Origin of the sequence: Kitasatospora albolonga (assembly GCF_039535905.1) — a bacterium.
GTDB classification, from domain to species: Bacteria; Actinomycetota; Actinomycetes; order Streptomycetales; family Streptomycetaceae; genus Kitasatospora; species Kitasatospora albolonga.
Genome location: NZ_BAAAYB010000138.1, coordinates 97,809 through 147,271, shown reverse-complemented (window position 1 = coordinate 147,271; position 49,463 = coordinate 97,809). Strand labels below are relative to the sequence as shown.

General features: G+C 74.2%; 47 protein-coding genes and 3 pseudogenes (1 of these 50 only partly in view). 27 read left to right on the top strand and 23 right to left on the bottom strand.

The features are described from left to right. A pseudogene (locus ABD946_RS34160) lies at positions 1–418 on the bottom strand (phosphatidylglycerol lysyltransferase domain-containing protein); the annotation flags it as partial. Positions 419–520: 102 nt separating this feature from the next. Continuing rightward, positions 521–1,268: pseudogene (locus ABD946_RS34155) on the bottom strand (glutamate racemase). A gap of 121 nt (positions 1,269–1,389) precedes the next feature. Between ABD946_RS34155 and ABD946_RS34150 the strand changes: the two are divergent. The 4 genes from ABD946_RS34150 (at position 1,390) to ABD946_RS34135 (ending at position 4,599) form a co-directional block, all read left to right on the top strand. Beyond that, the gene (locus tag ABD946_RS34150) at positions 1,390–2,277 is read left to right on the top strand and encodes an alpha/beta fold hydrolase (protein ID WP_345279379.1); all 888 of its coding nucleotides are present in this window, start codon (positions 1,390–1,392) and stop codon (positions 2,275–2,277) included. A gap of 76 nt (positions 2,278–2,353) precedes the next feature. Next, positions 2,354–2,650, top strand: a complete 297-nt coding sequence (locus tag ABD946_RS34145; RefSeq protein ID WP_345279377.1) for a hypothetical protein — start codon at positions 2,354–2,356, stop codon at positions 2,648–2,650. 37 nt (positions 2,651–2,687) lie between these two features. Continuing rightward, the gene (locus ABD946_RS34140; RefSeq protein WP_345289546.1) at positions 2,688–3,851 is read left to right on the top strand and encodes a glycosyltransferase; all 1,164 of its coding nucleotides are present in this window, start codon (positions 2,688–2,690) and stop codon (positions 3,849–3,851) included. Between the two features lie 4 nt (positions 3,852–3,855). Then, entirely contained in the window at positions 3,856–4,599 is a 744-nt protein-coding gene (locus ABD946_RS34135) for an SAM-dependent methyltransferase (RefSeq protein ID WP_345289545.1), read from the top strand. 198 nt (positions 4,600–4,797) lie between these two features. Here ABD946_RS34135 and ABD946_RS34130 read toward each other — a convergent pair whose 3' ends face one another. The 7 genes from ABD946_RS34130 to ABD946_RS34100 form a co-directional block, all read right to left on the bottom strand. After that, positions 4,798–5,676: an aminoglycoside phosphotransferase family protein gene (locus ABD946_RS34130; RefSeq protein WP_345289543.1), complete on the bottom strand. Its 879-nt coding sequence runs from the start codon at positions 5,674–5,676 to the stop codon at positions 4,798–4,800. 77 nt (positions 5,677–5,753) lie between these two features. Continuing rightward, on the bottom strand, positions 5,754–6,953 hold the full coding sequence (locus tag ABD946_RS34125) for a glycosyltransferase family 4 protein (RefSeq protein WP_345289542.1): 1,200 nt from the start codon (positions 6,951–6,953) through the stop codon (positions 5,754–5,756). A gap of 4 nt (positions 6,954–6,957) precedes the next feature. Beyond that, on the bottom strand, positions 6,958–8,166 hold the full coding sequence (locus tag ABD946_RS34120) for an ABC transporter ATP-binding protein (RefSeq protein WP_345289541.1): 1,209 nt from the start codon (positions 8,164–8,166) through the stop codon (positions 6,958–6,960). Further along, positions 8,156–8,965, bottom strand: a complete 810-nt coding sequence (locus ABD946_RS34115; RefSeq protein ID WP_345289540.1) for an ABC transporter permease — start codon at positions 8,963–8,965, stop codon at positions 8,156–8,158. The genes ABD946_RS34120 and ABD946_RS34115 overlap by 11 nt, the downstream gene beginning before the upstream one ends. Before the next feature lie 256 nt (positions 8,966–9,221). Continuing rightward, positions 9,222–9,869: a thiol:disulfide interchange protein DsbA/DsbL gene (locus ABD946_RS34110; RefSeq protein ID WP_345289539.1), complete on the bottom strand. Its 648-nt coding sequence runs from the start codon at positions 9,867–9,869 to the stop codon at positions 9,222–9,224. Between the two features lie 97 nt (positions 9,870–9,966). Then, positions 9,967–10,731 (bottom strand): slipin family protein, encoded by a 765-nt coding sequence (locus ABD946_RS34105; protein ID WP_345289538.1) that lies wholly within the window; start codon positions 10,729–10,731, stop codon positions 9,967–9,969. A 104-nt stretch (positions 10,732–10,835) separates the two neighbouring features. Further along, entirely contained in the window at positions 10,836–11,900 is a 1,065-nt protein-coding gene (locus ABD946_RS34100; RefSeq protein ID WP_345289537.1) for a glycosyltransferase family 4 protein, read from the bottom strand. A gap of 332 nt (positions 11,901–12,232) precedes the next feature. Here ABD946_RS34100 and ABD946_RS34095 point away from each other — a divergent pair, with 332 nt between their 5' ends. The 13 genes and pseudogenes from ABD946_RS34095 to ABD946_RS34035 all read left to right on the top strand — a co-directional run bounded on the left by ABD946_RS34095 (position 12,233) and on the right by ABD946_RS34035 (position 26,288). Next, positions 12,233–13,357 (top strand): glycosyltransferase family 4 protein, encoded by a 1,125-nt coding sequence (locus tag ABD946_RS34095; protein WP_345289535.1) that lies wholly within the window; start codon positions 12,233–12,235, stop codon positions 13,355–13,357. 239 nt (positions 13,358–13,596) lie between these two features. Beyond that, on the top strand, positions 13,597–15,042 hold the full coding sequence (locus ABD946_RS34090) for a tyrosine-protein kinase family protein (protein ID WP_345289534.1): 1,446 nt from the start codon (positions 13,597–13,599) through the stop codon (positions 15,040–15,042). After that, a complete protein-coding gene (locus tag ABD946_RS34085) occupies positions 15,039–15,326 on the top strand; it encodes a hypothetical protein (protein ID WP_345289533.1) in 288 nt (95 codons plus the stop codon). Before ABD946_RS34090 ends, ABD946_RS34085 begins: the two co-directional genes overlap by 4 nt. Positions 15,327–15,350: 24 nt before the next feature. Then, positions 15,351–15,776, top strand: a pseudogene (locus ABD946_RS34080) (glycosyltransferase); the annotation flags it as partial. Between the two features lie 154 nt (positions 15,777–15,930). Further along, a complete protein-coding gene (locus tag ABD946_RS34075; RefSeq protein ID WP_345289532.1) occupies positions 15,931–16,425 on the top strand; it encodes a glycosyltransferase in 495 nt (164 codons plus the stop codon). A 128-nt stretch (positions 16,426–16,553) separates the two neighbouring features. Continuing rightward, positions 16,554–17,531, top strand: coding sequence for a GNAT family N-acetyltransferase (locus tag ABD946_RS34070; RefSeq protein WP_345289531.1), 978 nt, complete (start codon positions 16,554–16,556; stop codon positions 17,529–17,531). Beyond that, positions 17,531–19,030 (top strand): hypothetical protein, encoded by a 1,500-nt coding sequence (locus tag ABD946_RS34065; RefSeq protein ID WP_345289530.1) that lies wholly within the window; start codon positions 17,531–17,533, stop codon positions 19,028–19,030. Before ABD946_RS34070 ends, ABD946_RS34065 begins: the two co-directional genes overlap by 1 nt. Then, positions 19,017–20,216 (top strand): DegT/DnrJ/EryC1/StrS family aminotransferase, encoded by a 1,200-nt coding sequence (locus ABD946_RS34060; RefSeq protein ID WP_345289528.1) that lies wholly within the window; start codon positions 19,017–19,019, stop codon positions 20,214–20,216. Before ABD946_RS34065 ends, ABD946_RS34060 begins: the two co-directional genes overlap by 14 nt. 208 nt (positions 20,217–20,424) lie before the next feature. Further along, positions 20,425–20,868, top strand: a complete 444-nt coding sequence (mscL, locus tag ABD946_RS34055; RefSeq protein ID WP_345289527.1) for a large conductance mechanosensitive channel protein MscL — start codon at positions 20,425–20,427, stop codon at positions 20,866–20,868. 246 nt (positions 20,869–21,114) lie between these two features. Then, positions 21,115–21,741 (top strand): DUF6643 family protein, encoded by a 627-nt coding sequence (locus ABD946_RS34050; RefSeq protein WP_345289526.1) that lies wholly within the window; start codon positions 21,115–21,117, stop codon positions 21,739–21,741. 311 nt (positions 21,742–22,052) lie between these two features. Then, positions 22,053–22,904, top strand: coding sequence for an MOSC domain-containing protein (locus ABD946_RS34045; RefSeq protein ID WP_345289524.1), 852 nt, complete (start codon positions 22,053–22,055; stop codon positions 22,902–22,904). 140 nt (positions 22,905–23,044) lie between these two features. Then, positions 23,045–25,453, top strand: a complete 2,409-nt coding sequence (locus ABD946_RS34040; RefSeq protein ID WP_345289523.1) for a right-handed parallel beta-helix repeat-containing protein — start codon at positions 23,045–23,047, stop codon at positions 25,451–25,453. Between the two features lie 37 nt (positions 25,454–25,490). Then, positions 25,491–26,288 carry a DeoR/GlpR family DNA-binding transcription regulator gene (locus tag ABD946_RS34035; protein ID WP_345289522.1) on the top strand — a complete coding sequence of 266 codons (798 nt, stop codon included), beginning with the start codon at positions 25,491–25,493 and terminating at the stop codon, positions 26,286–26,288. A gap of 67 nt (positions 26,289–26,355) precedes the next feature. Here the strand turns inward: ABD946_RS34035 and ABD946_RS34030 are convergent, their stop codons facing one another. The 3 genes from ABD946_RS34030 to ABD946_RS34020 form a co-directional block, all read right to left on the bottom strand. Then, entirely contained in the window at positions 26,356–27,354 is a 999-nt protein-coding gene (locus tag ABD946_RS34030) for a GNAT family N-acetyltransferase (protein WP_345289521.1), read from the bottom strand. Between the two features lie 47 nt (positions 27,355–27,401). After that, on the bottom strand, positions 27,402–28,505 hold the full coding sequence (locus tag ABD946_RS34025) for a PLP-dependent cysteine synthase family protein (RefSeq protein ID WP_345289520.1): 1,104 nt from the start codon (positions 28,503–28,505) through the stop codon (positions 27,402–27,404). A gap of 176 nt (positions 28,506–28,681) precedes the next feature. Next, the gene (locus tag ABD946_RS34020; protein ID WP_345289519.1) at positions 28,682–31,876 is read right to left on the bottom strand and encodes a M28 family peptidase; all 3,195 of its coding nucleotides are present in this window, start codon (positions 31,874–31,876) and stop codon (positions 28,682–28,684) included. A 331-nt stretch (positions 31,877–32,207) separates the two neighbouring features. Here ABD946_RS34020 and ABD946_RS34015 point away from each other — a divergent pair, with 331 nt between their 5' ends. Continuing rightward, on the top strand, positions 32,208–33,794 hold the full coding sequence (locus ABD946_RS34015; RefSeq protein ID WP_345289517.1) for a helix-turn-helix domain-containing protein: 1,587 nt from the start codon (positions 32,208–32,210) through the stop codon (positions 33,792–33,794). Between the two features lie 3 nt (positions 33,795–33,797). Here the strand turns inward: ABD946_RS34015 and ABD946_RS34010 are convergent, their stop codons facing one another. Further along, positions 33,798–34,070, bottom strand: a complete 273-nt coding sequence (locus ABD946_RS34010; protein ID WP_345289516.1) for a helix-turn-helix domain-containing protein — start codon at positions 34,068–34,070, stop codon at positions 33,798–33,800. Positions 34,071–34,141: 71 nt separating this feature from the next. Between ABD946_RS34010 and map the strand changes: the two genes are divergently transcribed. Next, complete coding sequence (gene map / locus ABD946_RS34005; RefSeq protein ID WP_345289515.1) at positions 34,142–34,909, top strand: type I methionyl aminopeptidase; 768 nt, start codon at positions 34,142–34,144, stop codon at positions 34,907–34,909. Between the two features lie 29 nt (positions 34,910–34,938). Here map and ABD946_RS34000 read toward each other — a convergent pair whose 3' ends face one another. The 3 genes from ABD946_RS34000 to ABD946_RS33990 all read right to left on the bottom strand — a co-directional run bounded on the left by ABD946_RS34000 (position 34,939) and on the right by ABD946_RS33990 (position 37,539). Then, positions 34,939–35,634: a hypothetical protein gene (locus ABD946_RS34000; RefSeq protein WP_345289514.1), complete on the bottom strand. Its 696-nt coding sequence runs from the start codon at positions 35,632–35,634 to the stop codon at positions 34,939–34,941. A gap of 40 nt (positions 35,635–35,674) precedes the next feature. Continuing rightward, entirely contained in the window at positions 35,675–36,589 is a 915-nt protein-coding gene (locus tag ABD946_RS33995) for an AEC family transporter (protein WP_345289513.1), read from the bottom strand. A gap of 89 nt (positions 36,590–36,678) precedes the next feature. Next, a complete protein-coding gene (locus ABD946_RS33990) occupies positions 36,679–37,539 on the bottom strand; it encodes a PhzF family phenazine biosynthesis protein (protein ID WP_345289512.1) in 861 nt (286 codons plus the stop codon). 232 nt (positions 37,540–37,771) lie between these two features. Here ABD946_RS33990 and ABD946_RS33985 point away from each other — a divergent pair, with 232 nt between their 5' ends. Then, the gene (locus tag ABD946_RS33985) at positions 37,772–37,957 is read left to right on the top strand and encodes a hypothetical protein (RefSeq protein ID WP_345289510.1); all 186 of its coding nucleotides are present in this window, start codon (positions 37,772–37,774) and stop codon (positions 37,955–37,957) included. A gap of 106 nt (positions 37,958–38,063) precedes the next feature. Next, entirely contained in the window at positions 38,064–38,915 is an 852-nt protein-coding gene (locus tag ABD946_RS33980; protein WP_345289509.1) for a hypothetical protein, read from the top strand. Here ABD946_RS33980 and ABD946_RS33975 read toward each other — a convergent pair. After that, on the bottom strand, positions 38,882–39,097 hold the full coding sequence (locus ABD946_RS33975; RefSeq protein ID WP_345289508.1) for a hypothetical protein: 216 nt from the start codon (positions 39,095–39,097) through the stop codon (positions 38,882–38,884). The genes ABD946_RS33980 and ABD946_RS33975 overlap by 34 nt on opposite strands. Before the next feature lie 59 nt (positions 39,098–39,156). Between ABD946_RS33975 and ABD946_RS33970 the strand changes: the two genes are divergently transcribed. The 4 genes from ABD946_RS33970 (at position 39,157) to ABD946_RS33955 (ending at position 41,946) form a co-directional block, all read left to right on the top strand. Further along, positions 39,157–39,651 (top strand): tetratricopeptide repeat protein, encoded by a 495-nt coding sequence (locus ABD946_RS33970; protein WP_345289507.1) that lies wholly within the window; start codon positions 39,157–39,159, stop codon positions 39,649–39,651. Positions 39,652–39,702: 51 nt separating this feature from the next. Next, entirely contained in the window at positions 39,703–40,521 is an 819-nt protein-coding gene (locus ABD946_RS33965) for an NPP1 family protein (RefSeq protein WP_380148718.1), read from the top strand. Between the two features lie 72 nt (positions 40,522–40,593). Then, positions 40,594–40,980 carry a VOC family protein gene (locus ABD946_RS33960; protein WP_345289504.1) on the top strand — a complete coding sequence of 129 codons (387 nt, stop codon included), beginning with the start codon at positions 40,594–40,596 and terminating at the stop codon, positions 40,978–40,980. A 240-nt stretch (positions 40,981–41,220) separates the two neighbouring features. Continuing rightward, entirely contained in the window at positions 41,221–41,946 is a 726-nt protein-coding gene (locus ABD946_RS33955) for an SDR family oxidoreductase (protein WP_345289503.1), read from the top strand. Positions 41,947–41,952: 6 nt separating this feature from the next. Here ABD946_RS33955 and ABD946_RS33950 read toward each other — a convergent pair whose 3' ends face one another. From ABD946_RS33950 to ABD946_RS33940, 3 genes are all read right to left on the bottom strand, one after another. Then, positions 41,953–43,389, bottom strand: a complete 1,437-nt coding sequence (locus tag ABD946_RS33950) for an aminotransferase class V-fold PLP-dependent enzyme (RefSeq protein ID WP_345289502.1) — start codon at positions 43,387–43,389, stop codon at positions 41,953–41,955. Between the two features lie 289 nt (positions 43,390–43,678). Then, a complete protein-coding gene (locus ABD946_RS33945; protein WP_345289500.1) occupies positions 43,679–44,191 on the bottom strand; it encodes a DUF2199 domain-containing protein in 513 nt (170 codons plus the stop codon). A gap of 11 nt (positions 44,192–44,202) precedes the next feature. Next, a complete protein-coding gene (locus tag ABD946_RS33940) occupies positions 44,203–45,462 on the bottom strand; it encodes an ROK family protein (protein ID WP_380148775.1) in 1,260 nt (419 codons plus the stop codon). A gap of 167 nt (positions 45,463–45,629) precedes the next feature. Between ABD946_RS33940 and ABD946_RS33935 the strand changes: the two genes are divergently transcribed. Beyond that, on the top strand, positions 45,630–46,862 hold the full coding sequence (locus tag ABD946_RS33935; RefSeq protein WP_345289499.1) for an MFS transporter: 1,233 nt from the start codon (positions 45,630–45,632) through the stop codon (positions 46,860–46,862). A gap of 143 nt (positions 46,863–47,005) precedes the next feature. On the opposite strand, the gene ABD946_RS33930 is transcribed toward ABD946_RS33935, so the two are convergent. Both ABD946_RS33930 and ABD946_RS33925 read right to left on the bottom strand, forming a co-directional pair. After that, positions 47,006–47,524, bottom strand: a complete 519-nt coding sequence (locus ABD946_RS33930) for a GNAT family N-acetyltransferase (protein ID WP_345289498.1) — start codon at positions 47,522–47,524, stop codon at positions 47,006–47,008. Between the two features lie 36 nt (positions 47,525–47,560). Beyond that, a complete protein-coding gene (locus tag ABD946_RS33925; protein WP_345289497.1) occupies positions 47,561–48,409 on the bottom strand; it encodes an alpha/beta fold hydrolase in 849 nt (282 codons plus the stop codon). Positions 48,410–48,577: 168 nt separating this feature from the next. On the opposite strand from ABD946_RS33925, the gene ABD946_RS33920 reads away from it, so the two are divergent. Further along, positions 48,578–49,147 (top strand): HutD/Ves family protein, encoded by a 570-nt coding sequence (locus ABD946_RS33920; RefSeq protein WP_345289495.1) that lies wholly within the window; start codon positions 48,578–48,580, stop codon positions 49,145–49,147. Here ABD946_RS33920 and ABD946_RS33915 read toward each other — a convergent pair. Further along, positions 49,131–49,463, bottom strand: the end of a protein-coding gene (locus ABD946_RS33915) for an alpha/beta hydrolase family protein (protein ID WP_345289494.1). 894 nt of this gene lie beyond the right edge of the window; 333 of the gene's 1,227 nt are visible here — the last part of the coding sequence; its start codon lies off the right edge, out of view; the stop codon is at positions 49,131–49,133. The genes ABD946_RS33920 and ABD946_RS33915 overlap by 17 nt on opposite strands.

The following is a 49,463-nucleotide window of genomic DNA, read 5'->3' as shown; positions in this document are numbered from 1 at the left end:
ACGAAGCTCAGCAGCGCCTGCAGCTCGCCCTCGGCGTCGTGGCACTCCAGCATCACGCAGCGGCCGTCGCCCGGATCGCCCAGGCGGCCGAGCGCCATCGAGAAGCCGCGCTCGGTGGCGCCGTCCCGCCAGTGGTCCGCCTTCTCCACCAGCTCGGCCATCTCGGCCTCGGGGATCTCCTCGTGCCGGCGGATCCGGACGGTGTACCGGCCCGCTTGACCCGGTTGTACGCCTGCCGGACCACCCGCATCGCCCGGCCGTCCAGCGAGAACTCGTCCAGCTCGACGATCGCCTCGTCACCCAGCTCCAGCGCGTCCAGCCCGTGCCGGGCGTAGATCACCCCGGCCTCCTCGGAGGCGCCCATCACCGCGGGGGCCCAGGCGTGCTCGCGGGCCTCGGCCAGCCAGCACTCGATCGCCCTCCTTCGACGCGTTGCGACGAGAGTAGGCACCGCCCCGGCCCCCGGCAAGGGACTTTCCGGGGCGGCCGGCCCCGGGGTCAGCGGCCTGGGCGAGGGCCGTCAGCAGCCGGCCTCGGGGTAGGTCAGGGCGGCGGCGGGCAGCGCGGCGGTGCGGCCGGTGTGCAGCACCGTCAGGGTGCCGGAGCCCTCCGGGGTCCCGTCGGCGATCCGGCGCAGCGCCTGGGCGGCGACCGCGTCGGCCGAGCCGTGGAAGACCGGCCGGGAGCCCCGGGCGTCCACGGCGTCCCGGATCTGATCCACCACCAGCTCGTAGTGGGTGCAGCCGAGCACCAGCACGTCCGTCCCCGCCGGGGTGCGGGAGGCCGCGTCGGCCACGGCGGCGGCGATGTCCGCCGCGTCGGCCCGTTCGACCGCGTCGGCCAGGCCCGGGCAGGCCACCTCGGTGATCTCGGCCGAGCCGCCGAACTCCCGGATCAGGCCGCGCTGGTAGGGGCTTCCGGTGGTCGCGGGGGTGGCCCAGATCGCCACCCGGCCGCCCCGGGCGGCGGCCGGCTGATCGCCGGGACGGTGCCGATCACCGGCAGCCGCGGCTCCAGCTCGGCCCGGATCGCGTCCAGTGCGTGCACCGAGGCGGTGTTGCAGGCCACCACCAGGGCGTCCGGCTCCAGCTCGGCGGCGGCCCGCGCGCAGGCCAGCGCGTGCTCGCTGAGGTCCTCGGGCGTCCGGGGGCCCAGGGCATCCCGTCCGGGTCGGAGGAGAGCACCAGGTCGGCGTCGGGGCGCAGCCGCCGCAGGGCCGCGGCGGCGGCGAGCAGGCCGATTCCGGAGTCCATCAGTGCGATCTTCACAGCTCACGACTCTACTGGACCGGCCCCGCCGCCCGGCCGCCGGTGACTGCTCCGGGGCGGGCCTTCCAAGGACCGGACGGGCGTTGGCACGGGGTGGGCGCGCTGTGTGAGGGTGCCTGCCATGCCTACCTTCAGCTCCTACGACGGGACCGCGCTCCACTACGAACTCCTCGGCGAGGGGCCGCCCTTGCTGGTGCTCCCGGGCGGCCCCGGGATGGACCTGCGCTACCTGGGCGGGCTCGGCGGCCTGACGGACCGTCGGCGGCTGGTTCTGCTCGACCCCCGGGCCACCGGCCGTTCGGCGGTACCGGCCGACCGGGGCACGGTGGCCTTCACCGAGCAGGCCCGGGACGTCGAGGCGCTGCGCGCGCACCTCGGCCTGCCGGCGGTCGACCTGCTCGGGCACTCGGCCGGCTGCCTGATCGCCCAGGAGTACGCGGCCGCCCACCCCGGTCGGTTGCGGCGGCTGGTCCTGGTCACCCCGGTGGGGCGGGCCGCCCGGGAGCCGGACGAGGCGGAGCTCGCGGAGCTGCGGGCCGCCCGCTCCGGCGAGCCCTGGTACCCGGACGCCGCCGAGGCCCACCGGCTGCTCACCGGGGGCGGGCTCACCGGGGAGGCGGCGGCCGAGTCGGGGCGGCGGACGCACCCCTTCTCCTGGCACCACTGGGACGACGCCCGGCAGGCCGAGCACCGCCCCGAGCACGGCTCCCCGCACGCCTGGCTGCGCGCCGCCTACTACGCGGGCGCGGCCACCCCTGCCGACGAGGAGCGGCGGCTGGCACGGCTGGCGGCGGTACGGGCGCCGGTGCTGGTGCTGGCCGGGGCCTCCGACGGCCTGATCGGCACCGCCCCGGCCCGGGCGGCGGCCGCGCTCTACCCGCACGCCCGGCTGGAACTGATGGACCGTTCGGGCCACCGGCCCTGGGTGGAGGAGCCCGGCCGGTTCGTGGAGCTGGTCGCGGGCTTCCTCGACTTGCCCGATCCGGCAGACTTGAACACGTTCAATTAATCTGCCACGCTGGCGGACGACGACGGTGCCGACCGTCGCGGACCGGGGGGTGGGCACGGTGGGGCTGATCGCTGGCGTGATTCTGTTCGTGGTGATCCCGGGGGTGTACTTCCTGGCCCCCGCCTACATGGCGGGCCTGCTCGCGGTCGTGCTCACCCGTCGACTGCCCTGGTACCTGCGGGTCCTGGCGATGCTGGTGCTCCCCGCCCTGAGCGCGCTGCTGTGCCGGACCCTGGTCGAGGGCTTCGGAGTCGCCCGCACGATGACCGGCACCGTGATCGCCGGCCTGCTGGTCTCCCTGGCCGCCCTCCAGTGGGAGGACCGGCGAAGGGCACGGCACCCGGCAGCGGTCGCCCGTCCGGCGGTGCGGTGACGCTCGGCGGGCAGGGGCCGGTGGCAGACTGGCGAGGGTGACGGTGCTGCTGTGGGTCTCGGTGGTGTCCCTGGCCTCCTGGGTGTGGCTGACGGTGGGTCAGGGGTTCTTCTGGCGGACCGACCAGCGGCTGCCCCGGCGGGTGGAGCCGGAGCGGTGGCCCTCGGTGGTGGTGCTGGTGCCGGCCCGGGACGAGGCCGAGGTGCTCCCGGAGTCACTGCCGAGCGTGCTGGCGCAGCGGTACCCGGGGTCCGCCCGGGTGGTGCTGATCGACGATCACAGCACGGACGGCACGGGCGAGCTGGCGCACCGGCTGGGCGCGGCGGGCGGGCTGCCGCTGACCGTCACCACCCCTCCCCCGCTGCCGGCCGGCTGGACGGGCAAGCTCTGGGCCCTGCGGCACGGGGTCGAACTGGCCGACGGGGCCGATTACCTGCTGCTGACGGACGCGGACATCGCGCACGGCCCGGACTCGCTGGCCGCACTGGTCGCCGCCGCCGAGGGGCACGGGCTGGACCTGGTCTCGCAGATGGCCCGGCTGAGGGTGGTGACCGGCTGGGAGCGGCTGGTGGTGCCGGCCTTCGTGTACTTCTTCGCGCAGCTGTACCCCTTCCGGTGGAGCAACCGGCCCGGCTCCCGTACCGCGGCCGCGGCCGGGGGCTGTTCGCTGGTGCGGCGCGAGGCGCTGGAGCGGGCCGGCGGGATCGCGGCGATCCGGGGGGCGGTGATCGACGACGTCTCGCTGGCGCGGGCCGTGAAGCGCGGCGGCGGACGGACCTGGCTGGGGCTGGCCGAGCAGGTGGACAGCGTCCGGCCGTACCCGGAGCTGGGGCAGCTGTGGCGGATGGTGTCGCGCAGCGCGTACGCCCAACTGCGGCACTCGGTCTGGCTGTTGGCGGGGACGGTGGTGGGGCTGGCACTGGTGTACCTGGTGCCGCCGGTGGCCCTGCTGGCCGGCGGCGGGCTCACCGCGCTGTGCGGCGGCCTGGCCTGGGCCCTGATGACCGGGACCTACCTGCCGATGGTGCGGTACTACCGGCAGCCGGTGTGGGCGGCGCTGCTGCTGCCGTTCACCGCACTGCTCTACCTGCTGATGACGGTGGACTCGGCGGTGCAGCACTGGCGGGGGCGCGGCGCGGCGTGGAAGGGCCGCACCTACGGCAAACCCCTGGCGGCGGACGAGCAGGCACGGACAGACTGAGCCGATGGACCCTCGCATGCGCTTCCGGATCGCCCACTCCCACCACCCGATCGCCGCGCCGCTCTCCGACGAGTCGGTCGAGCGGCTCCTCGCCCGGGCGCTGCCGGCCCGGGACGGCCGGCTGCTGGACCTGGGCTGCGGCGAAGGGGCCTGGCTGCTGCGCGCCCTGACGGCCCGTCCGGGGCTGCGGGCGGTCGGGGTGGACCTGGACGACGCGGCGCTGGGGCGGGCGCGGGAGCGGGCGGAGGCGCTCGGGGTGGCCCGGCGGATCGGGCTGCACCACCGGGACGTGCGCAAGCAGGTGGCGGAGCAGCCGTTCGACGTGGTGCTGTGCGTCGGCACCGAGCACGCCTTCGGCGGGGTGGAGCCGACCCTGGAGGCCGTCGGGGAGCTGCTGCGGCCGGGCGGGGTCGCGCTGCTCGGCGTCTGTTTCTGGGAGCGGAAGCCCGAGGCCGCCGCACTGAAAGCGCTCGGCGTGCCCGCGAGGGAGTACACCGACCTGCCCGAGCTGGTCGCCCGGATCACGCGGGCGGGCTGGGCCCCGATCGACGCCCACGTCTCCTCGCAGGCCGAGTGGGACGCCTACGAGTGGTCCTGGACCGGCTCCCTGACGGAGTGGGCCCTCACCCACCCCGAGCACCCGGACGCCGCTGACGCCCTGGCGACCGCCACCGAGCACCGCGACGGCTGGTTGAACGGCTACCGCGGCACCCTGGGCTTCGCGACACTGCTCCTGCGCAGGGCGTGATCCCGGGGGCGCGGGGGAACCGCAGCACCCTCGGGCTGGCGAAGGTGGTCACCCCGGGGGCGCGAGGAACTGCGCGCGGGGGAACGGCAGCACCTGCAACTGGCTGACGGTGGATCAGTTGCCGATGAGCCGCCTTCCGACCCGCGCAGTTCCTCGCGCCCCCGGCAACACCACGTACCTTCCTCGCGCCCTCGCCGGTCACGCCAGCACTTCGGCCACTGTCCGGCGGGCGATGGTGGCCAGGGTGGGGTTGGTGGTGCGGTAGTGCGCCCAGGTGGGGAGGGCGAAGGCGAGGGCCCAGCCGCGGGCGCGGAGCCAGGTGGCGTCGTCGGGGGCCGCGGCGGCGCGGAAGGCCGGGCGGGTGCCGGCGTCGAGCAGGGCCCAGGCGGGAAGGAGGTCGCAGGCGGGGTCGCCGACTCCGCCGCAGCCGAAGTCGATGACGGCGGTGAGGCGGCCGTCGTGGGCGAGCAGGTTGCCGGGCAGCAGGTCGCCGTGGGTCCAGACCGGGGGGCCGTCCCAGGCGGGGGCGGCGAGGGCGTCCTCCCAGTCGGCGAGGACGGCGGCCGGGTCGACCAGGGCGCCGAGGGCACGGGCCGCGCCGCAGACCTCCTCGTCGCGGGCGGACAGCGGCCCGGCCCGGTAGCCGGCGGGGCCGCCTTCCGAGGGGACGTCGCGCAGGGCGGCGACGAAGGCGCCGAGGGAGCGGGCGACGGGGGCGAGGTCGGCGAGGGGGTGGTCGAAGAGGTTCGCCCCCGGGAGCCAGCGCTGGACGGACCAGGGGTGGGGGAAGTCCGGGACCGGCGCGCCCAGGGCGACCGGGGCCGGGACGGTGAGCGGGAGGTGCGGGGCGAGCCGGGGCAGCCAGTGCTGCTCCTTGGCGACGTCCGGGACCGCACCGGGGATGCGGGGCAGCCGGACCACCAGCTCCTCGCCGAGCCGGTACATCGCGTTGTCGGTGCCCGAGGAGCGGACGGGGGTGATCGCGAGCCCGGCCCAGTGCGGGAACTGACCGTCGATCAGTCTCCGCACCAGGCCGGGGTCGGTGTCGAACTCGTCAGGGTTCATGCGTGTGCCCATGGGCCCATCCCAGCCGCCGGGGCGGGCCCGCGTCCAACGGATTCCCGCCGCCGGCCGAAGCGTCGGCCGACGGGCCGTCAGCGGCCGAGCATCCGCAGGGCGGTGGGCTTGCTGTACTCGAACCTGGTCATCTGCTCCAGGTCGCGGAACCAGCTGGACGGCCCGGGCGGGGTGGCCAGGACCTCGCGGTAGAGCTCCTCGAAGGCGGTGGTGATGCTGTCGAGGGAGAACCGGCCGACCACCCAGTCGCGGCCCCAACTCCCGAGCGAGGCGCGGAGTGCGGGGTCGTCGAGCAGTGGCCGGAGCTGGGCGGCCAGCACCTCGGGGCGGCGGGTGCCGTCGCCGAAGCCGTACATGCAGCGGGAGGCGTGCGGCTCGACCAGCGGGCCGGGCTCGTGCAGGGCGGTGTAGCCGTCCGCGCCGTGCACCACCACGGGCTTGCCGAAGGCGAGGCCGCGCAGGGCGGAGCCGCCCATGCCGAGGACCACGTCGGCGGCCTGGTACGCCGGTCTGGGGTCGGCCAACTGCCCTGGGACGAGCACCGCCTGACGGCCCAGGTCGCCGTTGACCTCGTCGGCCACCGCGCGCATCCGGTCCAGGCTGGGGCCGGCGCCGACCACGACCAGCCGGACCCTCGGGTCGGCCAGCTCGCGGACGGCACGGGCGGTGAGCAGCGCGCCCTCGTCCTTCTCCAGGTCGGGCACCATCCGGGTGACGATGGAGAGCAGCAACTCGTCGTCGGAGATGCCGTGTTCCTTGCGGAACTCCTCGCCGTCCACCACCCCGGGGGCGTCGGTGAGGGTGTTGACGGGGGGTTCGATCAGCCGGACGTCCCGGTGGCCGAAGGCCCGCCCCTCCCCCATCATCGCGCCGAGGCCGAGCACCAGGGGCTGATGCCGGGGCAGGCCGCGCAGCATCCGGATGCCGTAGAAGGTGGTGACCACCGGGATCCGGCCGAGGCGGCCGGGCCCGAAGAAGGAGTTGCGGGCGGCCCGCACCTCCCAGGCGTGCACCAGCTGGCTGCCGTGCTCCTCGGCGACCCGGGTGAGCCGCTGCCGGACCACCCGGTTCGGGGTGTCCGGGCCGCCCTCGACGACCAGTTCGAGGTCGTGCGAGGCGGCCAGTTCGACGAGTGGTGCGGGGCCGTCGATGCCCTGGGCGAACAGCACCGGGTGGTGCCCGCGGTCGCGCATGGTGCGGGCGATGTCCACGGCGTTCAACTGGGCGCCACCCAGCGCCAGGTTGTTGAGGTGGACCAGGACCCGGAGACCGGTCACCGGCTCACTCCTCCCAACGGTGCGGGACGAAGACCGGCGCGGCCAGCACCACGGCGCGCGGCGGGGTGTCGAGCATCGGTCCGAAGACGTCGAACTGGCCCACGGAGTGCCAGCTCATGAGCGTTCCGCCGTCGGTCTTGCCGATGCTGTACACGCCCGCCCAGAGGGTGTAACGGCCGCGCGGGAGCGGCAGGTTGGGGATCACGCAGGCGACGTGGTGGTCCTCGCCGTTCAACCGGATCTCGTGGCTGATCTGGAAGATCGGGCTGGAGGTGCCCTCGCTGACGCCGAGGTGCAGGGTGGCGTCGCCGCGGTAGTCGCCGCCGAGGGTGAGCTCGACGGTCATCGGCTCGTCGGTGGTGAGGTTCTCCCGGCCCTCGCCGACCATCGCGTGCTTGAGCAGCTGGAGCGGCTCGCCGACCCGGGCGGTGGCCTCGGACTGGGCCTCGATCGAGTCCCGGTACCCGGCCAGCGCGTCCTTGATCCCGGCGTCTACCCGGACGGTGCCCTGCTCCAGCCAGATGCCCCGGCGGCAGATCGACTCCACCGCGGGGAGGTCGTGCGAGACGAAGACGATCGTGGTGCCCTGCTCGGCCACCTCGCGCATCCGGTCCAGGCAGCGCTGCTGGAAGACCGCGTCGCCGACCGCGAGCACCTCGTCCACCAGCAGCACGTGCGGCTCCAGGTACGCGGCGACCGCGAAGCCCAGGCGCATCTGCATGCCGGAGGAGTAGTACTTCACCTGACGGTCGATCGCCCCGCCGAGCCGGGCGAACTCCACGATGTCGTCGAACCGTCCGGCCACCTCGCGGCGCTTGAGGCCGAGCAGCGCGCCGAACAGGTAGATGTTCTCCCGGCCCGTCAGGTCCGGGTGGATGCCGGCCCGGATCTCGATCAGCGCGCCGATCCGGCCGCGCACGTCGATCACGCCGCCGTACGGGTACATGACCCGGGTGAGCATCTTCAGCAGGGTGGACTTGCCGGAGCCGTTGGAGCCGATCAGGCCGACCGCCTCGCCCGGCTCGATGTGCATGTTGATGTCACGCAGCGCCCAGCGCCAGTCCTCGCCCTTGCCGCCGCGCAGCTTCCGGGTGACCTGCTCGACCTTGTCGCGCAGCAGCATCCGCTGCTGGTCCGCCTTGAACCGCTTCCACACGTGCTCGGTGCGGACGGTGCCCAGGGGGAGGTTCTTGGTCATCAGCTCACGCGACATCGGCGATCCCCGTCTCCAGCTTCTTGAACACCAGGTAGCCGCCGCAGAGCACGACCACCGAGCTGACCGCGGCGATCCCGGTCAGGGTGAGGTCGGGTGCCTGGCCGTGCAGCAGCGCCCGCCGGTAGCCCTCGATCACCGCGCCCAGCGGGTTGAAAGCCACGTAGACCTCCTGGAGCTTCTGCGGGATCTGCGAGAGCGGGTACGCGACCGGGGTCGCGAACACGCCCATCTGCGTGATGATCGGCAGCAGGTGCCGGACGTCGCGCAGGTAGACCACGGCCACCGAGAGCACCAGCGCCACGCCGTAGGTGAACGCCAGCTGGATCAGCAGCAGCGGGAACACCCAGAAGAAGGTGGCGGCCGGCGCCGTCCAGAAGGCCAGGAAGAGCAGGCCCAGCACGCCGATGCCGATCAGCATGTCGACGCTGGCGACCAGCATGGTGGCCAGCGGGAAGACCTCGCGCGGGCAGTAGACCTTGTTGAGCAGGCTGAGGTTGTTGGCCAGGCTCAGCGCGCCCTGGTTCATGGTGTTGCTGAAGAACTGCCAGACGATCAGGCCGACGTAGGCGAACAGCGGGTAGGCCACCCCGCCGGTGTCGATCTTGACCGCCCGCTGGAAGACCAGCGTGAAGATGGCGCACAGCGCCAGCGGCGTGAGCACCGCCCAGGCGAAGCCGAGCACCGCCTGCTTGTACCGGGCGCGCAGGTCGCGCTCGGCCAGGGCGCGCACCAACTCGCGTGCCCCCAGCAGCTCCCGGGCCACCTGGGCCGGTCGGAGCCGCCGCTTGAAGACCAACTCGGGCGGGGGACCCTCGGCCCCCGGCCGCCGGGCCTCAGTCTGGTTTTCGCGCTGATCGAGGACCTGCGCGCGTTGTCCCCCCACGGAACCCCGCCTTCTCCGGTGCCGAGTGATACCGGCCGCCGCCAGGGGAGTTCCCCGGTCCGGTTCGGCCGCAGCGCACACTCTGGCACAGAGTGTGCGAGGCAGGGGGCGGATCCGTGAAGAAGAGCCGGGACGGTGACCGTCCCGGCTCTCGACGCACTGCTTCCGGTCAGTCGACCAGGGCGTCCAGGGCGGCGGGCATGCCCTCGACTCCGCCGTTCTTGCTGGGCTTGGCCCGGTCGCCGTTGACGAAGACGGTGGGGAGCTCGTCGACCTTGTACTTCGCCATCAGGCCGGAGGCGGCCTCGGTGAGGTCGCGCACCTCGGCCGAGCGGTAGGCGGCCCGGAACTTCTCGGCGTCCAGCCCGACCGTGCCGGCCCAGGCCGTGGCGGTGTCCTCGGTGATGACGTCCTGCTCGTCCACGTTCACCGCCTTGAAGGCGGCCACCTGGAACTCGTCGACCTTGCCGAGCTTCTCCAGGGTGTAGTACAGCCGGGCGTGGCCCTTCTGGACCCGCTCCTCCGGCGCTCCGGCCCAGACCGCCGGCACCCGGCGCAGCGTCACGTCCGAGGCGTGCTTGGCCGACCAGCGCTCCAGCGGGAGTTCGAGCTGCCGCGAGTGGTAGCAGTCGTACCAGAAGAACTCGACGGCCTCCTGCTTGACCGCCCGGATCGGGCCCGGGTTGTCGACCCGGCCGACGTACCCTCCCTCGTGCGGCACCTCGGGGGCTGCGGTGGCCTGACCGGCCGTGACGGGGGCGGCGAGCAGTCCGGCGGCGGCGGTGGCCAGGACGGCGGTGCGGATGAGCTGCTTCACGTGGGCCGATGCTTCCAGCCCGCGGGAGGAGCGGCGAGCCGACGGGCCGTCCGGGCGGATTCTTCGCCCGGACGGCCCAACCGCCGGTGACGGGCCGTCAGTCCCGCGGCTCCGGGCGGGCGGCGGCCTGCTCGAAGAAGCGCAGCAGCTCGACCGGGAAGGGCAGCACCAGGGTGGAGTTCTTCTCGGCCGCCACCTCGACCACGGTCTGGAGCAGGCGCAGCTGCATCGCGGACGGCGTCTCGTCCATCTGCCGGGCCGCGTCGGCCAGCTTGGCGGCCGCCTGGAACTCGCCGTCGGCGGTGATGATGCGGGCCCGCCGCTCCCGGTCGGCCTCGGCCTGACGGGCCATCGAGCGCTTCATCGAGTCGGGCAGCGCGACGTCCTTGATCTCCACCCGGTCGATGTGCACGCCCCAGCCGGTGGCCGGGCTCTCCAGCATCAGTTCGAGGCCGTGGTGCAGGCCCTCGCGGCCGGAGAGCAGGTCGTCCAGTTCGCTCTTGCCGATGATCGAGCGCAGCGAGGTCTGCGCCACCTGGGACATCGCGAAGGCGTAGTTCTGCACGTCCACGGTGGCCCGGACCGGGTCGACCACCCGGAAGTAGACCACCGCGTCCACCCGGACGGAGACGTTGTCCCGGGTGATGCCCTCCTGGGCGGGCACCGGCATGGTGACGATCTGCATGTTGACCTTGCGGATCCGGTCGATCACCGGGACCAGGAGGGTCGGCCCCGGCGGCCGGGGCTCCCCCGAGACCCGGCCGAGCCGGAACACCACGCCGCGCTCGTACTGCTGGACCACCCGGACGCTGGAGAGCAGGGCCACCAGGCCCAAGCCCACCAGGATCGCCAGGACTGCCATGACGTCCTCCCCGTCTGCGGCCGCCGCACTGGCGGAACCGCCGGGTCAGTATGCGCGCGGGCCCGGCCGCACGACAGGGGTGCGACGGCGGTCTTGACGGATCGTTAGCGCCGCCGGGCCACCTGGTGGACGAGCTGCTGCCAGGCGTCGGTCACCACGGCCAGGTCGAAGCGGCCCAGGGCGTGCTCGCGGGCGGCCTTGCCGAGCGCGGCGCGGTCCCCGCCGAGCACCCGGCCGAGCGCCTCGGCCAGCGCCGCCGGGTCGCCCGGGCGGGCCAGTGCACCGGTGGTGCCGTCCAGCACCACGTCGCCGACCCAGCCCACGTCGGTGGCGGCGATGGGCAGTTCGGCCAGCGCCGCCTCGATCAGCACCCCGGGGACGCCCTCGCTGTCGCTGCTCAGCAGCAGCGCGTCGGAAGCCCGGTAGAGCGGGGCCGGGTCGGTCAGGCGCCCGAGGAAGTGGGCACGGGGGTGGGGCTGGTAGCTGCCCTTGAGCGGGCCGTCCCCGGCGACGGCCAGGTGGACGTCGGGGAGCCGGTCGAGCGCGGCGAGGGCCACGTCGAGACGCTTCTCCGGGGCGAGCGCACCGATCCACGCGACCAGCCGGCCCTCGGCGGGAAGCCCCAGCTCCTTGCGGGCGGCGGTCCGCTCGGCCTGGTCGGCGGCCGGGCGGTAGCGGTCGGCGGCGCGGCCGTTCGGGATGGTGCGGACCCGCTGCGCGGGCAGCCGGAAGCGCTGCAGCAGGACGTCGCGGGCACCGTCCGAGATCGCCGAGACGGCGGCGGCCCGGTGCAGGAACGCCGCCACCCGCAGGCGGCGGGCCGGGCTCGCCGTCCAGTGCCGCGGGTCGCCGATGTTGACGTAGACGAACGGGGTCGGGGAGCCGAACAGGCCCACGGCGCAGGCCTGCAGGGTGCTGGAGCCGTGGGCGATCACCACGTCGCTGGTGCGGGCCGCCTCGCGCAGCGCCCGCAGCGTGCTGGGGTGGTAGCGGGACGGGCCCAACGGCGGGGCGTCGTGCGGCGCGGGGGCGTCGACGTGCGGCTGCAACGAACGCAGCGTGGACGGCACCCCCCTGCGCAGCAGCTCCCCGTGCAGGTCCCGCGCCAGGTTCTGGGCCCCCCGGCCCCGCGGGTCAGTGACCAGATGCAACACCCTCGGCTCAGCCATGGCGCCCAACCTGGCACACACGGAAGGCTTCCCACTGGCGAATCGGTGATCCCGGGGGCGCGGGGAACTGCGCGCAGGGGAACGGCACGTGCTGCAACTGGCTCGCCTGCCCCGACCTCACGCTGGTCCGCCTTCCGTACTCGCGCAGTTCCTCGCGCCCCCGGGGTGACCACCTGCCGGCTCGCGCCCCCGGGTGGCCGCGCTGCGCCTGCGGACGCTTCGGTTCCCAGGGTGTTCACAGTATGGGGATTCGGTGGCGGTGGGCGGGTCTGGCCTGGGATGCTGACCGCCTGTCAGTGTTTGGGTGGGGGGCCACTGTGCATGTGCTCTATGTGATCGACAGCGTGAGCCGGATCGGCGGAGCCGAGCAGGGCCTGGTCGCGATGGCGCCGCAGCTGGTGCGGGCCGGGGTGAAGCTGGACGTGGCGTACCTGCGCCCGTCGCCGGGCGGGTTCCAGCCGGAGCTGGCCGCGGCGGGGGCGGAGGTGTTCGGGGTGCACGCCTCGGGCCGGGCCGGTGAGTACGCCGCGCTGCGGCGGCTGCTGCGCGACCGCCGCCCGGAGTTGGTGCACACCACGCTCTACGAGTCGGACGTGCTCGGCCGGGCCGCGGCGCTGTCCACCCGGACGCCGGTGGTCTCCAGTCTGGTGAACTCCTCGTACGGGCCGGAGCACCTGCACGCCCGGGGCCTGAGCCCGTGGAAGGTGCGGGCGGCCCAGGCGGTGGACGCCACGACCGCACAGGGGACCCGCCGGTTCCACGCGCTGACCCGGCACGTGGCCGAGGTGATGGCCCGTCGGCTGAAGGTGAATCCGGAGCGGATCGACGTGGTGCCGCGCGGGCGGGACACCGAGCTGCTGGGCACGGTGAGCCAGGAGCGGCGGGACGCGGTGCGGGCCGGGCTGGAGCTGTCGGACCACACGCCGGTGGTGCTGGCGGCGGCGCGGCAGCAGTACCAGAAGGGTCTTGACGTGCTGTTGGAGGCCTGGCCCGCCGTACGGGCCGGGCAGCCGGAGGCGGTGCTGCTGCTGGCGGGCAGCGCGGGGTCGGAGACGCCGAGGCTGCGGGAGCTGGCCGGGGTGGCGGGCAACGTGCGGTTCCTGGGGCCTCGTTCGGACGTCTTCGACCTGATGGCGGCGGTGGACGCGTTCGCGGTGCCGTCGCGCTGGGAGGGGCTGGGCAGCGCGGCGATGGAGGCGATGGGCGTCGGGGTGCCGCTGGTGGCCGCGGACGTGGCGGCGCTGCGCGAGACGGTGGGGTCGGAGGACTACGGGCTGCTGGTGCCGCCGGAGCGGCCGGCCGCGCTGGCGGCGGCGCTGGCGGAGACCCTGGAGGACCGCTCCGCGGCGCAGCTGCGGGCGAAGGCGGCCCGGGCCCGGTTCCTGACCAAGTTCACCCTGCCTCAGGTCTGCGGGCAGATGGTCGAGTTCTACGAGAGATCGCTCGGGAAGCGCTGAGGAGAGGGGCGATTCTCGGTCCCCGGACGAGATCGCGCATCAGATTGGCGAAAGTGCTTGCGCCGCACGTCAGGTGCCGCAAGCATCGTGCCCGGGGAGACGGGTCCACGCTGGGGGGCGGGGCCCGCGCCGCTGCACGCCACCAGGCGAGCGGCCAGCAGACCGTGCGGAGCCGACCCGGACCCGACCCGGGCCGGTCGGCGCGGCGCATGCACCACGAACGCGAGGGGATCCAACCGGTGGAACCGGCCAACCACTTCACCGTACTGCGACGTTACTGGCGACTGCTGGTCGGCTGTACGGTGGCCGCCTTGATCATCGGGCTGCTGCTCACCCCGACGGGCGACACCGTCGACAACGGGAAATGGCAGTGCAAGGTCGCCATCACCCCGGTGGCCGGGGCCGGCGAGGCGGTCCGGGCCGACCAGGTGCTCTCGTACGCGGCCGGTTCGGACGTGTCGACGGCCGCCGCGAAGACGCTCAACATCACCGACGTGGCCGGTCTGGTGGCCCGCCGGAAGGTGGCGGCGGCCTCGCCGACGATGCTCGAGTTCACCGTCACCGGGCCGACCAGCAAGAGCTGCGTGGAGACCGCCGGGGCGTTCGCCGAGGCGACCATCAAGGGCTACAGCCAGGAGACCGCGAAGAGCGCGAGCGAGTCGATCAAGCGGCTGGAGGCGCAGCGCGCCACCCAGCAGGACCAGGTCAACAAGCTCCAGCAGGAGTTCTACAGCGCCAAGCCGGCCGACCAGCCCAAGCTGGACCCGCAGTTGACGGCCGCTCGGAACTCGCTGACCAAGACCCTGACCGCGATCAGCGACCTGCAGGCCGTCAGCCAGACCGACGCCGTCCAGCAGTGGGGCTCGATCGACGCCAAGGAGCTCGGCGGGAACCTGCTGACCTCGCCGAGCCGGGGCCTGCGGCTGACCCTCGCGGTGGTGCTCGGCCTGGCGCTCGGCGTGGTGGCCGCGCTGATGCTCAGCCGGATGGACACCCGCCTGCGCACCCGCAACGGCGCGGAGGAGGCGTTCAACCTCCCGGTGATCGGCGAGATCCCCTACCTCTCCACCCGCCTGCGGCGGCTGCGCGACCCGCTGGTGGTGGCCCGGCCGTCCGATCCGGGGGCCGAGGCGTTCCGCTCGCTGCGCTCGACCCTGCTGCTGACCGGCCCGCCGGCGCTGGCCGCGCAGCTGGCCGACGGCAACCTCAACCCGGCCGAGCTGGTCTCCCGGCGGCTGGCCCAGCCCGCCCCGGTGATCCTGGTGATGTCCGGCCGCAGCGGCGACGGGCGCACCACCACGGTGGCCAACCTGGCGGCGGCGCTGGCCGAGACCGGTCGCGAGGTCCTGGTGCTGGACTGCGACTTCCGGCACCCGAAGGCGCACGAGCACTTCGGGGTCGGCGACGGCCCCGGCATGGCCGAGCTGCTGAGCGGCGAGCAGCTGCCCGAGCTGGACGACCTGATCCGGCGGACCAACGTGGACGGCGTGCGGCTGATCACCGGTGGCAACACCACGGCCTACCCGGCCGCGCTGGTGCTGCGGGCCGGCGAGGTGCTGCGCCGGGCCCGGCGGCACGCGGACGTGGTGCTGATCGACAGCTCCCCGCTGCTGCACGCCAACGACGCCTACGACCTGGTGCAGCACGCCGACGCGGTGCTGGTGACCATCAAGGCGGCAACGTGACGCCCGAGCAGGCGGACCGGGTCAGCGAGTTGCTCTCCCGCACCGGTGTGCCGGTGGCCGGTGTGGCGCTGCTCGGCACCATCGGCCCGTCCGGCCGCCGCAAGCGGGACGGGCTGGCCGCCCAGGCGTCCGCCGTGCCCGGGGCCGCACCGGCCCCGGCGGCTCCGGTGCCCCCGCAGGAGCAGCGGGCCGAGGGCCCGCGCCACCGGTCCTCGCCGTCCTGGGCCCGGCGCGGCCCGGAGCCGGTGAACGAGGCGGCCTGGCAGGAGGGCGAGGACCGGTGACCGACCAGGGGGGGGAAGGTCCGGGTGCTCTGGCTCGCCAAGGGGCTGGGCCGGGGCGGCGCCGAGCAGCTGCTGGTCAACTGCGCCCGGCACGCCGACCGTTCGCGGTACGAGGTCGAGGTGGCCTACGTGCTGCCGTGGAAGGACGCCCTGGTGCCGGCCCTGGAGGCGGCCGGGGTGACGGTGCACCTGCTCGGGCCGGGGCGGCGCTGGCCGCTGCGGCTGCGGGCGCTGCTGCGGGCCCGCCGGTACGACCTGGTGCACTCGCACATGCCGGTCCCGGCGGCCGCCGCCCGGCTGCTCACCCTGGGCTCCCGGCGGCCGGTGCTGGTGCACACCGAGCACAACGTCTGGGAGCGGTACCGCCGGGAGACCCGCTGGGCCAACTCCCTGACGTACAAGCGCAACCGCGCGGTGGTGGCGGTCTCGCACGCGGTGGCGGCGAGCATTCCGGCCGCCCGGCGGCGGCCCGGTGACTTCGTCACCGTGGTGCACCACGGGCCGGACCTGGGCGGCGCGGCGCGCGGCCCGGCGGCCCGGCGGGCGGCCCGGGCCGAACTCGGGCTGCCGGAGGGGGGCGTTCGTCCTCGGCACGGTGGCCAACATGACGCCGAAGAAGGACCAGGCCACCCTGCTGGCCGCGTTCGAGCGGCTGCGGCAGGAGCGGCCCGAGGCCCGGCTGGTGCTGATCGGCTCCGGGCCGCTGGAGGCCGAGCTGAAGGCCGCGGCCGGCGAGGGCGTGGTCTTCGCCGGCTCCCGGCCGGACGTGCCGGAGCTGCTGCCGGCCTTCGACGCGTTCACCCTGAGCTCCCGTCAGGAGGGGCTGCCGGTGGCGCTGATGGAGGCGATGACCAGCGGGCTGCCCTCGGTGGTGACCAGGGTGGGCGGGATGCCGGAGGTGCTGGACGACGGCGTCGAGGGCTTCCTGGTGGAGCCGGCCGACCCGGCGGGCCTGGCGGCGGCCTTCGGGAAGCTGGCGGCCGACCGGGGGCTGCGCGAGCGGATGGGCGAGGCCGCCCGCGGGCGCTCGGAGTCCTTCGACGTGGCGGGCGCCCAGCAGGCCGTCGAGCGGGTGTACGAGCGGGTGCTGCGGAGCTGAACCTCGCCCCGCCGCCCTGCCCCTCCGAGAGGAAGACCGAACCATCGTGAGCGCGAGCCCCGAGCAACTCCGGGACGACGCCGTCGAGTTGAGCTACCGACCGCTGGACGGGGCGGACACCCCCCGCGGTGCTGGAGCTGCTGACCGCATCGCTGGCGGGCGGCCCCACCGGGACCCGCAGCGCCGACTTCTTCGCGTGGAAGCACCACCGCAACCCCTTCGGGGCCAGCCCCGGTCTGGTGGCCGTGACGCCCGGGGGGCGGATCGTCGGGGTGCGGCTGTTCCTGCGCTGGGAGTGGCGGGCGGTGGACCGGGTGGTCCGCGCGGTGCGCCCGGTGGACACCGCCACCCACCCGGACTTCCAGGGCCGGGGGATCTTCCGCCGGCTCACCACCGAGCTGCTGGAGCAGGTCTCCTCCGAGGCCGAGCTGGTCTTCAACACGCCCAACGGCAACAGCCTGCCCGGCTACCTCAAGATGGGCTGGCAGGACCTGGGCCAGGTGCCCGTCTCGCTGCGGATCGCCCGGCCGCTCTCCTTCGCCAGGGGCGCGCGGGCCGCGCTGGCCCGCAAGGCCGCCGCCACCGGGCCGGTGGTCTGTCCGCTGCCCACCGCCGCCGACTGGTTCGGCTCCGGCGCACCGGACGGCCTGGCGGAGCTGCTGCGCGAGCGGGCCGGGGCGGACGCCTCGGACGGCCGCCTCGCGGTGGCCCGCACCGAGCCCTACCTGCGCTGGCGCTACGGCGACGCGCCCGGGCTGGACTACCGGGTGATGACCTGTCACCGGGGCGGCGAGCTGGCCGGGGTGGCATTCGGCCGCCCCCGGCGGCGCGGCCCGCTGGTGGAGTTCACCCTCGCCGACGTGATCGTCCGCCCGGGCGACCGGCGGGCGGCCGCCGAGCTGCTGCGGGCCGCCGCCCGCTCCGGCGGCGACCACGTGGCGACCCACCTCGCGGCCGGCACCGAGGCGGCCGCGGCCGCCCCGCGCTCCGGCTACCTGCGGGCGCCGCGCACCGGCATGCGGCTGGCCGCCCGCACCCCGGCCGGGGCGGTGCCGCCGGAGCTCGGCGCCTGGCGGTTCAACCTCGGTGACCTGGAGGTCTTCTGATGCTCCGGCAGGCGCTGCGGTCGCCCGTCGTGCCCTGGTCGACCCTGGTGGCCGGCGGGCTGGTCTGCACCTACGTCACGGTCTTCGTGTTCACCATGGTGCACACCAGCTACGACACCTGGGGGGCGCTGCTGGTGCTGCCCGCCCTGATGGCGATAGGGACCCCGATCCTGGCCCGGGTGGCCGCGAACAACCCGCAGCCCAGGGTGTTCCGGCTGCTGATGCTGGCCATGGCCCTCAAGCTGCTCTGCGCGTTCCCCCGCTACCTGATGGCCTTCGTGCTCTACGGCGGCGCGGCGGACGCCAAGATGTACCACCAGAAGGGCAGCGAGCTCGCCTACTTCCTGGACACCGCGGACTTCTCGGCCGGCATCCACTACGACCTGGGCATGAAGGTGGCCGGCACCGGCTTCATCATCATCGTCACCGGGGTGGTGTACGCGATCACCGGCCCGTCCCTGGTCGGCGGCTTCCTGGTGTTCTCCTGGCTGGGCTTCTGGGGGCTGCTGCTGTTCTGGCGGGCGTTGCAGATCGCCTTCCCGGAGGCGGACACCCGGCGCTACGCCAAGCTGGTCTTCTTCCTGCCCTCGCTGCTGTTCTGGCCGTCCAGCATCGGCAAGGACGCCTGGATGATGTTCTGCCTGGGCCTGACCACCTACGGGGTGGCCAAGCTGCTGAGCCGTCAGTTCGGCGCCTTCGTCTTCATCGGGCTGGGCTCGCTGGGCACCGCGATGGTCCGTCCGCACGTCACCGTGCTGGCCGGCGCCGGGCTCACCGTGGCGTACGTGCTGCGCAAGCGGCCCAAGGAGGTCAGCGCGCTGGGCCCGCTGCGGATGGTGGTCACCGTGGCGGTGCTGGGCGCCATGGTGATGCTGATGCTGCAACAGGTGAACACCTTCTTCGGGACCTCCGGGCAGGGCGGCGGCGACGCCGTCAACCAGGTGCTCTCGGAGACCTCGAGACGCACCTCGCAGGGCAACTCGATGATCAACGCGCCGGCTCCGGAGGACGCCGCACCGGCCTTCAGCCTCAATCCGGCCGGTCTGCCGATGGCCGTGGTGAGCGTGCTGTTCCGCCCGTTCCCGTTCGAGGCCTCCAACATCCAGAGCCTGTTCCAGTCGGTGGAGTGCTTCGCGCTGCTGGTGATGTTCATCCGCGGCTGGCCGCGGATGCGCCAGCTCCCCCGGCTGTTCCTGAAACGCTCGTACATCGCGTACGCGCTGGTCTACACCCTGCTGTTCTGCTGGGCCTTCTCCACCATCAACAACCTGGGCATCCTCTCCCGCGAACGGGTCCAGGTGCTCCCGCTGGTGCTGGTGCTGCTCGCCGTCCCGCTGCCGGAGACCGACCGGGCGGCACCGCGCCGCCGGGCCCGGGCTCCGGTCTGGCGGGTGCAGCCCGGCCAGTGGGGCACCGTGCCCGTCGCCGCCCCGGCCCGTTCCGAAGCCGCGCCACCACCTCGACCCTGGGGGGATCGAACCGACCATGACCACCACTGACACCGCAGCGCCCGCCTTCCTCGGCGGCACTCCCGCCTTCCCCGACGGCCTGCCGCTGACCCGCGTCCAGGTGCCGGACCGCGAGGGCCTGCTGGCCCGGCTCGGCACGGTGCTGGACAGCGGCATGCTGACCAACGGCCGCACCGTGGCCGAGCTGGAGGAGCGGGCCGCCGAACTCCTGGAGGTGCCGCACGTGGTGGCGGTCTCCAACTGCACGGCCGGCCTGATGCTGGTGCTCCAGGCCGCCGGGGTGGGCGGCGGCCGTCCGGTGCTGATGCCGGGCTTCACCTTCTCGGCCACCGCGCACGCCGCGCACTGGGCGGGCGGTACCCCGCTGTTCGCCGAGGCCCGCGAGCAGGACATCACCCTGGACCCGGCGGACGCCGAGGCCCGGCTGAAGGCGGCGGACGACCCGGCCGCCCTGATGGCCACCCACGTCTACGGCACGCCCTGCCAGACCGAGGAGATCCAGCGGATCGCCGACGCGGCCGGGCTGCCGGTGGTCTACGACGCCGCGCACGGCTTCGGTTCCAAGCGCAAGGGCGTCCCGGTGGGCAACTTCGGCCTGGCCGAGGTGTTCTCGATGAGCCCGACCAAGGTCGCGGTCGCGGGTGAGGGCGGCCTGGTGGCCACCCGGGACGCGGCGCTGGCCAAGACCCTGCGCACCGGCCGGGACTACGGCAACCCCGGTGACTACAACACGCTCTTCCCCGGCCTGAACGCCCGGATGAGCGAGCTGCACGCGGCCGTCGGCCTGACCTGGGTCGCCGGGCTGCCCGAGCGGGTGGCCCACCGGGGCGCGCTGGTGGCCGAGTTCGCCCGGGCCACGGCCGGCCTGCCGGGCCTGCGGCTGGCGCTGCCGGAGGAGGGCGACGTCTCCACGTTCAAGGACCTCACCATGATCCTGGACGCCGAGGCCTTCGGTCTGACCGCCCTGCAGCTGGCCGCCGCGCTCAAGGCCGAGGGCATCGACACCCGGCGCTACTTCCACCCGCCGGTGCAGCGCCAGCAGTCCTACGCCCACCTCGGGCAGGCGGACGCGCTGCCGGTCACCGACCGGCTGGCCGACTCGGTGCTGACCGTCCCGCTCTGGACCCACATGGACGCCGCCACCGTGCGCCGCACCGCCGAGGCGGTGGCCCGGATCCAGCCGTATGCGGAGCGCCTGCGCGCCGCCGGGATCTGACCTCCGGTCAGCCCGCCCACCCACCCGCCCGGGGCCGCCACGGCCCCGGGCGGGTGTGTTTTCGGGCCTCGCACACCGGTGCCCCGGTTACGCGGATCAGGTGAACTGGCTTGGACCACACGGGGGTTGAAGGGTCACAATGGCCAATCGGGCCCGCCGTGCACGGCGCGTGCGCCCCCTCTCCCCCTTCAACGATTTGGAGTTCCCGGTGTTCAAGGGATTCCGCAGCTTCCTGCTGCGCGGAAACGTGGTGGACCTCGCGGTCGGCATCGTGATCGGCGCGGCCTTCACCGCCGTGGTCACCGGCTTCGTCACCGCCTTCCTCACCCCGCTGATCGGCGTCGCCACCGGCGCGGTCGGCGACTACAGCAAGCGCACCTTCGAGGTCGGCGGCACCAGCTTCCCCTACGGCGGCTTCCTGAACGCGCTGATCGGTTTCGTCCTGGTCAGCGCGGTGATCTACTTCGCCGTGGTGGTCCCGGTCGGCAAGCTCCAGCAGCGCTTCGAGCCGGTCAAGGACGTGCCGGTGCCCAAGACCGACTGCCCGGACTGCCTGAGCTCCATCCCGGCCGCCGCGGTGCGCTGCGCGCACTGCACCTCCGAGCTGGCCGGCCGCCCCGGCTTCCCGATCCAGGCACTCTCCACCCGCTGACGGGGGCTCACGCCACCAGACACGCGCCCCCCGGTTCACCGGGGGGCGCGTGCTGTCGGTCGGCCACGGAGTGTTCGCCCCTCGTTCGACACTCCGTCAGCTCCCGGAGGTGGCCGGAAAGCGGCGTCGAAATGTCCGATCATCACACTTTCGAGCGAGTTGTTCCGGAGAAGAGTACGTAAACACTGGAACTCCTACGCCTCTCACTCTCCTCAGCAGGCACATTGTGGGCTTACGGTATGCCCCATGACCTCGCCCCGCTCCTACGACGGAGTCGGCTACCCCTCTCCGTCCTTCAGCTCCGGCACGCCCATCTACGACAGCCTGGTCGCAGAGCGCGGTGTCCCGCAGATCGCCCCCATCAATGTGCCGGCCGCCCTGCCGCCGGCCTCGTCGAGCTACGGCTACGGAACCAACTACGGCTCCACGTACGGGAGTACGGGCTTCGACAGCCCGGGCGGCAACCTCCCCGCGCTGCCCCCGGCCCGGCTCGCCCTGGGCCCCGGCCCGAGCAGCAGCGGCCCGGCCACCCAGTACATCCCGGCCCAGCCGACCCCTGCGGTCTACACCTCTCCGCAGCCCCAGGTGCCGGGTTACGGCCAGACCGGCCAGCTGCCGCAGCAGCGCCCGGCCGGCGGTCCCAGCCCGGCCTTCCAGCAGTACCAGCCGCAGGGCTACGCGACGGCTCCCCAGATGGCCAACCAGGGGGCGTACGCCGGAGCACCGCAGGGCTTCGCCGGGGCCGCCTCGGTCCCGCAGGGCTTCCCGGACCAGAGCTTCGGCGGCAACCAGTTCCGCCCGGCCGCCCCGGTCCGCCCGGTGGCGCAGCAGCCCCAGTACCCGCAGTCCGGCTACCAGGGGAACGCCTACTGAGCCGTACCGCTCCACCTGCGTCCACGATCCGGGGGGATCGGGACCGAGCAGGGCACGACGGTCGTCCCGAGGGGCCGCCCGGACCACACCGGTCCAGGCGGCCCCTCGGCGTATGCGGCCTGTGGGCTGCGCCTCCGGGCCGAAGGCCCCAGGGGCGCGAGGAACTGCGCGAGTACGGAAGGCGGAGCGGCGTGGGATCGGGGCAGGCGAGCCAGTTGCACGTGTTGCCGTTCCCCAGCGCGCAGTTCCCCGCGCCCCTGCGGGGCGCTCCCGCGCCCAAGGGCGCCGCCGAGCTCTGGCAGGATGGGCGCATGTCTCAGCTGACGGGTCTGCACATCTATCCGATCAAGTCCACGTACCGGCTCAGCCCGGAGAGCGCCCAGGTCGAGCCCTGGGGCCTGACCGGGGACCGTCGGTGGATGCTGGTGGACGAGGGCGGCAAGGCCGTGACCCAGCGGGACGAGCCGACGCTCGGTCAGTTCCGCGCCCTGCCCTCCCCCGACGGCTCGCTGACCGTGACCGCGCCGGACGGCGAGCGGATCGAGATCGCCGCCCCCGCGGGCGAGCCCTCCGTCAAGGCCGAGGTGTTCGGCACCTTCTTCACCACCGCGCTGGCCGCCGAGGAGGCCAACGCCTGGTTCGCCGGGTACTTCCCCGGCGTGCGCCTGGTGCACCTGGACGACCCGCTGGCCCGCCCGGTGAAGCCGGAGCACGCGGGCCCGGGCGACACCGTGACGATGGCCGACGGCTTCCCGCTGCTGCTCACCACCACCGGCTCGCTGGCGGAGCTGAACGCCCGGATCGCCGAGGACCACCCGGAGGACGAGCGCAAGGCGGCCCCGGTGCCGATGGAGCGCTTCCGCCCCAACCTGGTGGTGGACGTGGACGAGCCCTGGGCCGAGGACGACTGGCTGCGGGTGCGGGTCGGCGAGGTGACCTTCCGGGTGGCCAAGCCCTGCGGCCGCTGCGTGGTGACCACCACCGACCAGGAGACCGGCGAGCGCCGGGGCCCCGAGCCGCTGCGGGCGCTGGGCCGCCACCACCAGCTGGGCCAGAAGCTGGTCTTCGGCCAGAACCTGATCCCGGAGCGGCCGGAGGGCTTCACCGGTCTGATCGGCACCCTGCACCTGGGCGACGAGTTCACCGTCCTGGAGCGTCTCTGACCACCCGCGCGCAGCGGGCGGAACCCGTGCCGCGCCCGGTCGTTGTACCGGTCGTGGCGGTCCGGCGTCTCCCGGTGCGGCAAGCACGGCAAGCTCCGATACAGACAGCCCGTTGACAGAGGTGGGGATGGCGGATCGTCATGGCTGAGCACAGGGTCCGGGTCACCCAGGACAGCGCCTCGCGCTGGCGGCGCCGGGCCGGCGAGTACCAGACGCTGGCCGAGGCGGTGGCGGCCGCCGAGCCGGGTGACACGCTGACCGTCCGGGCCGGGACGTTCCGGGAGAACGTCGTGCTGGACAAGGCCGTCACCCTGCGCCCGGCGGACGGGCCCGGCACCGTCCGGCTCGACCCGCCCGCCGGGGTGCCGCTCACCCTGGCCGCCGACGCGGTGGTGCAGGGCCTGGTGATCGAGGGCTCGGAGCGCGCGGCCCCGGCCGTGCTGGTCCACGGACCGGGCGTGGCGGCCGAGTTGACCGGCTGCCGGGTGGAGGCCACGGCGGACTCCGGGGTGGAGCTGACCGACGGGGCCGCGCTGACCCTGCGCGGCTGCACCGTGCTCAACCCGGCCGGGCTGGGCGTGCGGCTGCGCGCCGGGGCCGCGCTGGTGGCCGAGTCCACCGAGCTGGCCGGCTCGGCCCAGGTCGGGCTCGCGGTGCTGGACGGCTCCACCGCCCGGCTGGAGAACTGCCGGGTGCACCACGCCGGCGGGGCCGGGGTGCTGATCACCGGGGCGGGGAGCAGCGTCGAGCTGACGGGCTGTGAGGTCTATGAGATCAAGGGCAGCGGCGTGCTGGCGGAGAAGCAGGCCGTCGGCCGGCTCTCCGACTGCACCGTGCACCGGGTCTCGGACAACGGGCTGACCCTGGACAGCGGCGCCGAGCTGACCCTGACCGGGTGCCGCCTGTACGAGCTGGCCGAGAACGGCGCCGACCTGCGCGGCCGGGCCCGGCTGACCCTGGAGCACGCCACCGTCCGGGAGTTCGGCCGCGGCGCGCTGGCGGTCTGGGACCCGGGCACCGAGGTCAGCGCGCTCTCCTGCGAGCTGCACTCCAGCACCGGCGACTACCCCGCGGTCTGGGTCAGCGACGGCGCCCGGGCCACCCTCACCGACTGCTCGGTGCACGACGTGCCCGGCGCGCTCTCGGTGCTGGACCGGGATTCGCTGGTGACGGCCAAGGACTGCTCGTTCAGCGCGGTGCGCAGCTCGGCCGTCTCGGTCAGCGGCGGCGCCACCGTCCAGCTGGCGGACTGCCGGGTGCAGCAGGCGGCCACCGGGCTCTGGTTCCGCGACCACGGCAGCGGCGGGCGGCTGACGGGCTGTGAGGTCTCCGAGGTCGGGACGGGGGTGATCGTCACCACCGGCGCCGATCCGGAGCTGTACGAGTGCACGGTGCGGGGCAGCGCCGAGGCGGCCGTCTACGTCTCGGCGCAGGGCCGGGGCAGCTTCACCGACTGCCGGGTCTCCCAGGGACAGGGCTTCGGCTTCCACGTGATCGACGGCTGCCGCACGGTGCTGACCCGCTGCCGGGCGGAGCAGAACGCGCGGGCCGGGTTCGAGTTCTCCGAGCCGGGGCCGGTGACGGAGAACTGCGTCTCGGACGACGTGGCCCCGCCGAACAGCCCGGCGGCCCAGCCCCTCGCGCCCGCCGCACCGGCCGTCCCGGCCCCGCGGACGGTGCAACTCACCACCGCCGCCGCCCCGGTGACGGCCTCGATCGCGCCGATCCCGGACTGCCGGCCGGCCGACGAGGCGCTCGCCGAGCTGGACGCGCTGATCGGCCTGGCCACCGTGAAGCAGGAGGTGCGCACCCTGATCGACCTGATCTCGGTCGGCCGCCGCCGCCGGCAGGCCGGGCTGAAGGCACCCTCGCTGCGGCGGCACCTGGTCTTCACCGGCTCCCCCGGCACCGGCAAGACCACGGTGGCCCGGCTGTACGGGGAGATCCTGGCCGCGCTCGGGGTGCTCCAGCAGGGCCACCTGGTGGAGGTGGCCCGGGTGGACCTGGTCGGCGAGCACATCGGCTCCACCGCGATCCGCACCCAGGCGGCCTTCGACCGGGCCCGGGGCGGGGTGCTCTTCATCGATGAGGCCTACGCACTGGCCCCCGAGGACGGTGCCCGGGACTTCGGGCGGGAGGCGATCGACACCCTGGTCAAGCTGATGGAGGACCACCGGGACGAGGTGGTGGTGATCGTGGCCGGCTACACCACCGAGATGGAGCGCTTCCTCTCCGCCAACCCCGGCGTCTCCTCCCGCTTCTCCCGCACCGTCACCTTCCCCGACTACTCGGCCGGGGAGCTGCTGGAGATCGCCCGGGCGCAGTCGGTGGAGCACGAGTACGCGCTGACCGAGGCCGCCGAACGGGCCCTGCTGGACCACTTCTCCCGGCTGGAGCGGGGGCCGGGATTCGGCAACGGCCGGACGGCGCGCCAGGTGTTCGAGACCATGGTGGAGCGGCACGCGATGCGGGTCGCCCAGCTGGCCGACCCGACCACGGAGGAGCTCCAGCTGCTCGTCCCCGAGGACCTGCCGGGTGTGACGATCTGACAGGATGTCGCCAAGGACCGATCCGGAGGGCTGACAGATGGCCGACACCAGCAACCTGCTGGCCGAGCAGCGCCGCGCGCTGATCCTCGACGAGGTGCGGCGGCGCGGCGGCGTCCGGGTCAACGAGCTGACGCAGCGCCTGGGCGTCTCCGACATGACGATCCGTCGGGACCTCGACGCGCTGGCCCGGGCCGGCACGGTGGAGAAGGTGCACGGCGGGGCGGTGGCGGCCGGCGCGGCCCTGGCGCACGAGCCCGGCTTCGAGGCCAAGTCGGTGCTGGAGCCCTCCGCCAAGGAGCAGATCGCCCGGGCCGCGGCCGCCCTGGTCACCCCGGGCAGCGCGGTCGCGCTCTCCGGCGGCACCACCACCTACGCGCTGGCCCAGCAGCTGGTGGAGGTGGAGCACCTGACGGTGGTCACCAACTCGGTGCCGGTCTCCGAGGTCTTCGAGCGGGCCCGGCGGGCCGGCACCGGGGCGGGCACCACGGTGGTGCTCACCGGCGGGGTCCGCACCCCGTCCGACGCCCTGGTCGGCCCGGTGGCCGACCGGGCCGTCCGCGAGCTCCGCTTCGACCTGCTCTTCCTGGGCGCCCACGGCCTGGACGCGGAGGCCGGCCTGACCACCCCCAACCTGGCCGAGGCCGAGACCAACCGCGCCCTGATCGCCTCCGCCCGCCGCACCGTCGTGGTCGCCGACCACACCAAGTGGGGCGTGGTCGGCCTCTCCGCGATCGCCCCCCTGACGGCCGTGGACACCTGGGTCACCGACGCCGCACTGCCGTCCGCCGAGGCGGCGGTGGCCCGGGAGTCGATCCGCGAGCTGCTGCTCGCCTGAGCCCCGCCCCGCGGGCGGCTCCCCGCGGGTCCTCCGGTCCCGCTCCCCGGTGTGGCCCGAGGCGCCGTCAGGCGGAGGCGCCCTTGTTGCCCGTCTCCGTCTTGTAGACCGTCATGCCCCGGGCCAGGTAGTTCCGCAGGGCGTTCGGGTGGTCCTCGGTGCAGGTGTCCAGGACGACCCGGGTGGTGTTCTCCCGGGTGGCCCAGGCGGTGCGCAGCGCGAGCGTCAGGGCGGCGGCGCCGAGCCCCTGACCGACGTGCTCCGGGAGCAGGCCGAAGGCGCCGATCTCGACCGAGCCGTCCGGGTGGGGTTCGGTCTCCACGGTGCCCACCGCCTCGCCGTCCCGGGTGATCGTCCAGAACCGCCGGCCCGGCCGCTCCACCAGCGACTGCCGCCACTGCTCCTCGGTGCGCCGCGCGCTGCTCCAGCCGTACGGACCGCCGATCCGCTCCCGGGCCTCCCGGTTCTCGGCCGAGGCGCCGTCGACCTCCCGCACCGCGAGCCCCGCCACCTCCGCGCCCGGCCGCAGCGCGTCGAGCGAGGCCAGCTCCAGGTAGGTCACGATCTTGGCGCCGTCGGCCAGTGCGATCTCGAACTGCGGCCCGTCCTCGTCCTCCCGGACCAGCTCGAAGCCGGCCTTGCGCAGCACGTTCTGCGAGGCGTGGTTGTCCGGGTCGGTGTCGGCCCGCAGGGTGACCACCCCTTGGGCGCGGCAGTGTTCGACGATCGCCCGGACGGCCTCGGTGGCGTAGCCCAGGCCCCGGGCGGACTCGGCCAGGCCGTAGCCGATCATCACCGAGCCGGCGGCGTCCGGGGCACCGTGGAAGCCGATGCCGCCGAGGGCGGCGCCGTCCTCGCGGTCGCGGATCTCGTAGTTGCCGAAGGGGTGCGGGGTGGTGCCGCCCTGACAGCGGTTCAGGAAGTTGCGGGTGGCGCGCTGCTCACCGGGGCCGGGGTAGCCGTCCGTCCAGTGGTCGCCGTCGCCGGGCTCGCCCGCCTCCACCCGGGCGGCGGACTCCGGGGTGAAGGCGTGCAGGAGGAGGCGTTCGGTCTGAAGGTCGTTCATACCGCCTGCCTACCAGCGGAGTCCGTCCGCCCACCACCGGTTTTCGCTCAGCCGAGCGGGCCCTCGTCCTTGAGGAAGAGCTCCAGCTGCTCCTGGTGCGGGGCGATGTCGATGCCCTGGCCGTACAGCCAGTCGTCGGAGTAGTACTTGTCGAGGTAGCGGTCACCGGGGTCGCAGATCAGGGTGACGACGCTGCCGTGCTGCCCGGCGGCGCGCATCTCGGCGACGATCCGCAGGGCGCTCCACAGCCCGGTGCCGGTGGAGGCGCCCGCCTTCTTGCCGAGCACCCGCTCCAGCACCCGGATCGCGGCGATCGAGGCGGCGTCGGGGACCTTCATCATCCGGTCGACGGCGCCGGGCACGAAGCTGGGCTCCATCCGGGGGCGGCCGATGCCCTCGATCCGGGAGCCGGTGTCGCAGGTGGCCCCGGGGTCGTGGTCGACCCAGCCCTGGAAGAAGCAGGAGTTCTCCGGGTCGGCTACGCAGATCCGGGTGTCGGCCTGGGTGTAGTGGACGTAGCGGGCCAGGGTGGCGGAGGTGCCGCCGGTGCCGGCGGTGGCGACGATCCAGGCCGGCTCGGGGTGGGGCTCCAGGCGGAGCTGGGCGAAGATCGACTCGGCGATGTTGTTGTTGCCGCGCCAGTCGGTGGCCCGCTCGGCGTAGGTGAACTGGTCCATGTAGTGGCCGCCGGTCCGCTCGGCCAGCTCGGCGGCCGCCTCGTAGACCTCGCAGGCGCTGTCCACCAGGTGGCACTCGCCGCCCTGGAACTCGATCAGGTCGATCTTGGCCTGGCTGGTGCTCTTGGCCATCACCGCGATGAACGGCACGCCGATCAGCCCGGCGAAGTACGCCTCGGAGACGGCGGTGGAGCCGCTGGAGGCCTCGATCACCGGGCGGCCGGGGCGGATCCAGCCGTTGCAGAGCGCGTAGAGGAAGAGCGAGCGGGCGAGGCGGTGCTTGAGGCTGCCGGTCGGGTGGGTGGACTCGTCCTTCAGGTAGAGGTCGATCCCCCAGTCCACCGGGAGCGGGAAGCGCAGCAGGTGGGTGTCGGCCGAGCGGTTGGCGTCGGCCTGCACCTTGCGGACGGCCTCCTTCAGCCAGGCCCGGTACTCCGGGTCGGTGCGGTCCACGTCCAGGGTCTCGATGGCCATCGCGCTGCGCTCCTCGGTGTGACAACTCCCTTGCCTGCCACCGAGTGTAGTGGATGACTACGATAAGTAATCTTATGGGTGGGTCCAGCTTCCGCTTCTCGCACCCGTGCGCGGACGCGGCTGTGCCGCGACCCGTCCCCCTCGACGGATCGCGGCACAGCCTGTCTTCGGTTGGATCAGATGCGGCCCCACAGGGCGGGGACGTTCGGCGGCTCCCAGCCGACCTGGGCCGTGTGGCCCTGGATGCAGCGGTAGCTGACGCCGTTGTAGGTCACCACGTCACCGGCGGCGTAGGTGGTGCCCGCCGCCCAGGTGCCGGAGGAGGTCCCACTGACCGTCAGGCTGTAGGTGGCGGTGCGGCTGACTGTGCCGGCCGCGGTCACCGTGATGCTGTAGGTGCCCGGGGTGGTGGAGGAGCCGACCGCGACCGTCATGGTCGAGGAGGACCCGGTCTGCACCGAGGAGGGGCTGAACGAGACCGTGGTGCCGGCCGGGGCGCCCGAGGCGGAGAGGCTCACCGTCTGGGCCGGGTTGCCGCTGACCGAGACCGTCGAGGTCACCGAGTTGCCCGCGGTGGCGGTGCCACTGGCCGGGCTGAGGGTGACGTTCAGGGTCGGGTCCGGGTTGGTGGTGCCGCCGACCGAGGTCTTCCAGATGGTGTAGGCGACGCCGTCCGCCGAGCGGTCCAGCACGGTGGTGCTGATGTTGGACGTGGTGTCGCAGGCGGAGTGGTAGCAGGAGTCGTACGCCCGGTTCGCGGTGCCGCCCCACTTGGCGGCCTGCGCCGAGGTCTTGGTGGCGCTGGCGCCGGCCGCGTAGCCGGAGGTCGGGATGCCGGCCTGCTGGAAGGAGTAGTCGTCCGAGCGGCCCTGGCCCTCGACGTTCTCCTCCGGCTGGACGCCGAGCGAGTCCCAGTAGGCCTTCATCGGGGCCGAGGTGGCCGAGTTCAGGTTGTTGATGAAGTAGCCGCCGTTGGGCGAGCCCACCATGTCGAAGTTGTAGTAGCCCTTGATGGCGCTGCGCGCCGTGGAGCTCAACTGGCCGACGTAGTGCTTGGAGCCCTGGAGCCCCTGCTCCTCACCGGCCCACCAGGCGAAGCGCACGTGGCGGGTCAGGTTCTGCGGGTTGGCCTGGGCCAGCGCCAGCGCGTTCTCCAGCAGGGTGGCCGAGCCGGAGCCGTTGTCGTTGATCCCGGGGCCGGCCGCGACCGAGTCCAGGTGCGCGCCGAGCATGGTGACCTGGTCGGCGGGGCCACCCGGCCAGTCGGCGATCAGGTTGTTGGAGACGTAGGTGCAGGAGGTGCAGCTCTGCTCGGAGACGGTGTAGCCCGCCGCCTGCAGCTTGGCCTTCACGTACGCCACCGAGGCGGTGTAACCGGCGCTGCCCGCACGGCGGTTGCCGCCGTTCTGGGAGGCGATGGTGTTCAGCTGGGTCAGGTGCGCCTGCACGTTGGCCACGCTGATGTTGGGGATCTGCGGGTCCGGGTTGCCGCCGCCGTTGACCGTCAGCTGGTACTGCGCGGTGTGGGTCGCGGTGCCGGTGCCGGTCACCGTGACGGTGCCGCTGACCGCCGAGCTGGAGGCGGTGACGGTCATGGTCGAGGACGAACCCGACTGCACGGAGGACGGGCTGAAGGAGACCGAGACGCCGGCCGGGGCGGAGGCGGTCAGGTTGACCGTCTGGGCGCTGCCGGAGGTGGTCTGGGTGCTCACCGTGGCGGTCACCGAGGAACCCTTGTCCACCGAGCCGCTGGTCGGGCTCAGCGTCACCGAGAAGTCGCTGCCCGGCTGGGAGGTGCAGGTGACCTCACCGGTCTGGGCCGGGACGCTGACGGCGTCCCAGGCGGCCTTGGCCCGGTTGTAGAAGTTGCAGGTCGGGTCCAGCGTCTTCGCGGCGGACAGGGTCGCCACGCGGTACTTCTTGTAGGTCATGCTGCTGGTCTTGAGCAGCATGCCGCCGTAGAAGACCTTGCCGGCGTTCTGGATGCCGATGCCGGTCACCGAACTGCTGTTGCAGGTGGGGCTGTTGGGCTTGCCGCCGCCCGGGGCGCTGCCCTCGGCCAGCAGGTAGAACCAGTGGTTCAGCGGGCCCGCCGCCGCGTGCTCCTCGGTGTTGGGGATGGAGGAGGAGTAGCAGTTGGGGTTGTTGCTCACCTGCGAGGGGTTGTACATGTTCCGGATCGGCCCGGAGCCGACCAGGTTGATCATCTCGCCGACCAGGTAGTCGGGGGCGTCGTACGGGGCGCTCTGGTTGGCGTACGCCTCGGTGAGCGCGCCCATGATGTCGCCGGTCGCCTCACCCAGGCCGGCCTCGTTGCTGGCCGCGCCGCCGGGGGTGAACTGGTCGAGGCCGTGGCCGAACTCGTGGCCCACCACGTCGATCGAGGCGATCCACTCGTTGGCGTTGTTGTGGCCGATCGAGACCGAGGAGCCGTCCCAGTAGGCGTTGACGTCGTTGAGGCCGACCTTGACCGGCCAGCTGCCGCCGTTGCCGTTGTGCCCGTTGCGACCGAGCCAGTCGCGGAGCATGTCCCATTCCTTCTGCGCCGCGAAGAACACGTCGGCGCAGCCGGTCTCCTTGCTGGTGGAGCTGCCGTTGCCCCAGGTGTCGCTGGACTTGGAGAAGACCTGGCCGGTGGAGTAGTCGGCACAGCTCAGGCCGGGGCGGCTGGGGTCGCGCAGCGAGTAGGTGCTGCCCGAGGCGGTGGTGGTGATGGTCGGCGAGGGGCCGTTCCACTTGCTGTTCGCGGTACCGGCCTTGACGTCGTCGTAGGAGTCGATGACCGCACCCGTACGGGCGTCGACGAAGACGTGCAGACGGCTCGGGGCGGTCTGGGTCCGGCCGTTGACCACCGTCTCCCAGGCCAGCGTGGAGACGCCGTCCTTGACCTTGACCACCAGACGGCCGGCCTCGACGCCGGAGACGGAGGCCAGCTTGGCGCGGGAGGTGGCCTCGGCGGCGGCCGCGGTGACCTCGGCCTTGGTCGAGACGCCGATCGCACCGGACTTGGCGTTCTGGCTGCCGTGCACCCGGCCCTGGGCGTCGGCCAGCACGACGGCGTCGCCGCCGACCACGGGCAGGCCCTTGTAGGTGCGCTGGTAGGCGACGGAGTACAGACCGTTGATCCACGGGGTCACCGAGGAGCGCTGGTACGTCTCGTCCGGGCCCTTGGCCAGGGCGTCGAGACCGGCCGTGGCGGCCTGGTCCGCGGCGGCGACGGCGGTGTTCAGTGCGACGAGTGCGGACTGCGCGGACTGCGCTCCCGACGGCACCGGCTGTGGGGCGGCTCCGGCCTGCCCGGCCGCGGTGGCGGCGAGCATCCCGGCCAGGACGGTCAGGGTGGTGCCCGCCGTCAGCAACTTTCGTTTCATCGAGGCTCCTCGAACGTGGGGGTCCTCGACCACGGACGGCGTGCCAAAGGCACGCCGGGGAGGCCATGTTGGGGCATGGCCATGGGGACGTCCGTGCTCGGGTGCCGGAACACTCACACGTCGTCAGAACGCGGTCAACGGTTGCGGACCGCCCTCGGTGCGGTTGGCAAACTCTGTCAAGCTGCGGGTTCCGCCCAGAGGTCTCGACCACCGGAGGAAGACAGAGGTCGAGACCACGTTCGTGAAGAGGTTGAGACCATCCGATGTACGCGGCGGGCTGCGGAGGAGTACCGTCCTCGATACGCGCACGGACCCGGGGGGAGAACTGCCAGTGCACCGCAGCCGCGCCGCCGAGCTCCCTGACGGAGCGTCAGCACCCCCCGCCGACGGCCCGCCCCCGGTCTCCGCGGCCGCCGCCTGGCAGGCCTTCGGCGCCCGGCTACGGCACTGGCGCCGCCAGGCCGGGCTGACCCAGGCCCAGTTGGCCACCGCGATCGGCTACGACCACACCGCCATCAGCCGCCTGGAGCACGGCACCCGCCGGGCGAACGCCCGACTGGTCCAGCAGTTCGACGAACTCCTGCGCACCGGCGGCGAGTTGACCGAGGCCTTCGGCAAGGCCGAGTGCAGCGAACAGCCCGGCCCCGGCCTGCCCCCGGCCCTGGTCCGCCCGCCCCTCCCCCGCGAGGCCCTCGGCGCCCCGGCCCTGCTCCGCAGCGGCACCCGACGACGCGAGGCCCGTGGCAGCACCCAGGGGCGCGAGGAACTGCGCGCGGCGGAAGGCCACGACCCGTCCGCCGGGCACCGAGGGCCAGTTGCAACCGGGCATCCGAACCCACCCCAGGGCCTCGTCTTCCCCACCGGCCCCGCCCCCGCCCGCCTCCCCGACTACGGCCTGCTCTGTCCGCTGCACGGCGCCGTCGGCTGCACCGTCCCCACCGAACCCCAACTCTCCGCCCTGCACGCCGAGTTCTGCGCCGACCCGGCAGGCCGAACCGGCCTCGACCCGGACACCGCCCACGCCCTGGCCGGCCTGCTCGCCGCCCACCTCAAGGCCGGCGAACGCGCCGCCCGCCCCGAGGTGGCGGCCGCCGTCGAACGCACCCTGCGCGCCGTGCTGGACCGCCTGGCCGTCACCCCCGCCGGCCGCCGCCGCCCACTCGTCCGCCTGGCCGCCGAGTACGCCCACGCCGCCGGCGCGATGCGGATGCAGCACGGCCGCTACGCCACCGCGATGGCCTGCTTCGACCGGGCACTCACCTGGTCCGAACTCGCCGACGACCCGGCCACCCAGGTCGCCGCGCTGAGCGACATGAGCACCCTGGCCCGCCTCGACGGCGACGCCGCCACCGCCCTGGGCTACGCCCGGGAGATCACCCGGGCCGCACCCGGGCGGCACTGGGCCGCCGCGATGGGCCAGGTCGGGCAGGCCCGCGCGTACGCCCTGGCCGGGGACGTCCGGGCCACCGTCCGGCACATCGGCCGGGCCCGGCTGCACCTGGACCACATCGGCGCCCACGACGAGACCGACGCGCCCTGGCTCTCGATCGCCTCCATGCAGCTGCGGGTGGAGTCCGGCGCGGCGGCCGCCCTGCGCGACGTGGCCGCCGCCGTCCAGGACCCGCTGCTCGCCCTCCGCGCGGTGGACGCCGCCCAGCACGCCTTGGACCTGCTGGGAGCCGCCCAACTCCCTTCCACCCGGCTGCTGTTCACCGTCCGGATCGCCGACTGCCACTACTGCGCGCACGATCCGCAGACCGCCGTCTCGCTGCTCGCCCCGGCCCTGGAGGCGGCCGGCCCGGAGCGCCCGAGCCTGCCCGCCCTGGTCGGCCACGAGCTGCGCGGCCTGCGCGACCGGATCGCCGACCGGCCCGAACTGGCCGACACCGCACGCCGCCTGGCCGACCTGGCGGGCTGACCCTCAGGCCGTCAGGGCCTCGCCCTGCCCGGCCGGCTCGGCGCACGCCTCCGCGAGCACGTCCAGCGAGACGCCCAGCGCGTGCGCCAGCGCCGCCACCGTGAAGAACGCCGGGGTCGGCGCCCGGCCGGTCTCGATCTTGCGCAGCGTCTCCGCCGACACTCCGGCCGCCGCCGCGACCTCGACCATGCTGCGCTCACCGCGGGCCTCCCGGAGCAGGGCTCCGAAGCGCTCGCCGCGGGCCCGCTCCTGCGGGCTGAGGGGGACTCTCACCATGACCGTGATACTAATACCGGTATAAGTATTGGGTCCAGTCGACCCACCGTCCCGGGGAGAGGTACGTCCACATGGTCGAGATCAAGACCGATGCCGCACTGGAGCTGATGCGCGAGGCCGGGCGGGTGGTGGCCAACGCACTGGCCGCCGTCCAGGCCGCCGCCGCACCCGGCGTCAGCCTGCTGGAACTCGACGAGGCGGCCCGCACCGTGCTCGACGAGGCCGGGGCCCGCTCCCCCTTCCTCGGCTACCGCCCGGCCTTCGCCCCCACCCCCTTCCCCGCCGTCATCTGCGCCTCCGTCAACGACGCCCTGGTGCACGGCATCCCGACCGCCTACCGGCTGCGCGACGGCGACCTGGTCTCCATCGACTGCGGCGCCGAACTCGACGGCTGGAACGGCGACGCCGCCGTCAGCTTCACCGTCGGCACCCCGCGCCCCGCCGACCTCGCCCTGATCGAGACCACCCGCCGCGCCCTGGAGGCCGGCATCGCCGCCGCCACCGTCGGCCACCGCCTCGGCGACGTCTCGCACGCCATCGGCACCGTCGCCCACGAGGGCGGCTACGGCATGCCCACCGACTTCGGCGGCCACGGCATCGGCCGCCGGATGCACGAGGACCCCCACCTCCCCAACCGCGGCCGCCCCGGCCGGGGCCTGCCGCTGCGCCACGGACTGGTCCTCGCCATCGAGCCCATGCTGATGGCCGGCGGCCGCGACACCCACCGCACCGACCCCGACGGCTGGACCCTGCGCACCACCGACGGCACCCGCGCCGCCCACATCGAGCACACCGTCGCGATCACGGAGAACGGCCCCCGTGTCCTCACCCTGCCCTGAGGGTGCGTCAGCCCCTCCTGACCGACCGGCTACCGCACGACACGGCACTCGACCGCGTCCCGAACGGGGCAGAAGGCGAACGGCTGGTGCCGGCCCCCCGAGAACTCGCCCGTGAACCGGGCCACGGCGAAGGTGACGACCTGTCCGCCGCCCAGCTGCACCGTCCGCGACCGCGCCGGCCAGTACCTGCCGGTCTCGTCGCCCTTGAGCGCGACACCGCCGTCGACCCCGAGGAACGCCGTGAGGTAGGCGGCCCCGTTCTCCTGGAAGGCGAAGAGGTACGGACGCCCTGCGGCCAGTTCGCGGATCGGCGTGAACAGCGAGGTCTCCTGCAGCCTGCCGTCCCGGCGGCGGACCAGCGCCGCCGCGCAGACGTACACGTCGTCGGCCAGCCACACCGCGTACGCGTACCCATGGCCGTCCGAGTCGAGCACCACCATGTTCGACAGCGAGGGGCGCGGGCACCCGGAGGGTCCACCGTCCTCCAGCTCGTCGAGGATCCAGAGGTCCTCCTGCCCCGCGTGCTCGCGCAGCACCACGCGGTTGCGCGTCGGCGAGGGGGAGGGGGTCGGCGACGGCGGCCAGACGACCGGACGCCGGGTGGCCGGCGGACGGTCCTGGCTGCCCGGTACCTCCGCGGCTGTGAGCCCGCAGCCGCCCGACGCCAGCAGTGCCAGCACCCCGAGCCCCGTCACCGCACGGCGAACCGCACGCCTCGTCTCCATCGCGTCCCCCCGGACCGTCCCCGACAGTCCGTCGATCTTGTCACAGGAGCCAGCTGACCACCGAGAGGGTGGCCATCGAGGTCAGGGTGGACCAGAGGACCGCGTCGCGGGCCAGGACCTTGCCCACGCCGTACTCGCGGGCGTAGGTGTAGACGTTCTGCGCGGTCGGGAGGGCGGAGAACAGGGCCACGGTGCGGAGTTGGCCGGCCGGGAGGTGGAGCAGCCAGTGGCCCACCGCGTAGGCGGCGAGCGGCTGGAGGACGGTCTTGAGGGTGACCAGCACGCAGAGCTCGGCGGGTGGGGTGCGGCCCTCGGCCGGGGGGCGGCCGTGCAGCGAGAGGCCGAGGGCGACCAGGGCGGTCGGGACACCCGCGCCGCCCAACAGCTCGCAGCTGCGGGCCAGTTCGACGGGCAGCCGCCAGTGCAGGGCGGAGACCGCGGCGCCCAGGCCGGCGGCCAGCAGGATGGGGTTGCGCAGCGGGAGGGCGAGCAGGTCGCGGACCCGGCGGCCGGACCGCCCGCCCTCGGCGTCCAGCAGAGTGAGCGCCACCGGGGTGACCACCAGCACCTGGAGCAGCACCACCGGCGCGACGAAGGTCGCGTCGCCGAGCACCTGGAGCGCCACCGGGATGCCGAGGTTGGCGGAGTTGACGTACCCGGCGGCCATCCCGCCGACCGTCCGCTCGCCCCGGCCGCGGCCGAACACCACCCCCGCCAGCACCGCGCCGAGCCCCATCATCAGGGCCGTCCCGGCGGCGAAGGCCAGCACCGAGGCGTTGGCGAAGCGCTCCAGCGGGGTGCGGGCGATCATCGTGAACAGGGCGGCGGGCATGGCGACGTGGAACACGAACCGTCCGAGCACCGTCTCCGCGTGCGGCCCCAGCAGCCCGCGCCGGGCGACCAGGTAGCCGACCCCGGTGAGGGCCCAGATCGGGGCGAACGCGGAGAACAGCACGGGACCTCGCTGGTCGGGGTGGTCGGAGCGCTACGCGCGCAGTCAACCAGCCGCCCCGACGCCCCCGACCGGCGGGGTCCCGCCCGGAGCTACTCCGCGTCCGGAATCCGGACCGCCGCGCCGGTGACCCGGACCCGCGGGTCCTCCGCGCTCAGGCCGACCCGGAGCAGACCGGGGCGGCCGAGGTCGTAGCCCTGGTGGAGCGTCAGCTCGGCGTCCGGGGCGGCCTCGCCCACCTCCCGCAGGTACGCGCCGAAGGCGGCGGCCGCAGCGCCGGTGGCCGGGTCCTCGACCACGCCGCCGACCGGGAACGGGTCCCGGACGTGGAAGACGGTCTTGGACTCGCGCCAGACCAGCTGGAGGGTGACCAGCTCGCGCTCCGTCATGAAGCGGGCCAGGCCGTCGAAGTCGTAGTCCAGCGCGGCCAGCCGCTCCCGGGTGGTCACCGCGAGCACCAGGTGCCGGGCCCCGGCGTAGCCGATCCGCGGCGGCAGCGCCGCGTCCAGGTCGCCGCGGGCCCAGCCGAGCAGGGCGAGCGCCTCGTCGACCTCCTCGTCGGTCACCGGGAGCACGTGCGGCTCGACGCTGGTGAGCGTCGCCACCAGCCCGTCCGGCCCCTCGGTCACCGAGACCGGCACCTCGCCGGCGCCGGTGTGCAGCAGCAGCTCGCCGGGGCCGATCCGCTCGGCCAGCGCGACCGCGGTCGCCACGGTGGCGTGGCCGCAGAACGGGACCTCCATCAACGGGCTGAAGTACCGGACCTGGTACTCCCGCTCGCCCTCGCCGCGGAGCAGGAAGGCGGTCTCCGAGTAGCCGAGCTCGGCGGCGATGCCCAGCTGGGTGGCGTCGTCCAGCCCGGTGGCGTCCAGCACCACGCCGGCCGGGTTCCCCCCGGCGGGGTCGGTGGTGAACGCGCTGTATCGGAGCACCTCAGGTGCGGTATCGGTCATGCCCGTGCGAACGTCCGGCACCGTACTCCTGTTCCCGCCCGGACCGGGACGGTGGTCACAACCGGCGGGCGGTCTCCCGGACCTGACGCCCTGCCACCCCGGGTCGGGTCACCCCCGCGTAACCGGATCGCCCCTACCCGGCACCGGGTCGAGATCCACCGGCAAAGCCCCCGTCATGACGGCGGGTCAGGCTGGAGCCACTCCACACGGACTCCCCGGAAGGGACCCCGCCATGAGCGACCTCACCCTGCTCGCCGCCGCCCTCACCGACCTCTACGTCGGCAGCCCCGCCCGCGACACCGGCGCCGGCGCCCCGGCCCGCGTCCCCGGCCACGAGGCCGACCGCCTGGCCGCCCTCCCCCGCGCCGAGCGCCGGTTCCGCCGCACCCCGCGCCGCTCCGTCTTCCGCCGCGCCTGAGCGTCCACCCGCCGCCCGGCGGTGTTCCGCGGGCGCACCATCGCTGGCAGGATCACCCCGGGGGCGTGCGAGAGCCGCGCGGCCACCCACCCGGGGGTTTGCCGCGATGGACACCGAACCAGCACCAGGATCAGCAGCCGAGCACACCGCCCACCGGCTCCGCACCGAACTGCTCGCCGTCGCCTCCGTCCTGTCGACGGGCCGCCCACCGCTGCTGGTCCGCGAATGGACCGACACCCAGGAACTGCACGGCCAAGCCGTCGGGCAGCGGTACTTCGTCCTGGTCGCCGTCGAACGCGGGCCGGGCGCCGAGCAGTTCGACGAGGTGACCACGGCCTTCGCCGCGTCGGGCTGGAAGGCCCACCGCTGGACCGGCCACACCGAGGGCACCGCCTGGGCCAGCGCCAAGCGGGACGGCATCGAGGTGACGGCCCATCAGGGCCGGGGCACCGGCGTGATCACCGTCTCCGCCCACACCCCGGTGGTCTTCGTCCCCGGCCGGGAGAGCCTGCGTCAGCCGCTGCACACCCTCAGCACCGGCACCGGCCTGCTCTGCTCCGACTGCCAGGGCTGGGGCATCTGCCTGATCTGCGAGGGCACCGGCCGCCACCACACCCCCGGACAGATGAGCTACGGCCGCTGCCAGTGCTGGGGCGGCCAGGCCGGACCGGGCCGCTGCGTCGACTGCGCGGGCCAGGGCCGGACCGAGCCGCCCGTCCCGCCGCCCTGGAAGCGCCAGGAGCCCGCGCCCGCCGCATCCCCGGCACCGGCGGAGGCGGTCCCCGCCTCCGCCCTCGACGCCCTGGCCGTGGCTGCCGGACGGCCCTGCACCTGCGGCAGCCTCTCCTGCCACTGGCAACTCGCCCGCACCCGGACCGAGTTGCGGGTCTCCGCCCCCTGCCAGTCCTGCGCCCGCCCCCGCAGCTACACCTTCCCGCTCCCCGCCGCCGCCCGCTGACGGCGCCGGCCCTGCCGCACCTCCAGCACCAGCCACAGGACGGCCACCAGCAGTACTCCCCCGGCCAGCACGGTCCACCCGACCGCCCCGCCGTCGCCCTGCGCCCGAACGGCGGTGATCAGGAGCAAGCCCCCGCACACCACCCCGACAACCGCCACCACCATGTTCGCCCGGTAGATCATCCGACCATCATCGACCACCACCCCGCCCCGCCGTCACCCGCCCCTGCCACACTCCGTCCGTGGACCACCTCATCACCCTCGACCCCACCGGCCGCATGGTCCCCACCGACCGCCCGGCCCTGGAGCACCACGTCACCGCCCTCCTCGCCACCGCCCCCACCGACGCCCGCGAGCTCCGACAGGCAGGCGTCGGCCTCCTCGCCCTCGGCCGACTCCCGGACGCCACTGCCCTGTTGGAGCGGGCCCTCGCCGCGGCCGAAGGCCCGACCCGGGTCGCCGTCCGGATCAACCTCGGCGACGCCCACCGCTACGCCGGCGCCCTCGACGCGGCCGAGCCGCACTACCGCGAGGCCCTCCGCCTGGCCCGCGCCGACCACCCCGGCCTGGTGCACTTCTGCCTCCAGCACCTCGGCAAGCACCGCACCGACCAGGGCCGCCTCGCCGAGGCCCGGACCCTGCTCACCGAAGCTCTGACCCTGCGCCAACTCCTCGGCGACGCCTCCCTGGTGGCCTCCACCGAGGCCGCCCTGCGCGCGGCCGCCGGGCCGGGCTGAGATTCGCCGGCCGGACCGCCGGATTTCACCCGGAGAGCGCTCCACCGCCCTATGCTCCTCCGTCAGTGTCCACGACAAGAGGAGCACCGCATGGCCCACCGCACAGCCCGCCGCACCGGCACCCTGCTCGGCGCCGGCGTCCTCCTGCTCGGGCTCTCCACCGCCATCGCCCGGGCCGACTCGCTCCCCAACCTCCCGCAACGGGCCGGGGGTTACGAGGCGTCGTTCTCCCCCGCGTACGACTACGACACCGACGGCTGCTACGCCGTCGCGGCCATCGCGCCCGACGGCACCCTCAACCCCGGCCTCAAGACCAGCGGCGCGGTGAACGGGAGTTGCCACGACCAGTCCGACCTGGACCGCTCCCAGACCTACGCCCGCTCGAAGTGCAACAACGGCTGGTGCGCGATCGTCTACGCCAGCTACTTCGAGAAGGACCAGACGGTGAGCGGCTGTTGCGGCCACCGGCACGACTGGGAGCACGTCATCTCCTGGGTGAACCAGGCCTCCAACCAGGTCGAGTACCTGACGGTGACCCAGCACAGCGGGCAGTCCACCTACCCGCGCTCCGCGGTCCGCTTCGACGGCACCTACCCCAAGGTGGTCTACCACAAGGACGGCCTCCCGGCCCTGACCCACCTCTTCCGCCTCGCCAACACCAACGACGAGCCCCCGGAGAACCACTACCACTCCTGGCGCCAGCCCTCGATCGTCGACTGGAACGGCTGGCCCAGCACCGAGCTGCGCGACCGCCTCAACAACGCCGACTTCGGCGCGGCCACCATCAAGACCACCGACAAGGACGACCGCTTCCGCAACCTGCTGAACGCCTCCAAGCCCGCCGGCATCCCCTTCGACCCCTGGCCCTGACGCCGGGCCCTGTGGTTAAGATCCACTGACGGGGCGTCAGTAAGGACACCCCGCTCCGAGACGGGGGTTGTCATGCGCGTGAAGGGTTTCGACCACCTGGTGCTGAACGTCGGGGACGTGGAGCGTTCGCTGGCGTTCTACACGGAGACGCTCGGCCTGGAGGGCGTGCGGGTGGAGGAGTGGCGGGCCGGGAAGGTGTCGTTCCCGTCCGTCCGGGTCTCCGAGGGCACGATCATCGACCTGTTCGCCCGCCCGCGGGAGGCGTCCAACGTGGACCACTTCTGTCTGGTGGTCGACCCGCTGGACTGGCAGGAGGTGATCGACTCCGGCGCCCTCGACGTGATCGACGGCCCGGACGGCCGTTTCGGCGCCCGGGGCGACGCCCAGTCGGTCTACCTGAAGGACCCGGACGGCAACACCGTCGAGCTGCGCTGGTACCCGCAGGACGTCGACGCGTAGGGGCTCTCTCCTTGATGGGCCCGGGGCCGCGCCGCCGGGGCACGCACCCTCCTTGCCCGCCGACGGGCAGGAGGGGCCCTCCGACGACGCGGCCCCACGCGGCGGAGCCGCAGGGTGTCACAGCCGACCCCATCAAGGAGACAGCCCCTAACCCGGACGCGGCGCTGCCGTGGCGGCCCGGAACGGGCGGTGGTCTGCTGAATCCCGGCAGACCACCACCCGGCCCGAGAGGACCCCGCCGTGCCCTCCGCTCCCCTGATCGTGATCACCGGCGCCAGCTCCGGCATCGGCGCGGCCACCGCCCGCCGGATGTCCGCCCTGGGCCACCCGCTGCTCCTGCTGGCCCGTCGGCTGGACCGCCTCGAGGCGCTCGGCCTGCCGGACGCCCTCTGCCGCAAGGTCGACGTCACGGACCGTCAGGCCCTGGACGCGGCCGTCCGCGAGGCCGAGGAGGCGTACGGCCCGGCCGACGCGATCGTCAACAACGCCGGGGCGATGCTGCTCGGCCGGATCGCCGACCAGGACCCGGACGAGTGGGAGCGGATGATCGACCTCAACGTGAAGGGCGTGCTGTACGGCATCCACGCCGTGCTGCCGGGCATGGTGGCCCGGGGCCGCGGCACGATCGTCAACATCAGCTCGGTCGCCGGTCGCAAGACCTTCCCGAACCACACCGCGTACGTGGGCACCAAGTTCGCGGTGCACGCCATGTCGGAGAACCTGCGCGAGGAGCTGGCCCCCAGCGGGGTCCGGGTGGTGGTGATCGCCCCCGGCGCGGTCGAGACGGAGCTGCTCTCGCACACCACCGACGACCGGATCAAGCAGGACTACCAGGCCTGGAAGGAGTCGGCCGGCGGGGCGCTCGACCCGGAGGCGGTGGCCCAGGCGGTCGCGTACGCGTACGGGCAGCCGCCGCAGGTGACGGTCCGGGAGATCGTGCTCGCCGCCACCGGCCAGCAGGGCTGAACCCGCTCAGCACCCGGTCCGGGGATCGCTCGGATCCGGCTGCTGACGCTCCACCAGGTCCTGGCAGACCGTCAGCAGCCGGTCGACGTCCGCCGCCGCCGTGGCCGCCCCGACCGAGGCCCGCACGGCGCCCTGGGCACGGACCGGGAGCAGCCGCAGGTAGTCGTCCACGTCGGCCAGGTCCGCCGGGCCCGCGCCCGCCAGCACGGCGCGGACCAGCTCGGGCGTCAGCTCGTTGTACTGCTCGGCCACCCCGGGGTTGCAGAAGCAGCCGGTCCGGATGCTCACCCCGGCGGCGGAGGCGGCCCGCTGGCAGAGCCGCTCGTCCATCTCGGTGCCGTCGGGCCGGAGCAGGTTGAAGGTGACCGTGGGACCTCGGGCCTCGGTGCCGGCAGGCCCGAGCAGGTGGACGGCCGGGGCGCCGTCGGGGTGCCGCAGCCCGGTCAGGCCGTCGAGCAGCCGGGCGGTCAGCCGGCCGGTGTGCTCGCGCAGCGCCGGGTAGCCGAGGGCGGTGTGCCAGCGGGCGGCGGCGGTGACGTCGGGGAGGGAGAGGAAGGCCAGCGTGCCGTCCTCCAGGCCCTCGGGCGCCGGGGCGGGCAGGTGCCAGTCGGTGTGCGAGGAGGAGGCGAGCACGGTGCCCCCGGCGAACCACGGCCGCCGCAGCACCTCCAGCGACTCCCGACGGGCGACCAGACAGCCGACGCCGCTCGGGTAGCCGGTGATCTTGTACCAGGAGAGCGCCACGTAGTCGGCGGGCACCGCGGCCAGGTCGAGCGGGCCGGTCGGGAGGTACGCCGCCGCGTCCAGCAGCACCTGCCAGCCCCGGGCCCGGGCCAGCTCCACCCACTCCAGCGGGTGCCGCACCCCGGTCGCGTTGGACTGCGCGGGGAAGGCGAACAGCCCGGGCCCGCCGTTCAGCTCCGCCTCCGCGAGGCCGTCGAGCAGGTCGGCGGTGCCGGTCCGCAGCTGCGGACCGGGCGCGACCACGGTGACCGGCGCTCCGGCCGGGCGGGCGTAACGGCGGATCCCCAGCACCGAGTTGTGGTCGTCGCCGAGCATCAGCAGCCCGCGCCCCGGCCCGAACGGGTACGCCTCGGCGACCAGCCGCAGCGCCCCGGTCGCGTTCGGCGTGAAGACCACCACGTACTCCTCGGCCGGGGCCCCGCAGAACTCCAGCACCGCCCGCCGCGCCTCCTCGGCCAGCCGGGTGGAGAGCCCGGAGGACGGGCTGGCCGAGTGCGGGTTCCCGTACACCGCCGAGGCCAGCCGCTCGGCGTGGCCGCGCACGAGGGAGAGCGGCGGCAGCGCGGCACCGGTGTAGTCCAGGTAGGCCTGCCCCGAGGCGTCCAGGTACGGGAACTCCTCGGCCCGCAGCGCCGCGAAGTCCCGCTCGCCCCCGCCCCCGTCCGCTCCCCCGCTCGCACCCCCGTTGGAGCCGGCCATGGCCACTACTCCCTGCCGCGTCCCCACCCCGGAGTGCCACGATCGGCCGAACTCCGGGTCACCTGACTGGTGTGCTGCCATCCTCCGGCCAATGCCGGACCGCTGCCACTCCAGCTGCCCGGATTCCCCAACCCCCTTTGTCGAAAGAGGACTTCGGGTCAGCCGCAGATACCCTTCCCCAGCCGCCGGCGCATCGTCGCGGCTCGTCCTCCTGCCCGGGCAGCGCCTCGGTGATCACGACCCGCTCCGCCCTGCCCAGCACCTCCCGCAGCCGTGCGGTGCCGGGAGGCTACCGGTCCGCGACCTGCGGGCCCATCAGGATTTCGGCGAACTCGCGGACCCGGGCCGTGGTGATGCCCTCACGCTGCTCGACCGCCAGCGGGTGGTCGGTGGGTTCGAGCTCGATCAGCGGGCGGGTGCCGACGGCCTGGGTGTGGACGTGGGTCTTCAGCAGCAGGGTGGACTCGTCGTACGGCAGCTCGGTGCAGAGCCAGCCGAAGTACGGCGGCTCCTCGGTCCGGGCCGGGTCCTCCCAGCGGTCGTGCATCCGGTCGAAGCTGTCCCGGCTGAGGGAGACCCAGACGCCCCAGTCGAAGTCCTCGTCGGCGTCGGTCACCGGCAGCCGGACCACGCCGCGCACGTAGAAGTGCTCGCCCTTGATCACGCACTGCTCCTCCGACAGGAAGCTGTCGCGCCGGAAGCGGTAGGACCGCTTCCAGCCCGGCGGGTCGGTGGGGGCGTACGCCATCGGCGGGCCGTCGTGGTGCTCGCCGCAGCAGGCGCAGTCGTGTGCGTGGGACATGAGCGGTGAGCTTACGCACCACCCACCGGCAGCACCGACTGGGGGTCGTGGAGGTACGGGGCCCAGGCCAGTTCGGCGGCGCCGACCAGCCCGGCGTGGGTGACCTCGGCCGGGACGATGGGGACCCGGCCGCTGCGTCCCCAGAGGCAGCGCTCGGCGACCACCGAGGCGAGGCGCTCGGGGGCGGCGGCGAGCAGGTCGAGGTGGAGGCCGCTGAGCACGATGCGGTCAGGGTTGAGGATGTTGACCAGCCCGGCCAGGCCGAGGCCGAGGCGGTCGACCACGTGGTGGACGGCGGGCAGGGCCGAGGGGTCCGCGGCGAGCTCGCGGGCCTGGGCGAGCAGGGGCCGGGCCGAGTCGGGGGTGCGGCCGGCCGCGGCGAAGAGGGCCTCGGGGTCGGTCTCGGAGTTGAGGCAGCCCTGGTTGCCGCAGAGGCAGCGGCGGCCCTGCGGATCGACCGTCAGGTGGCCGACCTCCAGGGCCAGTCCGGCACTGCCGGTGTGCAGCCGGCCGTCGATCACCAGGGCCCCGCCGACGCCCCGGTGGCCGGAGGTGACCAGCAGGACGTGGCGGGCGCCCCGGCCCGCGCCGTGCCGGTGCTCGGCCAGGGCGGCCAGGTTGGCGTCGTTGGCGACGGCGCTCGGGAAGGGGCTGAGCGCGCGCGGTCCGTGGTCGGCCTTGCGGACCTCCTCGGCGTACAGGTCGGCCACGGGGGTGCCGCTGGGCCAGGAGAAGTGCAGCGCCGCGAGCGCCGTGCCGTCCGGCTCGGTGACGGGGTTGGGCAGCGCGAGGGCGGCCCCGAGACAGCGGCGGGAGGAGGCCCGGGCCAGCGCGGCCCCGGCCTCGGCGACGGCGCGCAGCAGCCGGACCGGGTCGGTGGCGGCGGGCAGCGGCAGGTGGACGGGCGGCTCCAACTGCCCGCCCAGCCCGGCCAGCGCCACGCTGATGCCGTCCGCGTGCAGCTGAGCCGCCGTCACCACCGGGCCGGAGGGGTCGATGGAGAGCCGGTGCGAGGGGCGGCCGCGGCCGCCGCCGGCGGGGCTGGAGTCGACGGTGATCAGCCCGAGCGCCTCCAGCTCGGCGCTGACCGCGCCGGCGGTGGCCCGGGTCACCTCCAGCGCGCCGGTGAGCACCGACCGGGTCGGCGCCTGGCCGGTGTGCACCAGCGCGAGCGCGGGGCCGAGCAGCGTACGACCTCGGTCGGGCGCGGCCCGGCGCCCCTGCGTGCCGGAGCCCTCGGCGGCGGCGAGGCGCGGGAGGGCGGCGGCCAGGGCTCCGGCCGTCTGACGCACCGTCGGGTGGTCGGGCTGACGCTCCACCGGGCGGTCGGTCTGACGCTCCCCCGGGCGCTCCGTCGAGCGCTCCGTCGGGCGGGGGCCCGTGCTGCCGGGCGGGTTCGGGCTTGAAGGCGTGTGCGGCACTCGTCTATTGTGCTTTTGTGCCGCTACTGAACAAAACACGCGCCCGTTCCGCAGCCCACCTTCACCCGGCCGGCCCCGTCCGCTCCCGCTCCCGCTCCTGGCCCGCCGCCCGCACCGCCCTCACCGCGTTCTTCGCCGTGGACGGCTTCCTGTTCGCCTCCTGGGTGGTCCGGATCCCGGACGTCCGGGCCCAGGTCAACGCTTCGCACAGCGCCCTCGGGCTGGCCCTGCTCTGCATCTCCGCCGGCGCGGTGGCCACCATGGCCCTGGTCGGGCGGCTCTGCGTGCGCTACGGCAGCCGCCCCGTGACGGTCGGCTCGCTGGCCCTGCTCAGCCTGGCCGTGGTGCTCCCCGCCCACACCTCCTCGGTCGGCGTGCTCGGCGGCGTCCTGCTGCTCTTCGGGGCCGGCTACGGTGCGGCCAACGTCGCGATGAACAGCGCCGCCGTCGACCTGGTCGAGGAACTCCGACGGCCCGTCATGCCGAGCTTCCACGCGGGCTACAGCCTCGGTGGCCTGCTCGGGGCGGCGGCCGGCGGCCTGCTCTCCGGCTCGCTCTCCACCGCCTGGGCGCTGGCCCTCGGCGGAGCACTCGGCCTGCTCGTCACCGCCGTCGCCGGAGCGGTGCTGCTGCGCGCCCCGCAGCCGGCCCCCCGCAAGCCCGACGCTCCCTCCACCGCCTCCGCCGCTCCCCGGCCCGCCCGGCACGCCCGCCTCCTGGTCGTCCTGCTCGGCCTGACCGCGCTCTTCACCGCCTACGGCGAGGGCGCACTCGCGGACTGGGCCACCCTGCACCTCACCGACGACGTCAAGGTGAGTGCCGGATCGGCGGCCACCGGCTACGCCGCCTTCGCCTTCGCGATGACGGCCGGACGGCTCGGCGGCACCTGGCTGGCCGTCAGGCTCGGGCAGACCCGGGTGGTCCTGGGCGGCGGCCTGACCGCCTGCGCCGGGATGCTGCTCGCGGCCTTCGCCCCGACCCTGACCGCAGCCCTGGCCGGCTTCGTCCTGGTCGGCCTCGGCCTGGCCAACGTCTTCCCCCTCGCCATCGCCCAGGCCGGAGCCATCGGCGGCCCCCGGGGCGTGGCCACCGCCTCCACCCTCGGCTACGCGGGCATGCTGGTCGGCCCGCCGGTGATCGGGTTCCTCGCCGACGCCACCAGCCTCCCCCTCGCCCTCACCACCGTCGCGGCGGCCGCCGCCCTGGCCGGAGCCCTCGCCCTGGCCACCCGCCCCCGCCGCGCGGCCTGACGGCCCGTCGCCCGGAAGGGCAGCGCCCTCGGGGCCGCAGGCCCCAGGGGCGCGAGGAACTGCGCGAACCGGAAGGCGGCACACCTGCAACTGAGGGCACATCAGCCAGTCGCAGGTGCTGCCGTACCCCTGCGGTGCGCTTCCTAGGCGGTGCGCCCGATCCGGAAGGCCTCCAGCTCGACGCCGTACCAGCGGGAGGTGCGCCCCTGGGCGGTCATGCCGAGGCGGCGGCAGACGGCCATGGACGGCTCGTTGCCCGGGTACACGACCGCGTGGATCTCCGTCAGGCCCTCCGCGAAGCCCTTGGCCAGGGCGCCCCGGGCGGCCTCGGTGGCGAAGCCGTTCCCCCAGCTGTCGGGGTGGAGGTGCCAGCCGACCTCCACCTCGCCGTCGCCGCCCGGCAGCGGCACCAGCAGGACGGAGCCGGCCACCACCCCCGTGTCCCGCCGTTCGAGCGCCCAGACCCCGTACCGGGGATCCGCCGAGCGGACCCGGCAGCGCTCCAGGAAGGCCTCGGCGTCCGCCCGCCCCTCCCAGGCCCGGGGCGTGGCGCCCAGCCAGCGCGCCACCTCCCAGCGCGAGTAGGTGTCGAGGGCCCGCTCCAGGTCCCCCTCGACCCACTGCCGCACGACCAACCGCTCCGTCTCGAAGACCGCCGCCACCGCTACCGCCTCTCACCGCAGGGATCCGAACGGGCGTCATGCTGCCCGAACCAGCCCCCGCTCCGCCCGCGCATTTCCGCCGCCCGCGACCGAGCCCAGGAAGCCCTCGACCAGCTCGACGAACTCGTCCTCCCGCTCGAAGAAGAGCACGTGCCCGGCGTCCACCTCGGCGTACCGCGCCGAGGGCAGCGCGGCCGCCAGCTCCCGGCTGTGCTCCACCGGGACGGTGGCGTCCTGGGTGCCGCCGATCACCAGCGTCCGCGCGCTGACGCGGGGCAGCAGCGCACGGATGTCGACGGCCAGGTCGAGGTCGACGTGCCGCAGGGTGCCGGGGGTGGGCGGCAGGTTGGGGACCAGCTGCTCGACCTGCTCGCGGCCGATGGCGTTGAGGAAGCCGCGGCTGAAGCCGGTCATGGTCACGTGGCGGCCGAAGGCGTCCGAGTCGGGGAGCAGGCGGCCGACGGTCCGCCAGACGGTGAACAGGTTGCGCAGGTGCTCGTCGCCGTCGGTGTGGGCCCAACCGGCCACCAGGACCAGGCGGTTGACCAGGTCGGGCCGCAGGGCGGCGACGGCCGCCGAGACCGGGGCGCCCATCGAGAAGCCCAGCAGGTCCACCGGGCCGCGTCCGGCGTGCTCGATCACGGCGATCACCTGGGCGGCCAGGCCCTCGACGGTGAGCGGACCGCCCGCGTCGGTGGTGCGCTCGGTGCCGGAGAGGTCGGGGGTCAGCACGGTGCGGGAGGCGGCGAAGCGCGGGGCGGTCCGGCCCCAGGTGACGGCGGCTCCGGCGGAGCCGGTGCCGTGCACCAGGAGCAGCGGGACGCCGGGGGCGCTGCCGGTGACGTCGTACTGGACCTGGGCATCGGCGACGGGGACGACGGGCATGGTGACGGCTCCTCATGTGCGGCCCCGCTGGGGCTCTCTCCTGCTGACGGGAGAGACTCTGCCGGGCCGCCGGGAGCGGGAGGAGAGCAGCGCTTACCCTGGGACCGGCGGTCCCAGGCTCCGTGCGGGGGCGGCCGGCACCGGCACCAGCGGCAGTGAGGCGAGAAGATGACGACGGTTCAGGTCCAGGTGCTCCCGGCCGGGCAGCGCGCCGCCACCCCCTGGCTGAACGGCGGCGGCATCACCCGCGAGGTGGCCGGCCACCCGTCCGGGGCGGGACTGGCGGACTTCCACTGGCGGGTCAGCCTCGCGGACGTGGCGCAGGGCGGCCCGTTCTCCCGCTTCGAGCAGGTGGACCGGGTGATCACGGTGGTCGAGGGCGCCGGGATGGCGCTCACCGTGGACGGCACCGAGCACCGGATCGCCGAGCCGTACCGGCCGTTCGCCTTCTCCGGCGACGCCACGACCGACTGCGTGCTGCTCGGCGGCCCGGTGGTGGACTTCAACGTGATGACCCGTCGGGGCAAGGCCTCCGCCGAGGTGGAGATCGCCGACTTCCAGCGGGACGTGACCGTCCCGCCGGGCACCGCCGTCCTGCTGGTCTGCCTCGCGGGCACCGCCGAACTCGGCTCTGCCGACGTCTCGTTGGGGCGGTACGACGCCGCGCTGCTGACCGGCGAGGGCGAGGACCGGCTGCGGGTGGACGGCGTGGTCGCGGTGGTCACCCTTCGGGCGTGAGGGGCCCGGGCCGGAGGACCGGCACCGTGTCCAGCCAGTCGAAGGTGACCTGCTGGAAGCGGGCCATCGCCCCCATGTGGCAGTGCTCGCCCGCGCCGTCCTCCTCCCGCAGCGTCACCAGCTCGTGCGGGCAGGTGAGGGCGTCCGCGACCCGCTGCGGCTGGCCGCGGAAGAACTGGTCGTCCTCGGCGTCCAGGACCAGGGTCGGGCAGTCGATGAGCCCGGCGACGCCGTCCAGGGTGTAGGCGGCGGTGCGGCGGACGTAGTCGCAGGGCGAGGAGGCGCCGAAGGTCCACATCCCGTTCCGCATCGCCCA

Coding starts and splice junctions, on each gene's coding strand:
- ABD946_RS33980 (WP_345289509.1), top strand. CDS start 38,064: ATGGACACCGAACCAGCACCAGGATCAGCAGCCGAGCACACCGCCCAC.
- ABD946_RS34050 (WP_345289526.1), top strand. CDS start 21,115: ATGACCTCGCCCCGCTCCTACGACGGAGTCGGCTACCCCTCTCCGTCC.
- ABD946_RS34060 (WP_345289528.1), top strand. CDS start 19,017: ATGACCACCACTGACACCGCAGCGCCCGCCTTCCTCGGCGGCACTCCC.
- ABD946_RS34045 (WP_345289524.1), top strand. CDS start 22,053: ATGTCTCAGCTGACGGGTCTGCACATCTATCCGATCAAGTCCACGTAC.
- ABD946_RS34000 (WP_345289514.1), bottom strand. CDS start 35,634: ATGGAGACGAGGCGTGCGGTTCGCCGTGCGGTGACGGGGCTCGGGGTG.
- ABD946_RS34040 (WP_345289523.1), top strand. CDS start 23,045: ATGGCTGAGCACAGGGTCCGGGTCACCCAGGACAGCGCCTCGCGCTGG.
- ABD946_RS34030 (WP_345289521.1), bottom strand. CDS start 27,354: ATGAACGACCTTCAGACCGAACGCCTCCTCCTGCACGCCTTCACCCCG.
- ABD946_RS33975 (WP_345289508.1), bottom strand. CDS start 39,097: ATGATCTACCGGGCGAACATGGTGGTGGCGGTTGTCGGGGTGGTGTGC.
- ABD946_RS34065 (WP_345289530.1), top strand. CDS start 17,531: ATGCTCCGGCAGGCGCTGCGGTCGCCCGTCGTGCCCTGGTCGACCCTG.
- ABD946_RS34020 (WP_345289519.1), bottom strand. CDS start 31,876: ATGAAACGAAAGTTGCTGACGGCGGGCACCACCCTGACCGTCCTGGCC.
- ABD946_RS34150 (WP_345279379.1), top strand. CDS start 1,390: ATGCCTACCTTCAGCTCCTACGACGGGACCGCGCTCCACTACGAACTC.
- ABD946_RS34100 (WP_345289537.1), bottom strand. CDS start 11,900: ATGGCTGAGCCGAGGGTGTTGCATCTGGTCACTGACCCGCGGGGCCGG.
- ABD946_RS33925 (WP_345289497.1), bottom strand. CDS start 48,409: ATGCCCGTCGTCCCCGTCGCCGATGCCCAGGTCCAGTACGACGTCACC.
- map (WP_345289515.1), top strand. CDS start 34,142: ATGGTCGAGATCAAGACCGATGCCGCACTGGAGCTGATGCGCGAGGCC.
- ABD946_RS34135 (WP_345289545.1), top strand. CDS start 3,856: ATGGACCCTCGCATGCGCTTCCGGATCGCCCACTCCCACCACCCGATC.
- ABD946_RS33950 (WP_345289502.1), bottom strand. CDS start 43,389: ATGGCCGGCTCCAACGGGGGTGCGAGCGGGGGAGCGGACGGGGGCGGG.
- ABD946_RS34025 (WP_345289520.1), bottom strand. CDS start 28,505: ATGGCCATCGAGACCCTGGACGTGGACCGCACCGACCCGGAGTACCGG.
- ABD946_RS33990 (WP_345289512.1), bottom strand. CDS start 37,539: ATGACCGATACCGCACCTGAGGTGCTCCGATACAGCGCGTTCACCACC.
- ABD946_RS34010 (WP_345289516.1), bottom strand. CDS start 34,070: ATGGTGAGAGTCCCCCTCAGCCCGCAGGAGCGGGCCCGCGGCGAGCGC.
- ABD946_RS34035 (WP_345289522.1), top strand. CDS start 25,491: ATGGCCGACACCAGCAACCTGCTGGCCGAGCAGCGCCGCGCGCTGATC.
- ABD946_RS33945 (WP_345289500.1), bottom strand. CDS start 44,191: ATGTCCCACGCACACGACTGCGCCTGCTGCGGCGAGCACCACGACGGC.
- ABD946_RS33960 (WP_345289504.1), top strand. CDS start 40,594: ATGCGCGTGAAGGGTTTCGACCACCTGGTGCTGAACGTCGGGGACGTG.
- ABD946_RS34075 (WP_345289532.1), top strand. CDS start 15,931: ATGACGCCGAAGAAGGACCAGGCCACCCTGCTGGCCGCGTTCGAGCGG.
- ABD946_RS34105 (WP_345289538.1), bottom strand. CDS start 10,731: ATGGCAGTCCTGGCGATCCTGGTGGGCTTGGGCCTGGTGGCCCTGCTC.
- ABD946_RS33920 (WP_345289495.1), top strand. CDS start 48,578: ATGACGACGGTTCAGGTCCAGGTGCTCCCGGCCGGGCAGCGCGCCGCC.
- ABD946_RS34120 (WP_345289541.1), bottom strand. CDS start 8,166: ATGTCGCGTGAGCTGATGACCAAGAACCTCCCCCTGGGCACCGTCCGC.
- ABD946_RS33965 (WP_380148718.1), top strand. CDS start 39,703: ATGCTCCTCCGTCAGTGTCCACGACAAGAGGAGCACCGCATGGCCCAC.
- ABD946_RS33985 (WP_345289510.1), top strand. CDS start 37,772: ATGAGCGACCTCACCCTGCTCGCCGCCGCCCTCACCGACCTCTACGTC.
- ABD946_RS34130 (WP_345289543.1), bottom strand. CDS start 5,676: ATGGGCACACGCATGAACCCTGACGAGTTCGACACCGACCCCGGCCTG.